General features: G+C 42.3%; 66 protein-coding genes and 1 tRNA gene. 49 read left to right on the plus strand and 18 right to left on the minus strand.

The window, feature by feature from the left end; translation table 11 throughout:
• The first annotated feature begins 94 nt into the window (after window positions 1-94).
• The 9 genes from Q0R52_RS16930 to Q0R52_RS16970 all read left to right on the plus strand — a co-directional run bounded on the left by Q0R52_RS16930 (window position 95) and on the right by Q0R52_RS16970 (window position 10817).
• Window positions 95-1864 (plus strand): histidine kinase dimerization/phosphoacceptor domain -containing protein, encoded by a 1770-nt coding sequence (locus tag Q0R52_RS16930; RefSeq protein ID WP_295796355.1) that lies wholly within the window; start codon window positions 95-97, stop codon window positions 1862-1864.
• 206 nt (window positions 1865-2070) lie between these two features.
• Window positions 2071-2141 (plus strand) — tRNA-Gln (locus Q0R52_RS16935).
• Between the two features lie 152 nt (window positions 2142-2293).
• Window positions 2294-3238: a ribose-phosphate pyrophosphokinase gene (locus Q0R52_RS16940; RefSeq protein ID WP_295796357.1), complete on the plus strand. Its 945-nt coding sequence runs from the start codon at window positions 2294-2296 to the stop codon at window positions 3236-3238.
• 109 nt (window positions 3239-3347) lie between these two features.
• Complete coding sequence (locus Q0R52_RS16945) at window positions 3348-3932, plus strand: 50S ribosomal protein L25/general stress protein Ctc (protein WP_252788442.1); 585 nt, start codon at window positions 3348-3350, stop codon at window positions 3930-3932.
• A gap of 162 nt (window positions 3933-4094) precedes the next feature.
• Entirely contained in the window at window positions 4095-4655 is a 561-nt protein-coding gene (pth, locus tag Q0R52_RS16950) for an aminoacyl-tRNA hydrolase (protein ID WP_295796359.1), read from the plus strand.
• A gap of 235 nt (window positions 4656-4890) precedes the next feature.
• Complete coding sequence (locus Q0R52_RS16955) at window positions 4891-7323, plus strand: outer membrane beta-barrel family protein (RefSeq protein ID WP_295796360.1); 2433 nt, start codon at window positions 4891-4893, stop codon at window positions 7321-7323.
• A gap of 12 nt (window positions 7324-7335) precedes the next feature.
• Window positions 7336-7683 (plus strand): Spx/MgsR family RNA polymerase-binding regulatory protein, encoded by a 348-nt coding sequence (locus tag Q0R52_RS16960; protein WP_295796362.1) that lies wholly within the window; start codon window positions 7336-7338, stop codon window positions 7681-7683.
• A gap of 187 nt (window positions 7684-7870) precedes the next feature.
• The gene (locus tag Q0R52_RS16965) at window positions 7871-9886 is read left to right on the plus strand and encodes a M1 family metallopeptidase (RefSeq protein WP_295796365.1); all 2016 of its coding nucleotides are present in this window, start codon (window positions 7871-7873) and stop codon (window positions 9884-9886) included.
• Between the two features lie 247 nt (window positions 9887-10133).
• On the plus strand, window positions 10134-10817 hold the full coding sequence (locus Q0R52_RS16970) for a hypothetical protein (protein WP_295796367.1): 684 nt from the start codon (window positions 10134-10136) through the stop codon (window positions 10815-10817).
• Between the two features lie 388 nt (window positions 10818-11205).
• Here the strand turns inward: Q0R52_RS16970 and Q0R52_RS16975 are convergent, their stop codons facing one another.
• Together Q0R52_RS16975 and Q0R52_RS16980 are read right to left on the minus strand one after the other, a co-directional pair.
• A complete protein-coding gene (locus Q0R52_RS16975) occupies window positions 11206-12963 on the minus strand; it encodes a DUF885 domain-containing protein (RefSeq protein ID WP_295796369.1) in 1758 nt (585 codons plus the stop codon).
• A 301-nt stretch (window positions 12964-13264) separates the two neighbouring features.
• The gene (locus tag Q0R52_RS16980; RefSeq protein WP_295796370.1) at window positions 13265-13789 is read right to left on the minus strand and encodes a hypothetical protein; all 525 of its coding nucleotides are present in this window, start codon (window positions 13787-13789) and stop codon (window positions 13265-13267) included.
• 220 nt (window positions 13790-14009) lie between these two features.
• Here Q0R52_RS16980 and Q0R52_RS16985 point away from each other — a divergent pair, with 220 nt between their 5' ends.
• Together Q0R52_RS16985 and Q0R52_RS16990 are read left to right on the plus strand one after the other, a co-directional pair.
• Entirely contained in the window at window positions 14010-14165 is a 156-nt protein-coding gene (locus Q0R52_RS16985) for a hypothetical protein (protein ID WP_295796371.1), read from the plus strand.
• A gap of 246 nt (window positions 14166-14411) precedes the next feature.
• Complete coding sequence (locus tag Q0R52_RS16990; RefSeq protein ID WP_295796373.1) at window positions 14412-14900, plus strand: hypothetical protein; 489 nt, start codon at window positions 14412-14414, stop codon at window positions 14898-14900.
• Between the two features lie 764 nt (window positions 14901-15664).
• Here Q0R52_RS16990 and Q0R52_RS16995 read toward each other — a convergent pair.
• Window positions 15665-16096 carry a DUF1801 domain-containing protein gene (locus tag Q0R52_RS16995; RefSeq protein ID WP_295796376.1) on the minus strand — a complete coding sequence of 144 codons (432 nt, stop codon included), beginning with the start codon at window positions 16094-16096 and terminating at the stop codon, window positions 15665-15667.
• A 761-nt stretch (window positions 16097-16857) separates the two neighbouring features.
• Between Q0R52_RS16995 and rpsL the strand changes: the two genes are divergently transcribed.
• From rpsL to rpsJ, 4 genes are all read left to right on the plus strand, one after another.
• Window positions 16858-17280 carry a 30S ribosomal protein S12 gene (gene rpsL, locus Q0R52_RS17000; RefSeq protein WP_096350116.1) on the plus strand — a complete coding sequence of 141 codons (423 nt, stop codon included), beginning with the start codon at window positions 16858-16860 and terminating at the stop codon, window positions 17278-17280.
• A 19-nt stretch (window positions 17281-17299) separates the two neighbouring features.
• The gene (gene rpsG / locus Q0R52_RS17005) at window positions 17300-17767 is read left to right on the plus strand and encodes a 30S ribosomal protein S7 (RefSeq protein ID WP_252788427.1); all 468 of its coding nucleotides are present in this window, start codon (window positions 17300-17302) and stop codon (window positions 17765-17767) included.
• A gap of 151 nt (window positions 17768-17918) precedes the next feature.
• Window positions 17919-20030, plus strand: coding sequence for an elongation factor G (gene fusA / locus Q0R52_RS17010; RefSeq protein ID WP_252788425.1), 2112 nt, complete (start codon window positions 17919-17921; stop codon window positions 20028-20030).
• A 151-nt stretch (window positions 20031-20181) separates the two neighbouring features.
• A complete protein-coding gene (gene rpsJ / locus Q0R52_RS17015) occupies window positions 20182-20487 on the plus strand; it encodes a 30S ribosomal protein S10 (protein ID WP_022830652.1) in 306 nt (101 codons plus the stop codon).
• A 342-nt stretch (window positions 20488-20829) separates the two neighbouring features.
• Here rpsJ and Q0R52_RS17020 read toward each other — a convergent pair whose 3' ends face one another.
• The 5 genes from Q0R52_RS17020 to Q0R52_RS17040 all read right to left on the minus strand — a co-directional run bounded on the left by Q0R52_RS17020 (window position 20830) and on the right by Q0R52_RS17040 (window position 24141).
• On the minus strand, window positions 20830-21123 hold the full coding sequence (locus Q0R52_RS17020) for a hypothetical protein (protein WP_295796380.1): 294 nt from the start codon (window positions 21121-21123) through the stop codon (window positions 20830-20832).
• A gap of 60 nt (window positions 21124-21183) precedes the next feature.
• Entirely contained in the window at window positions 21184-22470 is a 1287-nt protein-coding gene (locus Q0R52_RS17025; protein ID WP_295796382.1) for a retropepsin-like aspartic protease, read from the minus strand.
• Window positions 22471-22615: 145 nt separating this feature from the next.
• Window positions 22616-22987, minus strand: coding sequence for a glyoxalase superfamily protein (locus tag Q0R52_RS17030; protein ID WP_295796384.1), 372 nt, complete (start codon window positions 22985-22987; stop codon window positions 22616-22618).
• 2 nt (window positions 22988-22989) lie between these two features.
• Window positions 22990-23436 carry a hypothetical protein gene (locus tag Q0R52_RS17035; RefSeq protein WP_295796386.1) on the minus strand — a complete coding sequence of 149 codons (447 nt, stop codon included), beginning with the start codon at window positions 23434-23436 and terminating at the stop codon, window positions 22990-22992.
• A 12-nt stretch (window positions 23437-23448) separates the two neighbouring features.
• Window positions 23449-24141, minus strand: coding sequence for a hypothetical protein (locus Q0R52_RS17040; RefSeq protein WP_295796389.1), 693 nt, complete (start codon window positions 24139-24141; stop codon window positions 23449-23451).
• A gap of 130 nt (window positions 24142-24271) precedes the next feature.
• Between Q0R52_RS17040 and Q0R52_RS17045 the strand changes: the two genes are divergently transcribed.
• From Q0R52_RS17045 to Q0R52_RS17055, 3 genes are all read left to right on the plus strand, one after another.
• A complete protein-coding gene (locus Q0R52_RS17045; RefSeq protein WP_295796391.1) occupies window positions 24272-25531 on the plus strand; it encodes a prephenate dehydrogenase in 1260 nt (419 codons plus the stop codon).
• A gap of 98 nt (window positions 25532-25629) precedes the next feature.
• The gene (locus Q0R52_RS17050; protein ID WP_252788419.1) at window positions 25630-25884 is read left to right on the plus strand and encodes a type II toxin-antitoxin system Phd/YefM family antitoxin; all 255 of its coding nucleotides are present in this window, start codon (window positions 25630-25632) and stop codon (window positions 25882-25884) included.
• Between the two features lie 17 nt (window positions 25885-25901).
• Entirely contained in the window at window positions 25902-26180 is a 279-nt protein-coding gene (locus tag Q0R52_RS17055; protein WP_252788418.1) for a Txe/YoeB family addiction module toxin, read from the plus strand.
• Between the two features lie 17 nt (window positions 26181-26197).
• On the opposite strand, the gene Q0R52_RS17060 is transcribed toward Q0R52_RS17055, so the two are convergent.
• The 3 genes from Q0R52_RS17060 to Q0R52_RS17070 form a co-directional block, all read right to left on the minus strand.
• Window positions 26198-27613, minus strand: a complete 1416-nt coding sequence (locus Q0R52_RS17060) for a C45 family autoproteolytic acyltransferase/hydolase (protein ID WP_295796396.1) — start codon at window positions 27611-27613, stop codon at window positions 26198-26200.
• A 380-nt stretch (window positions 27614-27993) separates the two neighbouring features.
• Complete coding sequence (locus tag Q0R52_RS17065) at window positions 27994-28623, minus strand: hypothetical protein (RefSeq protein WP_295796398.1); 630 nt, start codon at window positions 28621-28623, stop codon at window positions 27994-27996.
• Entirely contained in the window at window positions 28610-28960 is a 351-nt protein-coding gene (locus Q0R52_RS17070; protein WP_295796399.1) for a helix-turn-helix transcriptional regulator, read from the minus strand. Before Q0R52_RS17070 ends, Q0R52_RS17065 begins: the two co-directional genes overlap by 14 nt.
• A 422-nt stretch (window positions 28961-29382) precedes the next feature.
• Between Q0R52_RS17070 and rplC the strand changes: the two genes are divergently transcribed.
• From rplC to rplQ, 29 genes are all read left to right on the plus strand, one after another.
• Entirely contained in the window at window positions 29383-30000 is a 618-nt protein-coding gene (rplC, locus tag Q0R52_RS17075) for a 50S ribosomal protein L3 (RefSeq protein ID WP_252788410.1), read from the plus strand.
• 1 nt (window position 30001) lies between these two features.
• A complete protein-coding gene (gene rplD, locus Q0R52_RS17080) occupies window positions 30002-30631 on the plus strand; it encodes a 50S ribosomal protein L4 (RefSeq protein WP_252788409.1) in 630 nt (209 codons plus the stop codon).
• A gap of 2 nt (window positions 30632-30633) precedes the next feature.
• Window positions 30634-30924 carry a 50S ribosomal protein L23 gene (gene rplW, locus Q0R52_RS17085; protein WP_252788407.1) on the plus strand — a complete coding sequence of 97 codons (291 nt, stop codon included), beginning with the start codon at window positions 30634-30636 and terminating at the stop codon, window positions 30922-30924.
• Window positions 30925-30932: 8 nt separating this feature from the next.
• Window positions 30933-31760, plus strand: a complete 828-nt coding sequence (gene rplB / locus Q0R52_RS17090) for a 50S ribosomal protein L2 (protein WP_252788406.1) — start codon at window positions 30933-30935, stop codon at window positions 31758-31760.
• Window positions 31761-31762: 2 nt separating this feature from the next.
• On the plus strand, window positions 31763-32029 hold the full coding sequence (gene rpsS / locus Q0R52_RS17095; protein WP_073405792.1) for a 30S ribosomal protein S19: 267 nt from the start codon (window positions 31763-31765) through the stop codon (window positions 32027-32029).
• A gap of 3 nt (window positions 32030-32032) precedes the next feature.
• Complete coding sequence (gene rplV / locus Q0R52_RS17100; RefSeq protein ID WP_256484195.1) at window positions 32033-32461, plus strand: 50S ribosomal protein L22; 429 nt, start codon at window positions 32033-32035, stop codon at window positions 32459-32461.
• Between the two features lie 6 nt (window positions 32462-32467).
• Window positions 32468-33379, plus strand: coding sequence for a 30S ribosomal protein S3 (gene rpsC, locus Q0R52_RS17105; RefSeq protein ID WP_295796407.1), 912 nt, complete (start codon window positions 32468-32470; stop codon window positions 33377-33379).
• A gap of 48 nt (window positions 33380-33427) precedes the next feature.
• Complete coding sequence (rplP, locus tag Q0R52_RS17110; protein WP_073405789.1) at window positions 33428-33850, plus strand: 50S ribosomal protein L16; 423 nt, start codon at window positions 33428-33430, stop codon at window positions 33848-33850.
• A gap of 92 nt (window positions 33851-33942) precedes the next feature.
• A complete protein-coding gene (gene rpmC, locus Q0R52_RS17115) occupies window positions 33943-34146 on the plus strand; it encodes a 50S ribosomal protein L29 (RefSeq protein WP_252788403.1) in 204 nt (67 codons plus the stop codon).
• A gap of 17 nt (window positions 34147-34163) precedes the next feature.
• Window positions 34164-34418, plus strand: a complete 255-nt coding sequence (gene rpsQ, locus Q0R52_RS17120) for a 30S ribosomal protein S17 (protein ID WP_129876199.1) — start codon at window positions 34164-34166, stop codon at window positions 34416-34418.
• A gap of 1 nt (window position 34419) precedes the next feature.
• Entirely contained in the window at window positions 34420-34788 is a 369-nt protein-coding gene (gene rplN, locus Q0R52_RS17125; protein WP_073405786.1) for a 50S ribosomal protein L14, read from the plus strand.
• A gap of 2 nt (window positions 34789-34790) precedes the next feature.
• Window positions 34791-35135, plus strand: a complete 345-nt coding sequence (gene rplX, locus Q0R52_RS17130) for a 50S ribosomal protein L24 (RefSeq protein WP_252788402.1) — start codon at window positions 34791-34793, stop codon at window positions 35133-35135.
• Window positions 35135-35704 carry a 50S ribosomal protein L5 gene (rplE, locus tag Q0R52_RS17135; RefSeq protein ID WP_252788400.1) on the plus strand — a complete coding sequence of 190 codons (570 nt, stop codon included), beginning with the start codon at window positions 35135-35137 and terminating at the stop codon, window positions 35702-35704. Before rplX ends, rplE begins: the two co-directional genes overlap by 1 nt.
• On the plus strand, window positions 35697-35966 hold the full coding sequence (gene rpsN, locus Q0R52_RS17140; RefSeq protein ID WP_252788399.1) for a 30S ribosomal protein S14: 270 nt from the start codon (window positions 35697-35699) through the stop codon (window positions 35964-35966). The genes rplE and rpsN overlap by 8 nt, the downstream gene beginning before the upstream one ends.
• A 172-nt stretch (window positions 35967-36138) precedes the next feature.
• Window positions 36139-36537 carry a 30S ribosomal protein S8 gene (rpsH, locus tag Q0R52_RS17145; protein ID WP_252788398.1) on the plus strand — a complete coding sequence of 133 codons (399 nt, stop codon included), beginning with the start codon at window positions 36139-36141 and terminating at the stop codon, window positions 36535-36537.
• Between the two features lie 17 nt (window positions 36538-36554).
• Entirely contained in the window at window positions 36555-37112 is a 558-nt protein-coding gene (gene rplF / locus Q0R52_RS17150; protein ID WP_295796414.1) for a 50S ribosomal protein L6, read from the plus strand.
• A gap of 5 nt (window positions 37113-37117) precedes the next feature.
• Window positions 37118-37477: a 50S ribosomal protein L18 gene (rplR, locus tag Q0R52_RS17155; RefSeq protein ID WP_295796416.1), complete on the plus strand. Its 360-nt coding sequence runs from the start codon at window positions 37118-37120 to the stop codon at window positions 37475-37477.
• Window positions 37478-37489: 12 nt separating this feature from the next.
• Window positions 37490-38008: a 30S ribosomal protein S5 gene (gene rpsE / locus Q0R52_RS17160; RefSeq protein WP_094572244.1), complete on the plus strand. Its 519-nt coding sequence runs from the start codon at window positions 37490-37492 to the stop codon at window positions 38006-38008.
• A gap of 6 nt (window positions 38009-38014) precedes the next feature.
• Window positions 38015-38194 (plus strand): 50S ribosomal protein L30, encoded by a 180-nt coding sequence (gene rpmD, locus Q0R52_RS17165; RefSeq protein ID WP_073405778.1) that lies wholly within the window; start codon window positions 38015-38017, stop codon window positions 38192-38194.
• A gap of 4 nt (window positions 38195-38198) precedes the next feature.
• Window positions 38199-38645: a 50S ribosomal protein L15 gene (rplO, locus tag Q0R52_RS17170; protein ID WP_252788393.1), complete on the plus strand. Its 447-nt coding sequence runs from the start codon at window positions 38199-38201 to the stop codon at window positions 38643-38645.
• 7 nt (window positions 38646-38652) lie between these two features.
• Entirely contained in the window at window positions 38653-39996 is a 1344-nt protein-coding gene (gene secY, locus Q0R52_RS17175) for a preprotein translocase subunit SecY (RefSeq protein ID WP_295796422.1), read from the plus strand.
• Between the two features lie 7 nt (window positions 39997-40003).
• Window positions 40004-40795 carry a type I methionyl aminopeptidase gene (map, locus tag Q0R52_RS17180; RefSeq protein ID WP_295796424.1) on the plus strand — a complete coding sequence of 264 codons (792 nt, stop codon included), beginning with the start codon at window positions 40004-40006 and terminating at the stop codon, window positions 40793-40795.
• A 63-nt stretch (window positions 40796-40858) separates the two neighbouring features.
• Window positions 40859-41077 carry a translation initiation factor IF-1 gene (infA, locus tag Q0R52_RS17185; RefSeq protein ID WP_022833270.1) on the plus strand — a complete coding sequence of 73 codons (219 nt, stop codon included), beginning with the start codon at window positions 40859-40861 and terminating at the stop codon, window positions 41075-41077.
• 8 nt (window positions 41078-41085) lie between these two features.
• Window positions 41086-41202 carry a 50S ribosomal protein L36 gene (gene rpmJ, locus Q0R52_RS17190; RefSeq protein WP_082855993.1) on the plus strand — a complete coding sequence of 39 codons (117 nt, stop codon included), beginning with the start codon at window positions 41086-41088 and terminating at the stop codon, window positions 41200-41202.
• A gap of 73 nt (window positions 41203-41275) precedes the next feature.
• Window positions 41276-41653: a 30S ribosomal protein S13 gene (gene rpsM, locus Q0R52_RS17195; protein WP_252788389.1), complete on the plus strand. Its 378-nt coding sequence runs from the start codon at window positions 41276-41278 to the stop codon at window positions 41651-41653.
• Window positions 41654-41784: 131 nt separating this feature from the next.
• A complete protein-coding gene (gene rpsK, locus Q0R52_RS17200) occupies window positions 41785-42174 on the plus strand; it encodes a 30S ribosomal protein S11 (protein WP_252788388.1) in 390 nt (129 codons plus the stop codon).
• A 67-nt stretch (window positions 42175-42241) separates the two neighbouring features.
• Complete coding sequence (gene rpsD, locus Q0R52_RS17205) at window positions 42242-42850, plus strand: 30S ribosomal protein S4 (RefSeq protein WP_295796429.1); 609 nt, start codon at window positions 42242-42244, stop codon at window positions 42848-42850.
• A 94-nt stretch (window positions 42851-42944) separates the two neighbouring features.
• On the plus strand, window positions 42945-43937 hold the full coding sequence (locus Q0R52_RS17210; RefSeq protein WP_252788384.1) for a DNA-directed RNA polymerase subunit alpha: 993 nt from the start codon (window positions 42945-42947) through the stop codon (window positions 43935-43937).
• Between the two features lie 197 nt (window positions 43938-44134).
• Entirely contained in the window at window positions 44135-44749 is a 615-nt protein-coding gene (rplQ, locus tag Q0R52_RS17215; protein ID WP_295796431.1) for a 50S ribosomal protein L17, read from the plus strand.
• A gap of 109 nt (window positions 44750-44858) precedes the next feature.
• Here rplQ and Q0R52_RS17220 read toward each other — a convergent pair whose 3' ends face one another.
• Together Q0R52_RS17220 and Q0R52_RS17225 are read right to left on the minus strand one after the other, a co-directional pair.
• The gene (locus Q0R52_RS17220; protein WP_295796432.1) at window positions 44859-45392 is read right to left on the minus strand and encodes a GNAT family N-acetyltransferase; all 534 of its coding nucleotides are present in this window, start codon (window positions 45390-45392) and stop codon (window positions 44859-44861) included.
• 687 nt (window positions 45393-46079) lie between these two features.
• A complete protein-coding gene (locus Q0R52_RS17225; protein WP_295796434.1) occupies window positions 46080-46625 on the minus strand; it encodes a hypothetical protein in 546 nt (181 codons plus the stop codon).
• A 179-nt stretch (window positions 46626-46804) separates the two neighbouring features.
• On the opposite strand from Q0R52_RS17225, the gene dnaK reads away from it, so the two are divergent.
• Window positions 46805-48751 carry a molecular chaperone DnaK gene (gene dnaK, locus Q0R52_RS17230; RefSeq protein WP_295796793.1) on the plus strand — a complete coding sequence of 649 codons (1947 nt, stop codon included), beginning with the start codon at window positions 46805-46807 and terminating at the stop codon, window positions 48749-48751.
• Between the two features lie 172 nt (window positions 48752-48923).
• On the opposite strand, the gene Q0R52_RS17235 is transcribed toward dnaK, so the two are convergent.
• The 5 genes from Q0R52_RS17235 to Q0R52_RS17255 form a co-directional block, all read right to left on the minus strand.
• Complete coding sequence (locus Q0R52_RS17235; RefSeq protein ID WP_295796436.1) at window positions 48924-49334, minus strand: hypothetical protein; 411 nt, start codon at window positions 49332-49334, stop codon at window positions 48924-48926.
• 80 nt (window positions 49335-49414) lie between these two features.
• Window positions 49415-49639 (minus strand): type II toxin-antitoxin system HicB family antitoxin, encoded by a 225-nt coding sequence (locus tag Q0R52_RS17240; RefSeq protein WP_295796437.1) that lies wholly within the window; start codon window positions 49637-49639, stop codon window positions 49415-49417.
• Between the two features lie 22 nt (window positions 49640-49661).
• Window positions 49662-51944, minus strand: a complete 2283-nt coding sequence (locus tag Q0R52_RS17245) for a glycoside hydrolase family 31 protein (RefSeq protein ID WP_295796439.1) — start codon at window positions 51942-51944, stop codon at window positions 49662-49664.
• A gap of 130 nt (window positions 51945-52074) precedes the next feature.
• The gene (locus Q0R52_RS17250) at window positions 52075-52977 is read right to left on the minus strand and encodes a sugar phosphate nucleotidyltransferase (protein ID WP_295796440.1); all 903 of its coding nucleotides are present in this window, start codon (window positions 52975-52977) and stop codon (window positions 52075-52077) included.
• A 103-nt stretch (window positions 52978-53080) separates the two neighbouring features.
• Window positions 53081-54205: a M42 family metallopeptidase gene (locus Q0R52_RS17255; protein ID WP_295796441.1), complete on the minus strand. Its 1125-nt coding sequence runs from the start codon at window positions 54203-54205 to the stop codon at window positions 53081-53083.
• A gap of 307 nt (window positions 54206-54512) precedes the next feature.
• On the opposite strand from Q0R52_RS17255, the gene Q0R52_RS17260 reads away from it, so the two are divergent.
• A complete protein-coding gene (locus tag Q0R52_RS17260; RefSeq protein WP_295796443.1) occupies window positions 54513-55415 on the plus strand; it encodes a DUF6340 family protein in 903 nt (300 codons plus the stop codon).
• The last annotated feature ends 536 nt before the right edge of the window (window positions 55416-55951 follow it).

A 55951-nucleotide genomic window follows, 5' to 3' on the forward strand; every position in this document is an offset into this window, starting at 1 on the left:
GGCTTCTGCAACCCAAAGTGATCCATCATTAGGTCTAAATCTAACAAAGCAGGCTTTACAATATGCAATACACCAAGGCAACAGAGTTATTATTGTGAAGTGCCTGAACCTGGAGTCGCAATATTACGGGGAGTTAAAAAAATACGACAGCGCTAAGGTTTGTGCCCACGAAGCACTTTCTCAAGCTGAGATTTATCATTTAGACTCCCTTAAAGGCAAGTCATGGTATACATTGGGAATGATAAGCTTTAGCAATAACAACTTGCAACAATCTATAGTCGAATACAACAAGGCGCTAGTGGCTTATAAAGAATCACATCAAACTGCCGGGGTCGGAACTTCATATCTTGGAATCGGAATTAGTGAACAAGGGTTGACAAATTATTCAAGCTCTATTGGTCATTATTTACAAGCTGCAGACATTTTTCAGAATTTGGGCGACGAAATGTATTTGGCGTATACTTTCAATTCAATAGCAGATTGTTTTAATGAATTGAGTAAGTATGGAGAAACTCTTGAATATAACAAAAAAGCGTTATTTATAAGGCGAAAATTAAAAGATGAACAAGGAATTTCTCAATCCTTAAATAACATTGGTTTTTTATATTACAAACTTCAAAAAGCCGATTCTGCTATTTATTATCTTTCCAGAAGCTTGGAAATTATAAAAAATGATAAGGATTCAAGCGGATTTGTGCTTACTCTTCAAGATATCGGCGCTGCGTATAAAATAAAGGGTGAATTTAAAAAGGCTGAAAAATATAGCTTGCGAGCACAAAATATAGCCTCTAATTATGGCATGGAGAAAGAGCTGGCCGGCGGAAACGCTGACCTTGCGGAAATTTACACCGGGCAAAAAGACTACGCAAAGGCTTTGCAACATGTTAATACCGCAATTGACACAGCAAGGAAATTAAATCTTACGGAATTGCTACTTAAGGCTTACACCATTAAGTATACCATTTACAAAAAAACAGGCGATTATAAAAACGCAGTAGTATATGGCGATAAGAGGGCCCAGTTAAATGATTCTCTTTTTACAATATCAGCCAATCGCGCAATCACAGAGATGGCGACCAAATATAAAACTGCCCAAACCGAAAAAGATAGAGATGCTTACAAAGTCCGGAGTCAGCTACAGCAAAAAATTGTTAGCCAACAAACAAAGTACATCGTCGTTTTATCCATAGCCGCGGTTTTGCTCGCCGCCTTATTCGTAATAGCTTACAATAACTTCCGCAAAAAGAACAAAGCCAACAAGCGCATACAAACCTTGATGCAGGATTTGCACCACCGCGTTAAGAACAACTTGCAGATACTTTCGGGCCTTTTTACCATGCAGATTGATAACCTTAGCGACGAAAATACCAAAAACGCGCTGCGCGAAAACGAGGCCAGGTTAACCTCGATGAACCTAATCCATAACAAACTGTATTTGGATAACACTACCACCAAAATTGAGATGAACGACTATTTAACCAAGCTGTTAAATCACATCAAAGACTCTTTTGGCGGTTACAAGCAAAACGAAATTAATTTAAGGATTGAAGTAAGCAACATTATGCTGGAGGCCGATAAAGCAGTTGCAATAGGCCTGATTGCCAATGAGCTTACAACCAACGCCTTTAAATATGCCTTCAACGGCCAGGTTCATGGCGAAATACACCTTGCCCTGCAATTGGTAGAAAAATCAAAAATATTGCTAACCCTTGGCGACAATGGCGTGGGACTAAAAGCCGAAAACAAAGACAAGGCCCCATCTTTTGGATTAAAACTGGTAAATTTAATGGCCAGGCAGCTAAATTCAACCCTGGTGGTAAATAACAATAACGGAGTATTTTACCAAATGGAGATCAGCATTTAGGAAGAGAGCCAGGAAGTTAAGAGTCAAGAATCAAGATTTGTTGGTGTAATTTCTAACTATTGTTATCTATCCTTTTTCAATCTTGATTCTTGACTCTTGACATCTTGATTCTTTCTTCTTCTTTTTTTTCAAAAACCTTTTTGAGAACAAAAAAAACCTCCTATATTTGCATTCCTTTTTGGAATGGATAACAAACCTAAGGAGATTGCCTGATAGTATAAAGGTAGTACGACGGTTTTTGGTACCGTTTGTCTAGGTTCGAATCCTGGTCGGGCAACAAAGTATTTCGGATTTCAGATGTTCAATTTCGGATTTAGGTCTGGTGAATATCGAAATCCGAAATTTTTTATAGCTGACTGGACACTAAAAGGGACGAAGATATTGGGTAATTAAACCCGAAATCGTAAATCCGGCTTCCGAAATAAACACATGCCTTTACAATTTAACCCTGTTAAATTATTTGCCGGTTCTGCCACGCAAGCGCTGGCGGCTCACATTGCAGCATCATATGGCCGCGATTTGGGCGAGGTTGACATATCGCGTTTCAGCGATGGCGAGTTTCAGCCGCATTTTAATGAGTCGGTACGAGGCAGTGATGTTTTTTTAATACAAAGCACCAACCCACCAACTGATAATCTGATGGAACTGCTGATGATGATTGATGCCGCACGCCGTGCATCAGCACATTATGTTACAGCTGTGATCCCTTATTTCGGTTTGGCCAGGCAGGACAGGAAAGACAAGCCCCGTGTAGCCATCGGCGCAAAGCTGGTTGCCAATTTATTGGTTGCCGCAGGTATCAACCGCATCATGACCATGGATTTGCACGCTGCGCAGATACAGGGCTTTTTTGATATCCCGGTTGACCACCTTGATGCTTCGATAATTTTTGTGCCTTATATCAAAAGCCTTAAGCTGCAAAATTTAACTATAGCATCGCCTGATATGGGCGGCTCGTACAGGGCGCGTACATTTGCCAAGTTTTTTAATGCAGAGGTGGTAATTTGCGATAAACGCCGTAAACGTGCCAATGAAATTGAATCGATGACGTTGATAGGCGACGTTACCGACCAGGATATAGTGCTGATTGATGATATATGCGATACTGCCGGCACGCTCGCAAAAGCAGCCGGATTAATTATGGAACGCGGTGCACGTAGTGTTCGTGCAGTTTGTACGCACCCGGTATTATCCGGCAAGGCTTACGAAACGATAGAGAACTCTGTGTTGACAGAATTGATAGTTACCGATACTATACCGCTTAAATACCAAAGCAATAAAATTAAGGTATTAACCACTGCAAATTTATTTGCAAGTGCAATAATGAATGTAAACGAGCACGGCTCGATAAGCCAGCTGTTTAAAGTGGACTGAGAAGTCCATAGACGATGGTCGATAGTCCATGGTGAAAATTGAAAAGCGAATAAAAATAAACCCATGGCCTCCGGGTCTTGGACTTAACAATAAAACAAATAAATAAAAAATGAAATCAATTGCTATTAGCGGTTCTCCAAGAGAGAACGTAGGGAAAAGAGACGCTAAAGAACTGCGTTACCAGAGCCTGGTGCCGGCAGTACTTTACGGTGGGCCAACCCAAACCCACTTTTCAGTGTCCGCAAGTGATTTGAAAGCCGTAGTTTATACGCCGGTTGTTCATTTCATCAACTTAGACATTGCCGGTACAAAATCACAGGCTATTATTAAAGACCTGCAGTTTCACCCGTTGACAGAACAAATTATCCACGTGGATTTTTTACTGTTAGACGAGAAGAAACCAATTACTATCGAAATCCCTGTTAAATTAACCGGAACTTCGCCAGGTGTTAAAACAGGTGGTAAACTTGTACAAAAATTAAGAAAACTGCGCATCAAAGCATTGCCAAAAGATCATTTGGACGCAATTGAAGTAAGCATTGAAACTTTGGAAGTTGGTAAATCTGTAAAGGTTAGTGACATCACAGTTAACAAGCTTACAATTATGAACGCTAAAGAAGATACCATTGTTTCGGTAACTACTTCACGTGCATTGCGCCAGGCTGAGCAGGAAGCTGCTGCCGGTAAAAAATAGCCCCCCGACCCCCTGAAGGGGGAGCAAAAAGGGAAAAATTAACAGCGATAAGTTTATACTTGTCGCTGTTTTTGTTAAAAGTAATATCTTCGCGTTTTAGTAATTATACATTTTGCAGCGCAGCTGCAAATAAAAAATTCCCCCTTTAGGGGGCCAGGGGGCATGAACTATTTAATTGTAGGTTTAGGAAACATAGGGCCCGAATATGCCGACACCCGGCATAACATCGGTTTTATGATATTGGATGAATTTGCGAAGCAGGAAGGCGCGAAGTTCTATAACATGCGCCTGGCTTACTATACCGAGGTTAGCCACAAGGCTCGTAAATTGTTTCTGATAAAGCCCACAACGTTCATGAACCTTAGCGGCAAAGCTCTTAACCATTGGATGAAGGAATTGAAAATTCCGATCGAAAATGTATTGGTGCTGGTTGATGATATAGCCCTGCCGTTTGGCACCTTGCGCCTAAAACCCAAGGGTAGCGCTGCAGGCCACAACGGCCTGAAACATATTGAAGCTACTCTTGGTCATAACAACTATGCCCGCCTTCGTTTTGGTGTTAGCGACAACTTTCCGAAAGGTCGACAGGTTGATTATGTACTTGACGCCTTTGATAAAGATGAGGTGCCTGCCTTACCTGAACTTATCGACCGCTCTATCGAAATGATCAAAAGCTTCGCCACCATTGGTGCAGAGCTTACCATGACGCGGTTTAACAAATAGCCTTTTGTTAAAAAGCGTGAAGCCCTTTTGACTCCCTCATTAACCTGTAATATTTATAAAGACGATACCAACGGCGATGGTTGATAAACCGCGCTCCCGGCCATTTGAGCGCAATATTTACTGCAACAAAGTAACAACTGCGTTACGTAACTAAAATAATAGTTAAATTGGGCTAAAACGTTTTTTTTATGCAGCCCGAGGTAATATCTTCGCGCCAAATATCAAAATACCCTTAATGAAACATTTTTTACTGATGGCTGTGTGCTGTTGTTTTTCGGCCATAGTTTTCGCCCAGCCAGCGCCAAAGCCATTAACCGTTAAAGGAACAGTTATAGATTCTGCAACAAAAGTCCCTGTCGGTTATGCCACCGTTTCGCTGATCGATGCCGCAACCAAACAGTCGGTGCGTGGCGGACTAACTAAGGATGACGGTACTTTTGAGTTAAGAACTGTGACCGGTAAAACATACCAGCTAACAGTAGCGTCAGTAGGGTACGGCAACAAAATAATAAAGATAACCGGCGGCGACGAAGAGGTAAACGTGGGGCGCATTTTTTTATCTACTGCAAAAAATCAACTAAAAGAAGTTTCGGTGACCGCATTAAGGCCAGTAGTAAAACAGGAAATTGACCGCCTGACCTACGACGTACAGGCCGATCCTGAAACCAAAACACAAAACGTGTTGGATATGCTGCGCAAAGTGCCGTTGCTAACGGTTGACGCCAGTGATAACATCCAGCTAAAAGGCGAGAGCAACTATAAAATTCTGATAAACGGCAAACCATCATCGCTGGTGGCGCATAACCCGTCGGATGTGTTTAAGTCGATGCCTGCAAGCAGCATCCAAAAAATTGAAGTTATTACCACGCCGCCTGCAAAGTATGACGCAGAAGGTTTGGCAGGTATAATCAACATTATCACCAATAAAAAGATAGACCAAGGTTATAATGGCAACGTTAACCTTCGTTATAATACGTTGTACGGCCCCGGTGGAGGCGTAAACCTCAACATAAAACAGGGCAAATTGGGTATTACCAATTATACCGGCTACGGTTACCAGAAAAAAAGGTATTCATCATCGACGTCCGACCTGACTTCCTATAAGCCGGATACCACTTTGTTAAGGCAAGCTTCTTCCAATATAAATTCAGGTCGTTTTATTTATACCAGTACCGAGATAAGCTATGAAATTGACAGCCTTAATTTAATAACCGGCTCTATCGATTTTAATAACGGGCAAAGCAATAACGAAAACAACCAGTTTTCGAACGAGTTTAATGATTTGGGCGCGCTTATCCAAAGCTACCGGATAAGGAATACCGGCCACAACAAAAATAACGGGTTTGATTTTGGGGTTAACTACCAGTTGGGTTTTAAAAGCAACAAACAGCGGTTGCTGACATTTAGTTATAAGTACTCCAACTCGCCAGGAGATAACACCACCAGCAACAGCATATTCGATAGGTTTAATTACGGGCAGCCAAGCTATACGCAGTTTAACAACTCGGGAGCACGTGAGCAGAATATACAGGCAGATTATGTTCACCCCCTAAAAAACCTCACTATTGAAGGTGGACTTAAAGCCATATTGCGGCACAACATCAGCGATTTTGAGAACAGCATTTTTAATGATACCACACAGACATACGCGGTAGATCCTAGAAGCGCTAATAACTTTATTTACAATCAAAACGTTTACGGCTTTTACAATACCTATCAATACAATAAAGATAACTGGGGTGTAAAAGCCGGTGTAAGGATAGAAGGCACTTACCTCAACGCAAACTTTTTATCACAGGGCGGCTTTCTCGACAGAAATTATTACAACTTTATCCCATCGGTATCGTTGCAGCGTAAACTTAAAAACAATGCGAGCCTTAACTTTGGCTTCACCAACCGGATACAACGGCCGTATATTGGTGACCTTAATCCTTTTGTAGATAAAACCAATCCGAGGTTCATTAGTTCGGGTAACCCCAACCTGGAACCTGCCCTTAACCATAGCCTGGAACTTAACTACAGCAAGTTTAGCAAAGGCGGTTTCAACATCGGCATGTCGTACTTCTTCTCTAATAATACAATTCAGCGCGTTACAAAACTGGTAGATACGGTTACTTACAGCACGCCTCAAAACCTCGGCACCAACAAAAACCTGGGTATTAACGGCAGTTTTAATTATCCAATCAGTAAAAAAATCAGCTTTAACCTTAACGCCCGCGTATCAAACGTTTGGATAAAAGGTTATTTCAACAACCAGCTTTACAGCAATAAAGGGCTAACAGGCAATGCCTTCACCTATATGGGCTATAAGATAACCGACACCTGGCGCGCCGGGATAAATGCAGGTTACTCCAGCGCCTATATAACGCTGCAGGGTAAATCAAGCTCCAATACGTTCACGGGTATCAGTACTTCAAAAGATATACTGAACAAAAAAGGTTCGATATTCTTTAACGTAAATAACCCTCAAAGCAAAAACCGCACTTATTCCAGCTACACCCGCGACCCTGCATTCTACCAAAGCAGTACTACGGAATACCCGTTGCGCTCGTTCAATTTTGGCTTTAACTACCGCTTTGGTAAACTAAAGGCCGAGATTAAAAAGAACCAGCGAGGAATTGATAATGATGATACTAAAGGAGCAGAGAAACCGACAACCGGAAAATAATATATTTGCGGTATGAAAGTTTACGGAATAACCAACTGCAATACGGTAAAAAAAGCGCTCGACTGGCTAAAGGCCAACCATGTTGATTACGAGTTTCATGATTTTAAAAAGCTTGGCGTAAGCCCCGAAAAGCTTGGCGAGTGGGATGCAAAAGCCGGGTACGAAAAGTTTATGAACAAGCAGGGCCTAACCTGGAAACAGCTTGACCCTGCCATAAAAGAAAGCATAAAAACCAAAGCCGATGCCCTGCAACTGCTGCAACAGAAAACCAGCATGATAAAACGTCCCGTTATTGAAGATGGCGACTTTTTGTTCTTTGGTTTTGATGAAGGGGAGTATGGGCGTAGGTTTATGAAGTGAGTAGTTGATTGGGTTGATTAGGTTATTGGCTGGTTGTCGTAATCACCACTTAATCAACTCAAAAACACCCTCCCCCTAAAGGGGTGATTTTCAAATTTCCAATAGTAACAATTATTTTACTTTAGGCAGCATTCCTCAATTAATAGTATACTTGCTGTATATTTTTATAAACTGACCTTTTTAAAAAATGAAACTAAAACTGATAGCTGGTTTTACACTGGCATTATTGGCTGTAACCGGTATCAGCCGTGCCCAGCAAACCACCCCTGCGCCAAACGCGCCTGCTGCACCGCCGGCTACAAATTATGATAATCACGAAACTTTTGGGTACTCGTTTTACACCAAAAATGGTACCGAATACCGTGCTGCTGATGGCGAGCCGGGGCCAAAGTACTGGCAAAACCGTGCTGATTACCAATTGGCTGCTACGCTGAACGACCAGACAAATGAAATTACCGGCTCTGAGGTATTAACTTATACCAATAACAGCCCGCAAAAACTTGGTTTTTTGTGGATGAACATGGAGCAAAACATGTTTAAAGAGGACTCGCGCGGCCAGGCCATTGTGCCTTTGCGCGGCAACGTTAAAAGCAGCCGCGACTGGGGCAACGGACAGGTTTTTGACGCTGGTTTTAAAATTAAATCGATAAAAGTGCTGAATGCAAAAGGCGTAGCCACCGATGTTAAGTTTGAGGTGAGCGATACCCGTATGCAGGTATTTTTACCCAGCGGCGTTGGCGCAGCAGGTGGCCAGGTAAAGCTTAAAATTGAATACAGCTTTATCCCGCCAAATTATGGTTCAGACCGTACAGGTATACTGGATACCAAAAACGGGAAAATATTTACCATTGCGCAATGGTACCCACGTATGTGCGTGTATGACGATGTAATGGGCTGGAACACCCTGCCATACCTTGGCGCCGGTGAATTTTACCTGGAATACGGCGATTTCGATTTCACCATTACAGCACCGGCTAACCACATCGTAGTGGGTTCGGGTGAATTGGTTAACCCACTGGAGGTTTATACACCGGCACAGGTAAAACGCTGGGCCCAGGCTGCTGCGAGCGAAAAAACCGTAGTTATCCGTTCTGCTACCGAAGTTACCGATCCTGCATCTCGTCCGGCCGGCAAAAAGATGCTGACCTGGCACTTTAAAATAAAGAATGCACGCGACGCGTCATGGGCATCTTCTGCATCGTTTATTATAGATGCTGCTAAAATGGATTTGCCAAGCGGAAAGAAAACAATAGCAATATCAGCCTATCCGGTTGAGAGCGATGGCGATAACGCCTGGGGCCGCTCAACTGAATACGTGAAAAAATCGCTGGAATATAATTCAAAAAAATGGTTCGAGTATCCTTACCCGGCTGCTACTGCCGTTGCTGGTGTAGTTGGCGGTATGGAATATCCCGGTATTGTTTTTTGTGGCTACAAGGCTACAAAGGGTAGCCTTTGGGGTGTTAACGACCACGAGTTTGGCCATACCTGGTTCCCGATGATAGTAGGCTCGAACGAAAGGCTGCACGGCTGGATGGACGAAGGGTTCAATACCTTTATTAATACACTTTCTACAGACGACTTTAATAAAGGGGAATATGCCCAGAAGAATCCGACTGATCTGCATAAGATTGCTGACGCCCTGACACGCGTTGGTGTTGAACCAATTTTAAGCCAGGCCGATGGGTTCAAAGAAAACGTTAAAGGCCTGAATGAATATTTTAAACCAAGCACAGGATTAGTACTGCTGCGCGAACAGGTAATGGGGCCTGAGCGTTTCGACCGTGCTTTCAGAACTTACGTTGAGCGTTGGGCGTTTAAGCACCCAACACCTGACGACTTTTTCCGCACTATGGAAAATGTATCGGGCGAAAGTTTGCAATGGTTTTGGAAAGGCTGGTTCCAGAATAACTGGAGACTTGACGTTGGTGTACGCAGCGTTGATTATGTAGATAACGACCCAACAAAAGGCGCCATTATTACCATTGATAATCTTGAAAAACAGGTAATGCCGGTTATACTTGAAATTAAAACCGTTAGCGGTAAAACCGACCGTGTAAAACTACCGGTTGAAGTATGGCAGCGCAATAAATTCTGGAGGTTACGGTACAATTCAACCGAAGCTATCGAGTCTGTTACTTATGACCCGGACCATGTTTTCCCTGATGTAAACGAGGCTAATAACGTTTGGAAGAAACAGTAAGCTAGTGAGTAGTGAGGGGTGAATGGTGAGTAGTTGGATATCCCTAATCATATTAAGTCGGCTGGCAATTTTACTGTCAGCCGATTTTTTTATGTATTGTCGATTGCATAAGAGGGTATGGCACCCATTCACTACTCTCCACTCCCTATTCTCCACCTCCGTGTAAAATATTTATCTAAATGTTAAAATCAAAACCTTTATTAACTAAATAAGGTTATTTTAACAGTGTAATTCATCTGCCATGAAAATGAGGTATATTTTGATTTTGCTGTTGGTTATAATAGCAACGTCAGCAAATGCACAGGGACTGTTAAAAGGAACCGTTTACGAAAGCGCGACTGGTAATAAACTAGCTGATGTTTTTATCAGGAACAGCAACAGTAAACAACTCGGGATTACCGATAAAAACGGCAACTTTAGTATAAAGGCCGAAGTTGGCAACCTGCTGATATTTGATTCGCCGGGCTATGTGTCTGATACCTTGTATCTGGTCGATTTGGTGCCTAAAAAAATACAAATGTTTACCAAAACCATCGCCCTGCGCGAGGTTACGGTTAACTCAACCCGGGAGGCATTCGATCCCCATAAAGAATACCCTGAAATATACACCAAGAGCAAGCTTTACGTACTATCGCCAACCACCTGGTTTGGCAAGGAAGCCACTGATGCACGCAGGCTAAAACGCTATTTTAAACGGGAACAGGAAGAGCGCCGCATTGATGCCGTATTTACCCGCACTTATGTAGGCAGTATAGTTCCGTTAAAAGGAATTGAACTGGAGGATTTTATGCTGATGTATCGCCCCACCTATGCATTTATTAAAGGCAACAACAATGTTTCGCTGGCGGTGTATATAAACGACAGCTACAAAAAATACCAGGCATTGCCGCCAGAGAAACGCAAACCACAGAGTTTGACGGGAGGGAATTGAAGTCTGAAGTCTGAAGTCTGAAGTCTGAAGTCTGAAGTCTGAAGAACATTATGTTAACCGAATGGCGAAATCGGTGAAATCATAAAATAAAAACAATTAAATATTTATGGTGGTTATACTTAAAAACACTACCATGAAAAAGAAAATAATAACCATGATGTTGCTTACCGCTGTGTATGCAATGTTGAGCACAAGTTGTGCCCCTCCAAAACATTTAAGTGCACCGCCCGCACCACCAGGAGCACCAGCCCATTAATTATTGGGGATTACACCGATTTTTAAGATGATTACACCGATTATTGTCTGAACCTTGATTAAAGGATTTTTGGATTTCATGATTATCTTCTGCTGCAAAAATCATATAATCTTAAAATCCTTTAATCATAGTTTACATTACATTACCCCACGTACTCTTATCCTTCAGCATAACTTCGCGGAGCAAACGCAGTTGCGGCATGCCGTGGTTTAGCACTTCATCATGGAATTTTTTGAGCGAGAAGCTGGTGCCTTCCTGTTTTTCGTAGTCTGCGCGCAGTTTCAGTATTTCCAGCTTGCCAATGGTATAAAATAAATAGCCGGGATCGAAAGTGCCACGCAGGGCTTCCTGGTACGATGGTTTTTCGCCCTGGTACCAGTTGGCCATAAAGAACTTTGTAGCATCGTTAAGCTTCATGCCCTGGCAATGGGTTTTTATGGAAACGCACAGCCTGCACAAACGCAACAGCGCATCACCCGATTGGGTAAGCCTGTATTTTGCTGCTTTAACCGTATCGCCGTTGTGCCCATAGCCTTCATCGGCCATCATTTTTTCGCAATAGTGCGCCCAGCCTTCCACAAAAGCATAGCTGCCAAATATCTTTTCAATTTTAGTAGCGGGCGAAGCATTCAGGTGTAAAAACTGGGCGTAATGGCCGGGGTATGCTTCGTGTATAGTAATATTATCGGTAGTATAGTAGTCAAACTGACGCAGCCAGTCTTCCTTTTGTTTGGCCGTCCATTTGGCATCAACGGGGGTAACGTAGTAAAATGCTTCGGTAGCCTTGGTTTCAAATGGTCCCGGGTCATCGTTTGATGCTGTGCTGGTTGCACGGGCGTATTGCGGGGTTTCAGTAACCTTCAGGTTTACCGAATCAGGCATCGACACAATGTTTTTATCGGTCAAAAACTTGCGGATAGCTTCTACGTTTTTCCTTACCTCGGGTATCAGGTTTTCGGCAGTCGGATGCTCTTTTTGCAGGTCCTGGTATACCTCGATGGGTTTTTTATTGGGGTTGATGGTTTTTGCAGCGGCATTAAATACGGCTTGTTCTTTTTTTAATTCGCTTAAGCCGATCGCTAATATTTTTTCGGGCTCAAGCGTCAGGCCTTCGCTGTAGAGCAGCATCTTCTTGTAGCTTATTTTGCCAATGGCGTACTTGTTATTTGCTTTCGGCAGCTTTTGTTTTTGCAGCCAGGTGGCGTAGTTATTTATGGAGGCTATAGCAGTTTTATTAACCGCATTGAAAACCTTCATCAGCGAATCGTTTTTAACATCCTTAAGGGCAATTTTTAAATCTCCGCCTAAAAAATCAGCTGTGCCGTGTGCAATTTCAATAGCAGTTTCAACGTATGGTTTGGCCAGTGTATCTTTAAGATTGGCTTTTGCTGCTATAAAGACATTTGCTGCATTTTTTTCGATAGCTATTATCGATTTCAGCCTTTCTTCGAGCGGGGCGAAGTTACGTTTAATGTAAATGCTCACATCAACAGCTCCGGCGTATGTCATGGGGTTACGGTCGAACTCGCCCATATCCTCGAAATTGAAAATCTCGTTCTTAATAGCCGAGCGTAATATCCTTAAATCAAAAAAATCTTTAGTGCTTAGCGATGCGGTATCTGTAGCAGCTAATTGCTGGTCAAAATCCTTTAACCGCCCCAACTCTTTGCCGATAGATTCCTTGCCCATGTCTGTTACCTTACCATCGTATTGATGATAGCCCAATGCAACGCCATTTGCCGGGCGCCAGGCCAGGAATCCTGTTAAATAGTTTTCCGATAATTTTTCAAACGCAGCATCACCCGAAACAGGCACCGCCGCTTGTTTGGTTTTTTGTTCGCAACTAAATAAAACTGCCAGGGGGATAATTAACAGGATGGATTTTTTCATGAGGTGCATTGATTGGTAAAGTCGAATTTAGGATTAAATTATTGGATTGTCATTAGTAAATTAGTCGTTTGGCATCGCAAGTCTTCGCCGGATCTTCCTAAACAATATACTAATCATGTCGTCATTGCGAGGAACGAAGCAATCTCTGAACTACGCAAGTCATGAACCTTTAATTATCGCGAAGAGGAAGCGGCTGAATGCTTCACACATGAATTATCCTCCCTGATTGTCCTATGTAGAGGTTGCTTCGTTCCTCGCAATGACGGGTTTGTTATTAAACCTCAGTTTTGATTATCATTAACTATTTCAAATACTCTGCCGGTATTGGGTTGTCCTTGCGCTCACCATCATAAAACCAGCCCAGTATCCAAAAGCGGGTGCCGTCGTTAAATAGTTCGATACTGTTGATGCCGCGGTCGATTATTGGTCCGCCGGCTACGTTGCGCGATTCGTAGGTGCTCCAAACATGATAAATGGCGCCGAACCTTTCGGTTTTGCGGGCTATTTCGCGCTCATCGAAGCCGTCTTTTTCTACATAGGGGTCTGATAGTTCATGAAATCTTTTCAGGCTAACAAAGCCGATTACCGGTTTGCCGTCCTTATTCATACTTACACCGCCAACCCTTACATCTTTCCAGTGCAGCAGGCTATCGCGTTCAAAATAAACCTTGCCGCCTTTTTGTACGCTAACCACATCGTAAAAAGCTTTAATAATGCCATCGAGTGTGCTTACGTTATCGCCGTATTTAGTTGTTACCTGTGCCGATGCGCGGAAGCCGGTGGATAATAAAAATAGTGCGATGATAATTAAGGCTGCTTTTTTCATAATTAACACGATTTACAGGATTTCTTTGATTATCAAATATAAGGTTTGGGTTTTACCTATTATAGGTGGATTTCACCTAACACGACTTAACTGTTGATTCTTTTTGATTACCTGCAGGGTTGATAGTATTTTCTCTTTGTGATTAATCCTTTTCAATTTAAAAGCATCCAACATACAAACGCCGCAACATTTGAGGCATTAAAATTAAAAGCTAATCACCATGAAAAAGAAATTTGTTGCATTCGCGCTAGTAATATGCGCTATAGTATCAGTAACCTCGGGTTGTATCGTTCGTGAAGGCTACGGCGGTGGGCACAGGGATCATGACCATGAGGGCCATTGGCATCACGGCCGTGATTATAATCGCGGTTATTAATTAAGATAAGGTTCATAGTTTTTGGATAAGTGAGGTGTGTTTTGAAGGCCCTGGTGCAAACCGGGGCTTTCTGTTTTTTTTGAGGGATTGCACCGATTGGAGTATGATTTTTTCCTTTTGCTTGTTTTTAAAGGCGCTCAAGAGGGTTTCGCCGTTGCACCGATTTTTAGCGCGGATGTTTACGGATGATTTTGGTGAAGCTGATGTTAATATTTATACTTTTGCTTTTAACAATCAAGCCTTGTTATGATCTATTTCAAAAGTGTGCAATTACCCTGTAACGAAAAACAACTGCTTGAAAAGGCAATGCGAAAAGTAGCGATTAAACGCACACGTTCACTTGATTTTGCGTCAGTAGCCTATAATACAGGTGCCGAAAAGCTTTTTTTGGGTCTTGATAATAAGCGCGACGTTAAATTTACGCGTTTGCATACTTCGCTTGAAAAGCTTTTGCCAACAATTATTATCAGTTTTCCAAAGGATGAGGCTGATAGCAGATACCGGCTGCGGCTTGGCTTTTTTCCGACACTCTTTTTTGCCCTATTTGTATTGCTTTTTTTGATACCGGGCGTTTTATGGCTTATAAATCACGACAGTTACGATGGTGACAATTACGATGTTATAGTTGTGCCGGTATTTTTCCTTGGTGTATTTATCTTGTTAACGTGGTTAGAATTAAAGATTGTTGATAGACAAATGAAGAAGGCGGTAGAACGGTATGAAAAGGAAAATTAGTGAGAATTTTCAACTTTGTTTTATTTCGTTACGAGAAAATATTTTTCTTTATTAAGCTGCGCTGACAAACGTTCGCATTGTTAACCGTTACTTTGGCGGCAGATAATCTACCTGTAACCGTCATCCCGGCCAGTAAAACCCGGGGTGACGGTTCATTCAAAAAATTTCCTGCTTATTATTCCACTGTTACGCCTGGAACGTTTGGAAAGGGGGATAACACGCGTTCCAGGCGTTACAAATACTTTAATGGTGCGAACGGCGAAGCCCTCTTGAACGCCTTAAAAATAAACACCTGTGAAAAATCATGGTTCAGACAAATTGCTCATGCAAACCACTGTAACGCCTGGAACATTTGTAAAGGGGAATAACAGGCGTAACAAGCGTTCCAGCTATTTCGTATTGAAAAAAGTTTACGCTGTCGACGATTAATCCTGTTGTGGGTTTACATTTTTATCTCCTGTATCGCTTGTATTGCTGTATTGGTCAGTACGATGATACAGAACAGCAGGTAAAGGTCTATAACTAAATTGCTATATTAAGAGGTATAAAAAGGCAATATATCAGTTAGAATTATTTTGATATACCAGTTAATTTTACTAAATTTGTTAGTATAAGATCCTTTTAGGCAATTCAATCAGTTTTCCCGGTATTTAGTTGCAAAGCAGTCCTTTACTTATAGTAGTAAGCGGGTAAGGAGGGAGTGTATTTAAATATCAAGGAGATATTTTGAACCTTGATAATCGCAGTTGAAATAAATGGAGCAATTACTTGTCCCTTGTAATCTCAACGCCATCCTTTATTGCTGCTTCAAGTACATCAATATTTATATCTTTTAATTTTTTAAACTTAATGCAATACCCGGTAACGCTTGCCTTGCCGAGGTCTTTACCATACGTTTGGGCCAGGTATGTTTTATCTGTAAGACCGAGAATATAGACCGATATCCCGGTTGTGTTAGCACTCAAACCAATCTGAAAAAAATCCCTGGTCTTTCCATCGGCATATTTTATGGTGTAAAACCCATAGCCAATATTAGGGTTGCTAACGGTTTTATTGTCGGCGTTTTTACCGTCCTCGAACCATAGTTTACAGCCGGGTAATGCCTGGAGTATGCGTGTATGCAATGCTTGCATTTCACTGCGTTTTGGTTCAGGCTGGCTGGTAATATAGTTTTCTATTTGTTCTGGTATGCTCATATTGATATTGAATTATGGGTTTGCTTAACTACCTTCTCAAATGGCAAATCAAATTGTAGCTCATACATTTTTGGCTAAAGCCGTCAACACGCTTTTTAAATCCCGTCCCTTAAAAGGGACGGCAATGAAATAGTTCGTTCTTTACTTCATTGCCGTCGGTTTTAACCGACGGTTAGGGAATAACGAAATGAGGCTTTAGCCAAATTCCACCATCCTGAAGAATTCAATATTAAGCATTTGAGCGATAATTTGATTTGTACCGCTGTATCGCCATGGCGACTAATACAGCGATACAAGCGATACAAATCTGCACAATTTAATAAGTAAAAGCTAAAATATATCTGTAACGCCTGGAACGTTTGGATTGGGGATTAACAGTCGTTCCAAGCGTTACAGTGTCATTTGTATGTGCCGGGTAACTCTTTTTCGTCATTGCGAGGAACGAAGCAACCTCTACGCACGCAAATCAATGAAGCATAAACTTTGTGGTAACCTGTCAGCCGCATTTAGGTCACCATTGACATAAAGGTTAGTGACTGTCCTTCGTAGAGTTTGCTTCGTTCCTCGCAATGACGCGGGGGGTAACCAATCCGCCAACCCCGCCTTTTCCCAACCCTTTCAGCCCCTGCAACTTAAACCGCAAACTTTTTTCATCAACCTATTGAAAATCACAAATTAAGTCCGTACTTTTGCAGTCCCGAAAAACTGCCCGCTGTGTTGGTGGGTTACGGGATAAAAACAAATAAACAAAAAAAGGAAGAATGCCTACTATTCAACAATTAGTTAGAAAAGGTAGAGTAGCTCTGGTTGACAAGAGTAAGTCGCCAGCGTTGGACAGCTGTCCACAGCGAAGAGGCGTATGCACACGCGTGTATACCACTACCCCTAAAAAACCAAACTCAGCAATGCGTAAAGTGGCCCGTGTGCGCCTTACCAACGGAAAAGAAGTTAACGCTTATATCCCAGGTGAAGGTCACAACTTACAGGAACACTCTATTGTTTTGATCCGTGGCGGACGTGTTAAGGATTTGCCAGGTGTACGTTACCACATCATCCGTGGTGCATTAGATACATCAGGTGTAGCAGGCCGTAACCAACGCAGAAGTAAATATGGAACTAAACGCCCTAAACCAGGTCAGGCAGCAGCTGCGACTAAGGGTGCACCAGCTAAGAAAAAGAAATAATTAAAGGAGGATAGTAACAATGAGAAAGTCGAAACCAAAAAAAAGAATCCTTCTTCCTGATCCAAGATTCAATGATGTTCTGGTAACCAGGTTTGTAAACAACATGATGTATGACGGTAAAAAATCTACCGCATATTCTATTTTCTACAATGCTGTTGATATAGTTGAGAAAAAAACTAACGAAAACGGCCTTGATACATGGAAAAAAGCTTTAAACAATGTAATGCCTGCTGTTGAAGTTAAAAGCCGCCGTGTAGGTGGTGCAAACTTCCAGGTGCCTACTGAAGTTCGTCCTGAGCGTAAAGTAGCTTTAGGTATGAAATGGCTGATCAGCTATGCCCGTCGTCGTGGCGAAAAAACCATGATGGAGAAATTAGCAGGCGAAATTATTTCGGCAGCTAAAGGTGAAGGTGCAGCAGTGAAGAAGAAAGAAGATACGCACAAAATGGCTGAAGCCAACAAAGCGTTCTCGCACTTCCGTTTCTAATAAAAATTAGTGATTGAGTGAATTAGTGAATTAGTGATTTAGTAACATTATGCTAATCGTTAATTCGTTACTTCGCTCTTTCATTCAGATAATTAGTGTTTGGTGCACATAAAATTCACTAACTCACTAATTCACTAATTAAATAATTAACATGTCAAGAGATCTTAGATATACAAGAAATATAGGTATTGCCGCTCACATTGATGCCGGCAAAACTACTACTACAGAGCGTATACTGTACTACTCGGGCTTTAGCCACAAAATTGGCGAGGTTCACGAAGGTGCAGCTACGATGGACTGGATGGCACAGGAGCAGGAGCGTGGTATTACCATCACTTCGGCTGCTACTACTATCGACTGGAAATACCGTGGCAAACAATACCACATCAACATTATTGATACCCCGGGACACGTGGATTTTACCGTTGAGGTAAACCGCTCGTTGCGCGTATTGGACGGTTTGGTGTTTTTGTTTAGCGCGGTTGACGGTGTTGAGCCACAATCTGAAACTAACTGGAGGCTTGCCAACAACTACAACGTTGCCCGTATAGGTTTCGTTAACAAAATGGACCGCAGCGGCGCCGACTTTTTAAATGTTGTAAAACAGGTGAAAAGCATGTTAGGCAGCAACGCTGTTCCGCTTCAGTTGCCAATTGGCGCCGAAGAGAACTTTAAAGGTGTTGTTGACTTAATTAACTGGAAAGGTATTGTTTGGAATGAGCATGATAAAGGTATGACCTTTACCGAAGTGCCTATCCCTGCTGATATGATTGAAGAAGCAACCGAGTGGAGAGAAAAACTGCTTGAATCGGTAGCTGATTATGATGAGAGCCTGATGGAGAAATTCTTTGACGCTCCTGAAACAATTACTGAGCGCGAAGTGCTTGACGCTTTACGCAAGGCTGTTTTGGATGCCAAGATTGTTCCTATGGTTTGCGGTTCATCGTTCAAAAACAAGGGTGTTCAAACCATGCTTGACTACGTGATGGAATTACTTCCTTCGCCGATGGACGTTGATGGTATTGTGGGTACTAACCCTGATACAGGCGAAGAAATTGTTCGTCAGCCATCAGAAAAAGAACCATTTGCAGCGTTGGCGTTTAAAATTGCAACCGACCCGTTTGTGGGCCGCTTGTGCTTTATCCGCGTATACTCAGGTAACCTTGAAGCTGGTTCGTATGTGCACAACATGCGTTCGGGCAACAAAGAGCGTATCAGCCGTATATTCCAGATGCACGCTAACAAGCAAAACCCTATACCTAACGTAGGTGCAGGTGATATTGCTGCGGTAGTAGGCTTTAAGGATATTAAAACAGGTGATACCCTTTGCGACGAGAAACACCCGATTGTATTGGAATCGATGAATTTCCCTGAGCCGGTTATCGGTTTAGCTATTGAGCCTAAAACACAGGCCGACGTAGATAAATTAGGTATGGCTTTAGGCAAGTTATCTGAAGAGGATCCAACCTTCCGTGTAAAATCAGACGAAGAAACCGGCCAGACTATAATTTCAGGTATGGGCGAGCTTCACCTTGATATCATCATGGACCGCTTAAAACGTGAGTTTAAAGTTGAGGTTAACCAGGGTGCTCCGCAAGTAGCTTACAAAGAATCAATTACCGGTACTGTACAGCACCGCGAAACTTATAAGAAACAAACCGGTGGTCGCGGTAAATTTGCCGATATCCAGGTTATTATTTCGCCAAATGACGAAGGTAAAGAAGGTTTACAGTTTGTGAATGAAATTTCAGGTGGTTCAATACCGCGTGAGTTTATTCCATCTGTCGAAAAAGGCTTTGCTGCTTCAATGGCGAATGGTGTATTGGCAGGTTACCCGTTAACCAGCTTAAAAGTACGTTTAATTGATGGTTCGTTCCACGCAGTCGATTCGGATGCGTTATCTTTCGAGATAGCCGCTAAATCTGCTTACCGCGAGGCGTTGCCAAAATGTAAACCGATGTTGCTTGAGCCGATCATGAAAATTGAGATATTAACCCCTGAAGAAAACATGGGTGATGTTATCGGTGACATGAACCGTCGTCGTGGCCAGCTGTTAGGTATGGATTCACGTGCAGGTGCACAGGTAATTAAAGCTACTGTACCACTTTCTGAAATGTTTGGTTATGTAACCCAGTTACGTACCATTACTTCGGGCCGTGCTACTTCAACCATGGAGTTTGATCACTATGCTGAAGCGCCACGTAACGTACAGGAAGAAGTAGTTGCCAAAGCAAGAGGCAAAAAAGCTGCAGCTAACGCTTAATTAGAGATTAGTTGATTGGTGATTAGAGATTAGTTGCCAATCAACTTTTTAAATACAATAACGTCAATCCTAACAAATAGCTCTTAGGGGAGACAATCAAACAAATCGGTGAAATCGCCTAAATCGGTGAAATCATCACAAAAAAAACAACATGAGCCAAAGAATCAGGATCAAACTAAAATCGTACGATTATAACCTGGTTGACAAGTCAGCCGAGAAAATCGTAAAAACAGTAAAGCCTACGGGCGCTGTAGTTAGCGGACCACTTCCGTTACCAACTGAAAAGAAAATCTTTACAGTATTGCGTTCACCGCACGTAAACAAAAAAGCACGTGAGCAATTTCAATTATGCTCATACAAACGCTTATTAGACATTTACAGCTCGAACTCGAAAACTGTTGATGCCCTGATGAAACTTGAATTGCCAAGCGGCGTTGAGGTTGAAATTAAGGTGTGATAGTACCGGAAGAGTAGGTATTTAGAATCAAGAGCCAAGAATCAAGATTCAAGATAGATAAAAAAGCCATTTCGAAAGAGGTGGCTTTTTTGTTGGCAAAATAATCTGCTATCGTCATTGCGAGGAACGAAGCAATCTCTGAGCTATGCAGATCATGAACCTTTAACTATGTGGAGAGAAAGCGGCCGTATGCTTCACACAAGCGTTATCCTCCCTGATTGTCCTTCGCAGAGGTTGCTTCGTTCCTCGCAATGACGAGTTTGTTATGAGGTGGAGAAATGTACCTGTCCGCACCGTCCACCACCTATGGCCTCTCAAAACCGGACGGACAAACACCCCTAATTAATACACCCCATCCGGCGCACTATAATCCAATATAAAATCAGCAACCTGCTTTTGTTCGTCGCTGTTTAGCTTGTCGCCGTTATATTCCCAGGTCGCGTCGTCTTTGTCTATAATAAGCTCACCTAAAAAGTTAGCCTTTTTTATATCATGCGGTTCAGATTCAGGCTTTGCGCCCTCGTGTACAAAGTGTGCCGAAAATAAATGGTAGCTGCCGTTTGCCCAGTCGCCTTTTTCGTTTACTATTTCCAGTTCGCGTTCGTTGTTTTCTTTACCGATTTTTATAATAACCATGTTTTGTGAGTATACAAGATACTACAAGGATTGGTGGAACTTGTTTGGTTAAACAAATTCTTATTTCCCCTCAAAATACATATCCCTAAAATTATACACCACTTCGTTAAACTTATTTAAAAAATCCTGGCCTATGTTGCCATAGAATTTCTCGCCGGGAGAGATGACTTTGGTAAGCACGCTCACGCTATCAATAGTTACGGTTCTGCCGCCTAAGGTTAAATTAAGCTTTGGCAACACATACACTTCTTTTTTTTCAGAGCCACCTGCGCCGGCAAAGCCCTGCGTCTTTTTAACGGCAGTTTTCAGCACTGTTGCATTATACCTGTTAAAGTACGCCAGGTACAACATCGACGTGCTGGCACCCGAATCAAAGTGAAAAGATAAGGTATCATTACCTGATTTTAAGGCAAGCACAGGGTCGAGGCCATCCAGCGCAAAATTGTGCAAATCACTTTTGGCTGGTGTTGCAGGGATGGTCATTTTGCCGTCTTTAAAAATATGAACCTCCTGCATTTGCGCTATAACCGGGAACCCGATAATAATATTAAGCTGGACCTTAATCGGTGCAATATAAAGTATGCTATCGGGCATCACCTGGAAGAACACGTTCTTTACCAGTATATCGCCTATATAAAGACTGTCGGCAATGCCCATGCCGGTTTTAAATGTGATACCAGTGGCCCCACTGCCCTCGTTATAGGTTACATCCAAAATATGCAGCCCCAGTTTTTTGGCGTAGGTTTTTGATATGGTGGAGATATTGGCGCGGGTATCAAATATGGCATCGAAGTTTTGCGCATTAGCTTTAATGGGGAACTCAATCAGCCCCAACATATCCCTGTGCCAGGGGATGGTGGTGTTGGCTTTTATTAGCGTTTGCTGCGCCGGGATATTTTTAAGACCGTTGCGGATTACTAGGTCGTTGTTGATATCATCGATTACATCCTTATGCAGGGCGTGTTTGTATTTTGATAATATCATGCTGTCGCACTGCGCAGCCCTTAAATACTGGAAAGTTTTGAAATAGCTGTCGCCCTGCAGGCGCTTTAACGTAGATTTTACTGAATCCGGCGCAGTAAAGTTAGCCAGGTTAAAAAGGGAATCAACATCCTTCACGCATTCTTCGTTGCGGTTAAATGCGTTATCGATAAATGCTTTGAAATATAAACGGTTACTTTCATCAAGCTCAATACCCGATTGCTTGTACCGTGCATCCAGTTTAAAATATTCGTTTTTTGCTAAAAGGTCTTTAAGCTGCTTTTCAACAACGGGGTTGTTTTGCTGACGGCATCCTGCCATCAAAACTGCAAAAGCAGCAATAAAAGGGAGGTATCTAAGGTTCATAGCTATTAGATAGGCTGGGCAATTGGATGTTACATCGGTTACCAGGCAAATTGTAAAATGGGTATTTTCGCATACTGGCTAAATAACATCCACAGACCAGGCTCCACCGGAGCTGACCATGCCGATAATATTCAAGATTAAATAACTACGCCACTACTTCGCCAAACGTTATTCGGTTGCCGAATGGATCGTGCACGGTCATGTTGATGACTTTTTCATTCCACTCCGGTACTTCCAGGCCCGGGCGGCCATATTTGTATCTTTTAGCATTAATGTCGCGGTTATAAGCTCTGAGGTTTTCAAAATCATCGATGTTAATGTGCGAACCGGGGCTGCCGTCGCCGTGATGTTCTGATAAATGAATGATAACATCTCGGAGGGATACCTGCAGATACTTTGGTGTTGTTCCCGGTTCAAACTCGTGCTCCCAGTCAATAGTGAAACCGAGCCATCTTATGTAAAACTCAATAGCTTTATCATAGTCAAAAATGCGGAAGATGGGTTTTATTACACTCATAATTAGATATCAAAAAGGTGTTGTTCATCCAAGAAACTAAGCCAAACGCCTTCTAACTCATCAACCAGTTGTGGCTTTATGGAAATCCCCGATGCTTGCGGCGTCCAATTTTGTGCTGCTAAATTCCCGGTTTTTAAAATATCCATACCAAGTATGTTTTGTTTGGTGGGGTTTAGCAAAACATCGAGCGCAATAGTTATCCGGTAATAATGCCTGCCGTTGCGAAAAGCAGGGTATGGCTCAGAAGCTATAGTACCCGAACCAAAAATACCTCTCGGCTCAACGCCAAGCCTTATCATGTAAGCCCTGTCGCCCGGTCGTATGCTTTTGTGGCTGATTACGCTCCAGTTATCTTCCAGCTTACCGGTTGTTTTTAGTTTTTCGATATCCTGGTCAAGATCGGGCCATTCCCATTTAACGGGATTCCAGCCAAAGAGGTAGGCTTTCATGCAATAACCGGACTAGCTTCTGCCCATTAATTCATCCACCTTATTACGCTCAGTTTGCAGTTCGCGGGCAAGCTTCTTTTCCTTTTCGTTGGCTTTGGCTTTGTAGGTTTTAAACTCTTCTTCCAGTTCGTTATAAAGGCCAATGCGATAACGTGCCTCCCGGCTATAACTGCCCGAGCGGTAGATGACTATTGCTGCCGTAAGCCCCAGCACAATTACCAGGCCCCACATTATCAGGTTATAAACGCCTTTATCGATATAAATACCCAACAGGTTTATGGCGTTAACCCGTGAGTTTGATTGAGCCAGCGATTTTTCCTTTTCAGATACATTGCTTTGTAGATCGGTAGTGGTTTTGGTTGCAGCGGCAAGTTTTGCTTCAGCGTCCTGTAGTTTTTTGCGGTCCACGTTCATCGTGTCACGCATGTTTTTGTAAAACGACGTAACAAAGGGTTCCTGCATATGGTATACTTTGGTTAAAAGGTATTTATACTGCCCGCTTATTGATTTATCGCGCATAAGCAACGTGTCTTCGTGGGTGGCTTTACGAAACCTGAACGTGGGGGCTTGTCTGTAAGCTGGTTTGGCTTGTACAGGTTTTGCTGCCGGCGGCGGTGTTTGCAAATTAACGGAAAGTGCACGTCCGTAACCGGTTATTATTATTAGGATAATGATAAATGGTCTTACTATAAAAAGCTTGTTCATAGGGTGAGTTTAGTTCAACAATATTAACAAAACAGGGCTTTTACGGTTTTTATTGCCTTAAAATACCCTTTTATAAATGCGAATGTAAGGTTTCGTACGGAATTTTGCTACTCATAGCTATATTAGCAGCATGAATATAGGCATTATTGGCTTGGGCGATATGGGGCGTTTATACGCCAAAGCTTTTGCAGAAGCAGGCTACAAAGTGTGTGGCTGCGACTTGCCCGCAAACCGCGACCGGTTGGAAGAGGAGCTTACACCGTATGATATTAAAGTGATGGATAGCGGGAAAGATGTATCGCGCATCAGCGATTTAATCATCTATTCGGTTGAAGCCGACCGCATGGCGCATGTTGTTGGCGAGTTTGGTTCATCAACCAAATATGGTGCCATAGTAGCCGGCCAAACGTCTGTTAAAACCCCGGAGATAACCACATTCGAAAAATACCTGCCTGCCGATGCGCAAATCATCACCTTTCACGGTATGCACGGCCCGGGCTTTAAGCCGAAAGGGCAGAAGCTGATATTGATACGCCATCGCGCTGATGACGCAGCGTACCAGCGCATGCTGGATTTGTTTACGGCCATCGGCTCGGATATTGTTGAACTCGGCGATTACCACGAGCACGACAAGATGGTTGCCGATACGCAGGCTGTAACACACGTAGGTTTCGAAAGCATGGGCACAGCATGGAAAGAAGCCGGGTTTTTCCCATGGGAGAATGCGTCATACGTCGGGGGTATAGATAATGTAAAGATATTGACCACCCTCCGTATATTCAGCTACAAAGCGCACGTATACGCGGGCCTGGCGATACTGAACCCCTATGCAAGGCAACAGGTGAAACGGTATGCCACATCCGAGTCGGAGTTATTTAAACTGATGATAAAGGAGGAGGAGGAAGCGTTCCGCGCCAGGCTTTACCGTGCCCGCGATTTTGTTTTCCACGAAAGTCGCAAGCCAATTATGCTGAATGACTCGGTGATGAAGGAGTTTTCATTGTCAGACAATGCGCATCTTCGCAAGCCCAACTCGCACCTTAGTATATTAAGTATGGTTGATGCCTGGTACCACCTGGGCGTAAACCCTTATGATAACCTTATTTGCCAAACCCCGCCATTCCGTTTACGCCTGGGTATTGCCGAATATTTGTTTAAAAATGAAGAACTGCTGGAAGAATCGATAGAAACAGCGCTATATGATAAAACCATTCGTGGTGATGATCTGGAATTTCACTCGGCCGTACGCGAATGGTCGTCGATAATTGGTTACGGCGATATGCAGGGCTACAAAAAGCATTTTAACGATGTACAAGCCTTTTTTGACGGCAGGCTGGAAGAAGGGAATAAGCAGAGCGCGGAGTTGATTAGGAGGTTGATGAGCGAGTAAACCGCTGATTTGATTGATTACGTTGATTTGCGATAAAAGATTATTATAAAATATTTATTTATATTTGTACGTTATAAAGTACATCTGAAAGTACAAATATGAAAGCAATTACAATATCGTCGTTAAGAACAAAGATGAAAGCTTACTTTGACGGGGTAAGCGGTTCGCAGGATGTTATTGTCGTTCCCAGGAATAATAATGACGACGATGCCATAGTAATTATTTCGATTAAGGAATATAATTCGTTAAATGAAACAGCCCATTTACTATCCACTGGTGCAAACAGGAAGAGGCTGGAAGAGTCTATCGAACAGCTTAATGCCGGAGAAGTGATTCCTTACGCCTTTGATTAAACTCAATACGCGTTAGCATGAACACGGAGTTTACAAAAAATGGCTGGGAAGATTTTGAATATTGGCTTGAGAATGACCCCGAAACCGTTAATAAAATACGGGATCTTATAAAGTCCATCAAACAAACACCATTTGCAGGCTTAGGAAAACCAGAACCCCTGAAGCATGGCCTCAAAGGGTTCTGGTCGAGAAGAATTACGGGTGAGCATAGGTTAGTTTACCAAATATCCGGTACAAAAGGCTCGGATCAGAAATGCTCAATTTTGCAGTGCCGGTTTCATTATGGCGATAAATAACACTGCCCAATCAAAAATTAGTTAGCAGCCGCGCTAAACAACGTCCACGGATAAGCTTTCATATTCCTCAAATATTTACCCTGGGTTTTAACATATTCCGGGTGTTTTTTAAGAAACGGCCCGGCCAGGAAGTCGGCGCCACCGGGATGGCCCATGTGTGCCCACATCTGCATTTTACCGGCCAGGTTGCTGGTTGTTACCTTCCCTTGTACGGCACCCATCGGGAAAAATGCAGGTTCATTAAATTCCTTACATCCCATTGGGTCTTCTTCTACGTGGCCATCAATAACGCAGCGGTTATAGGCGTCTTTGTTATTTAATGCGTCGTACGTATCGCCTTCGATGGTTTTGCCGGTGGTGTCGCTAAGCTTGCCTTTATAATCTACATAAACCAGTTTTTCCATGCGCTTCCTGCGTGCATTTGGCGATGTAGTTTTGTCGTTTACGTCAAAAGTGGTTTCCTCTTTAATAAGTTTAGGGTCTATGGCGAAATTGGAACCAATAATGGCCGTGTCTTTCGAGCGCCATACTTTGAAGTTTTTAAGCCCGAGTTCAAGCTTGGCAACCTCGTTGGTTTTGGTATCGCCAATCAGCCAGTCGTTGGCATAGCCGCCGTTGTTGTCGGTTGTCATTATTTTTACAAAATCGTCGATGTTGTTGGCGTACTGGGCGGCTTTGCGGGCACGTACAAATTCGGCTGTTTTGGTGGTATCGTAGCCCTTAAACTGGGTTATGGTAGTTTCGGTTATCAATACACCGCTCTTGCTTACCACAAAATCGTCGCCGCTATGAATAAAGCCGGGGCCGGTATCCATTAAAAATTCGTTGCCCTTTTCGGGTTTTATATCGGCAATTACGTTCCAGCGTTCGCCAACAATATAGTCGGTCCAATTATTATGGGCAATCACAATTTTATGGTCCTTTGTAAAGCTGCCGGTGGCAATAAATGCGCTGCAATTGCCGGGAGCCCGGTTATTGCCGCTGCCGGGTTTAAGTTTGTTCATTAATAAAGGCACATAATATCCAGGCAGTTCGTAATAAGCATTCAACGCAGTTATGTCGAGCGAATCGTACTTAAAACCTTTAGCCCGCAGTCCCTCGGCAATACCTTTCATTTCATCCTGGTATTCCTTGTCGACCTTCTTCCATAAAAACCTGGCGGAAGCTGCGCGATAAAATTCCCATGTTTTGCCGCTGCTGCTTGGCAGGTAATATTGCATTACCTTAATCATGGTATCAATTTCTTTAGCTGCCAGGAAACCGTGCTGGTAACCAATGTCGGCCGGTGCGCCTGCCAGGTGCAGGTATATCCAGCCATTTTTGTCTTCGCGACTGGCATTGGCCAGGCGGTTGTTTGTTTTGGGTGCTTCTTTACAACTGAAAAGTACAGTTACTAGTAATAAAGTAATGAGAATTTTTAAAGGGGATTTCATTTTGAGTCAGTTAGTTAGCGATGGCTGAATATAGGAAAAACATATGAAGTTTTCAAAACGGCATAAGTTTTTGACAATGACGATTTCTTATATTTGGATACAGGGGAACGCCAACTCTTTAGGTCTGCACGGCTACGCGCCAAAGGAAAAAATAGGTTACCAGCTCCGCAAAGCGTTCCATTTTTACATTTTGGAACACCTCGGGTAAAGTGGAACTCGCTGATTATCAATGATTCCAATTTTATTAAATGGTCAGATTTAAGTAAGTGGCTAGCAACCAACACTACGTAAGCGCATTTTTTTGGCAATACCGCTGTAAGTGCTTAATAATCAAGTATCCCGTCTTTTTTACCAGCCCGATTTTTGTCTCGCTGAGGTAATTAATTGTTAATTTTTGCTGTGTTTATTAATTCTCCCCGGTATAAATGATAAAAGAACATGGGCAGAAATACGAGGTTGAGCAGCAAAACGCCTGCTACTATTTGTGCGCCTGCTGTTGGATAATGAAGTGATTTAAAAATAGCGCCAACAGAGATTAGTAATGCAGCCAAGAACCCTGCTATTACCCGTACATTATATCCAGCTGTATGAGATTTCCAATGTTTTATGGAACTTGAGAACAGGATAATGGCGGTGGCGATTACTAAAAGGAAAGCGATTAGGAACAAGACGGAAGCGCCCGGCCAATGCATGGTTTTGAACATAATAACTGTGGAGATACAGAATACGGTTAAAAAACCGGCGAAATAAATGGTGCGTTTCATGATCGTTTGTTGTTTATGGTTTAAAATAAAATAAAGTTCCTCCTGTATTTCGTGCATACCGTTGGGTGTAATGGCCTGGAATGCAGTTTTATAAGCCGATTCAAAATCAGCGCCGGTTAATAGTATTTCTTCAATAAAGCAGCAATAATGGTCGAGCAAGTCATTTTGAAGAGCCTTATCGGTAACCCCATCAGCTATGATGTGCCCAAGAATTATCATTTCCTCATCGTCACTAAGTTGTCCCATATGGTTTTGATGGCGGTGCGTTAATTAATTGATGTATGGTTTGTAAGAATGCCAACAATTCATCTACGGATGCTTTAGCCGATATTTTTCCGGATGGTGTAAGGCTATAATACTTACGGATCCTTTTACCGATAAATACTTCCTCGGCAACTAACAATTTATCTGCTTCCAGTTTATGAAGCGCGGGGTAAAGCGAGCCTTCTTTAACCAGTATTTTTTCATCCGACATTTCTTTAACCAATTGCACTATCTCGTAACCATACATCCGGCCTTTTTCTTCCAGTAATTTAAGAATAATGGTGCTTAGTGTGCCCTTCAGTAATTCCGTTTGTATCATGGTTGTTTATTGCATCAGTTAACAATGCATCACAAAGCTATGTATTTAAATTTAACATGCAAATTTTTTATTTTAGGATGCACAACACAAACTATCATTCAAACTAATGACGCATGCCGTATAAAAAAAAATGCCGCAACCAAAGATTTTTAGGCAAAGTGCACCGGTCCATCCTCAAAATAAATCACGCAAAACAATAATTCATCCCGCGGTAAGTATAATCTAACCTGATTCCGCCAATCAACCACTCACTTTATCAAGCAATTCCCTCACAAATCGCCATCAAAATAAATTATAAAAAAATAACTCACTAACTATTTGATAATTACTGTAAAGTTTCTATCTTTGCCGTCCCTTTCGGGGGGAATAATATGTCTTGAACGAAGCCCTACTGCTTCGATGGACACAAACTAAAAAAGAAAATGTCAGGAATTATTGGTAAAAAGGTAGGAATGACCAGCATTTTCGATGAAGCAGGAAAAAACATTCCCTGCACAGTAATCGAAGCTGGCCCTTGTGTGGTAACACAGATTAGGTCTGTTGAAACCGACGGATATGCAGCTGTACAGCTTGCATATGGCGAGAAAAAAGAAAAACACACTTCAGGTCCTTTAAAAGGTCACTTCCAAAAAGCCGGCACTACACCAAAACGTAAGCTGGTTGAATTTAAAACTTTCACGGACGAAAAAGCATTAGGAGACACTATTTCGGTAGATATCTTCGAGATAGGCGACTTTGTTGATGTGGTTGGTACCTCAAAAGGTAAAGGTTTTCAAGGTGTTGTAAAACGTCATGGTTTTGCGGGTGTGGGTATGCAAACTCACGGTCAGCACAATCGTTTACGTGCACCAGGTTCAATGGGAGCGTCTTCATGGCCTTCACGTGTATTTAAAGGTATGCGTATGGCCGGACAGATGGGAAATGAGCGTGTGAAGATTCAGAACCTACAAGTTGTGAAAATTTTCGCCGAGCAAAATCTGCTGGTTGTTAAAGGTTCCATCCCCGGAGCTAAGGGTTCATTCGTAATAGTGGATAAATAAGATGGAAGTTAAAGTAGTAAATGTATCAGGTAAAGAAACAGGTGCCAAGGTGCAACTTCCTGAGTCCGTATTCGGTATCGAACCAAACGATCACGCAATTTATCTTGATGTTAAGCAGTATTTAGCTAACCAGCGTCAGGGTACACACAAATCAAAACAGCGTAACGAAATTGCAGGTTCAACCCGCAAGTTATATAAGCAAAAAGGTACCGGTGGTGCCCGTGCAGGTAGCGTAAAATCTCCATTGTTTAATGGTGGTGGCCGTGTATTCGGTCCGCAGCCGCGCGATTACAGCTTCAAGTTAAACAAGAAGCTTAAATCACTGGCCCGCAACTCTGCTTTATCATACAAAGCAAAAGACAGCAACATAGTAGTTGTAGAAGACTTTACTTTTGACGCAATCAAAACTAAAAGCTACATACAGCTTCAGTCAGATCTTAATGTTAGTGATGTAAAAACACTTTTAGTATTAGGCGCTGCAAATGACAATGTTTATTTATCAAGCAGGAACCTGAAAAAAACTAAGGTTATTGTGGCAAACCAGTTAAACACATATGATGTGTTAAACGCAGGCAAGCTAATTTTAACTACAGGCGCCCTTAAAACTTTGGAGGAAGCATTAGCTAAGTAATTATGGAAATTTTAAAGAAACCCTTACTTACTGAAAAAGTAACTCAATTAACCGAGAAGCTTAACCGTTATGCTTTCAAAGTTGATCCAAGAGCTAACAAGATTCAGATTAAAGGAGCCATTGAGGCTATGTATGGTGTTAATGTGAAAGCTGTAAACACCATGAAATACGTTGGTAAACTTAAAACCCGCAATACAAAAGCAGGCGCCGTTAGCGGCCGCGCTGCAGCGTATAAAAAAGCGGTTATTACGTTGAAAGACGGAGAAGTAATTGATTTTTATAGCGGTATATAAATAAAGAGATGGCAGTTAAAAGATTTAAACCGGTTACACCCGGTACCCGCTTCCGCATAGATACCAGTACATCGGATATCACAACAAACGTTCCTGAAAAGTCGTTGGTTGTGTCTGCGAACACTCGGTCAGGCGGACGTAACAACAGCGGTAAAATGACCATGCGCTACATGGGCGGTGGCCATAAACAAGCCTACAGGTTAATTGATTTCAAACGCAATAAATTTGATATCCCTGCAAAAGTTGCAACTATCGAGTACGATCCTAACCGTTCGGCACGTATAGCTCTGTTACACTTTGTTGACGGAGAGAAAAGATATATGATAGCGCCGGAAGGTTTAACAGTTGGATTAACTGTTATATCGGGCGAAACAGCGCCACCTGAAATTGGTAACACCTTACCATTAAAAAATATACCGTTAGGCTCAATTATTCACAATATTGAATTGAACCCAGGCCAGGGCGGTACCATAGCACGTAGTGCAGGTACTTACGCACAGCTTTCGGCACGTGACGGTAAATATGCTATCATCAAATTGCCTTCAGGCGAAACACGTATGATATTGTCAACTTGCTTGGCAACTATCGGTACCGTTTCAAATGGCGACAAAGCAAACGCTGTGTTAGGTAAAGCCGGCCGCAAACGCTGGTTAGGCCGTCGCCCAAGAGTTCGTGGTGTAGCCATGAACCCGGTAGATCACCCTATGGGTGGTGGCGAGGGCAGGGCCTCAGGTGGTCACCCACGTTCGCGCAAAGGTTTATTAGCTAAAGGCTACAAAACCCGCGACAAAAAGAAAACATCGGATCGTTATATCATTGAAAGAAGGAAGAAATAACAATGGCACGTTCAATTAGAAAAGGACCTTACATCGATCATAACCTTGACAAAAAAGTTATGGTTCTGAATGATTCAAATAAGAAATCGGTTGTAAAAACATGGTCAAGACGCTCCATGATCTCTCCGGATTTCGTTGGTCATACATTCGCAGTACACAACGGTAATAAATTTATCCCTGTGTACGTAACAGAAAACATGGTTGGACACAAGCTGGGAGAGTTTGCACCAACACGTACATTCCGTGGTCACGCAGAAAAGAAAAAATAAGGCATGGAAGCAACAACAAAAATTAAAAGGTCTGTATTAATCAGACAGCAAAAGGAAGCTGCAAAATTGCAGGTTGGTGGTGCATCTGTTGCCAAATTACAGAACTGCCCTACCTCACCGCGTAAAATGCGTTTGGTGGTTGACCTTATCCGTGGTATGAACGTTGAGAAAGCGATATATACCCTAAAATTTTTAAATAAAGAAGCCGCAATACGCGTTGAAAAGCTTTTGTTATCAGCCATCAAAAACTGGGAAGCAAAAAACGAAGGCAAGCGTGTTGAAGACAGCAACTTATATGTAAAAGAGGTTTCAGTAGGCGGTGGTCGTCAGCTAAAAAGGTTACGCCCTGCTCCGCAAGGAAGGGGATACCGTATCCGCAAACGCTCAAACCATGTACACCTGATCGTAGACAGTAAAAACGACAACAATTAATTTGAAATGGGACAGAAAGCACATCCAATAGGTAACAGATTAGGAATCATCAGAGGTTGGGATTCTAATTGGTTCGGTGGCAATCACTATGCCGACAAATTAGTTGAAGACGAAAAGATCCGCAAATATCTATCAGCACGTATCTCAAAAGGTGGTGTATCAAAGGTAGTTATCGAGCGTACTTTAAAACGTATTACTGTAACTATACACACTGCCCGTCCGGGTATTGTTATAGGTAAAGGCGGTCAGGAAGTTGACAAGATAAAAGAAGAGTTAAAGAAATTAACTAAAAAGGAAGTTCAGATCAATATATTTGAGATCAAACGCCCTGAGCTTGATGCACAATTAGTTGCTGAAGGCATAGCAAAACAGCTTGAAGCTCGTATTTCATTCCGTCGTGCAATGAAAACCACTATTGCTTCAACCATGAGAATGGGTGCTGAAGGAATAAAGGTGATGACATCAGGCCGTTTAGGTGGCGCTGAGATGGCACGTACCGAGCAATATAAAGAAGGAAGAATTCCACTACATACTTTCCGTGCAGACATTGATTATGCATTAGCTGAAGCATTAACTACTTATGGTAAAATAGGTGTTAAGGTTTGGATTTGCAAAGGCGAGGTTTACGGCAAACGCGATTTATCGCCAAACATTGGTGGCGCAAGCAGCGCCAGCGGTAAAGGCGGACGCCCTGAAGGCGGCGCGGCAGGCTTCGGCGGCCGTGGCGGCAACGAAAGAGGCGGCGAGCGCGGTGGCGAACGCAGAGGCGACAGGAAACCAGGCGGTGATCGCCGTGGCGGTCCAGGTGGCCCAGGCGGAAATCGTGGCCTAGGCGGTCCGGGCGGTAATCGTCCCGGTGGACAAGGCGGAGGAAGCCGTCCAGGCGGAAATCGCCCGGGTGGTCCAGGAAAGAGATAATAATATTTAGTAGAAAAATATATCGTTACGATATAAAAGCTTAAGAAAATGCTACAGCCAAAAAGAACGAAGTTCAGAAAGATGCAAAAAGGCAAAATGAAAGGTAACGCCAGTCGTGGCGCTGAGCTTTCATTCGGATCTTTCGGTATAAAATCACTCGAGCCTGCCTGGATAACCAGCCGCCAGATCGAAGCTGCACGTATAGCTGTAACACGTTTTATGAAACGTGAAGGCCAGGTGTGGATCAGGATATTTCCTGACAAGCCTGTAACCAAAAAACCAGCAGAGGTACGTATGGGTAAAGGTAAAGGTGCTCCTGAGTACTGGGTAGCGGTAGTACGCCCCGGAAGGATCATTTTTGAAGCAGAAGGTGTGCCTTTGGATGTTGCCAAAGAAGCATTACGCCTGGCAGCACAGAAATTGCCAGTGCAAACAAGATTTATAGTACGTAGAGATTACGTAGAAGCATAAATAAAAATGAACGTTATAAATGTGTTGTAATACGTTTAGTACAACAGGTAACTTTTATAACCTCTTCAACATAACACAAACAGTTAAATAAAATGAAGAACTCAGAAATTTTGGAGTTGTCAACTGAAGAATTGGTTGCCAGGGTCAGTGAGGAACGAGCTACGCTTACCAAACTGAAATTTGCACATGCGGTTTCTGCTATTGAAAACCCTACCCGTATCACAAAGGTACGTAAGGACATCGCCCGCTTAACTACGGAGTTAACAAAGCGCAAATCGGCGGCAGCTTCTGAATAAATTAAGCATCGGGAAAAATGGAAAGAAATTTAAGAAAAACTCGTACCGGCCTGGTAGTAAGCAACAAGATGGAAAAATCTATTGTGGTTGCCGTTGAGCGTAAAGTGAAACACCCTATCTACGGTAAATTCGTTAAGAAGACTACCAAATTTATGGCTCATGATGAAGCCAATACTTGTGGTGTAGGTGATACCGTATTGATTATGGAAACACGCCCGCTTAGCAAGAACAAAAACTGGAGATTAGTTCAAATTTTAGAAAGGGCTAAATAAGATGGTACAACAGGAATCAAGATTAAACGTAGCTGACAACAGCGGTGCTAAAGAAGTTTTAGTAATCCGCGTGTTAGGTGGTACCGGTAAAAGGTATGCATCAATCGGCGATAAGATAGTAGTTACCGTAAAAAGCGCCCTGCCATCAGGCAACGTTAAAAAAGGTACTGTTTCAAAAGCTGTAGTTGTAAGAACTAAGAAAGAGATCCGCCGCAAGGATGGTTCATATATCCGTTTTGACGACAATGCCGCGGTGTTATTAAACAACCAGGATGAGCCAAGAGGAACACGTATTTTTGGCCCGGTAGCAAGGGAATTGCGTGAAAAACAATTTATGAAAATTGTATCATTAGCACCGGAGGTATTGTAATAATGGAAAAGAAACAACACACACAGCCAACCAAACTAAAGATCAAAAAAGGTGATCTGGTTAAGGTTATAGCCGGCGATTCAAAAGGATCGCAAGGTAAAATATTAGAAGTAATATTAGAAAAGGGCAGAGCTATTGTTGAAGGTGCTAATTTAGTATCAAAACACACTAAGCCGAATGCAGCAAAACCAAACGGTGGAATTGTTAAGCAGGAAGCTGCCATAGCAATCTCAAACCTGATGCTGGTTGATCCTAAAACAGGAAAAGCAACCCGCGTTGGCCGTAAAAAGAATGATGCAGGTAAATTAGTAAGGTTTGCAAAAATATCAGGAGAGGAAATTAAGTAATGGAATACGTACCAAGATTAAAAACGAAGTATAAGGACGAAATTCGTACTGCACTGAAAGACAAATTTCAGTACAAAAGCGTAATGCAGGTTCCTAAGCTTGAAAAAATCGCCATTAACCAGGGTGTTGGTGGTGCTACGACTGATAAAAAGCTTATTGAAAATACAATTACCGAATTGACCACTATTACCGGTCAGCAGGCTGTATCTTCAAAATCTAAAAAAGATATCTCGAACTTTAAATTGCGTAAAAACATGCCTATCGGCGTACGTGTTACGTTGCGCGATAATACAATGTACGAGTTTCTTGACCGTTTAATTGCTGTTGCATTGCCACGTATACGTGACTTTAAAGGCATTAACGATAAAGGTTTTGACGGACGCGGAAACTATACTTTAGGTGTAACTGAGCAAATCATTTTTCCTGAAATCAATATCGATAAGATAAACAAGATACAGGGTATGGATATTACCTTTGTAACCTCGGCAACAAATGATGTTGAAGCATTAGAGTTACTGAAACAATTTGGTTTACCATTTAAAAATCAAACTCCAACTAACAATGGCTAAAGAAGGTGTAAAGGCACGTGAAGTTAAACGTGCTAAATTAGTAGCTAAATACGCTGAAAAAAGAGCGGCCCTTAAAGCTGAAGGTAACTTTGCAGCATTAGATGCATTGCCAAAAGGCTCATCACCGGTTAAATTACATAACCGTTGCAAATTAACAGGCCGTCCGCGCGGATACATGCGCCAGTTTGGTATATCACGTGTTACATTCCGTGATATGGCCCTGGCCGGAAAGATCCCCGGAATAAAGAAAGCAAGCTGGTAAATTGATGTCGGATTTCGGAATTACGATTTCGGAATTTGAATATCAGCAGGAATAGGACAGCGCGAACGGTAAATCCGAAATCGAACATCCGAATTCCGAAATACAAAGAATTAACCGATAGAAGGTCGCCCGGGACGTTACCGGAAGGAAACCACTATCATAACACAATAAAATGAATACAGATCCAATCGCAGATTATCTTACACGAGTAAGGAATGCTATTAAAGCCAACCACCGGGTTGTTGAAATTCCTGCATCAAATCTGAAGAAGGAAATCACTAAGGTGCTTTTCGACAAAGGTTACATTGCTAATTTTAAGTTTGAAGACAACGGTCCTCAAGGTACCATCAAGGTAGCTTTGAAATACCACCCGATAACTAAAATTTCTGCTATCCGCAGCATCGCACGCATCAGTAAACCAGGTTTGAGGAAATACGCAGGCATGGATAATATGCCAAGAGTATTAAATGGTTTAGGTATCGCCATCCTGTCGACTTCTAAAGGTGTAATGACCGATAAAGAAGCTCGCGCACAGAATGTTGGTGGTGAGGTTTTATGCTACGTATATTAATAGGAGGAAATTAAGCAATGTCAAGAGTAGGAAAATCACCTATAGCACTACCTCAAGGGGTTACAATTTCGGTATCGGCAGGTAATGTTGTTACTGTAAAAGGCCCAAAAGGGGAGTTGCAACAGGCTGTTGACAGTGATATCACTGTTGAACAGGAAGAAGGAAACCTGGTTGTAAAACGCCCTTCTGATCAAAAACGCCATAAAGCATTACATGGTTTATACCGTGCGCTTATAAACAACATGGTTGTTGGTGTAACCACAGGTTACAAAATTGAGCAGGAATTAGTGGGTGTGGGTTACCGCGCAACCAATACAGGTAACACATTAGATTTAGTGTTGGGATATTCTCACCACTACGTTTTTGAATTACCAAAAGAGATTAAAGTTTCAACAACTGCTGATAAGGGTAAAAACCCAACTATCATTTTAGAGTCAATTGATAAACAACTTATAGGCCAGGTAGCAGCGAAAATACGCTCGTTACGTGCACCGGAACCATACAAAGGTAAAGGTATCAAGTTTGTTGGCGAAGTATTGAGAAGAAAAGCAGGTAAATCAGCATCTAAAAAATAATCGTCATGGCAGCTAGAGCAAAATTATCAAGAAGAGACAGAATTAAGATGGGGATCAGGAAGCGCCTTTCAGGTTCTTCAGCACGCCCTCGTTTGTCAGTATACAGGAGCAATAAAGGTATTTATGCACAGATCATTGATGATGTAAGCGGTAAGACATTAGTGTCGGCCTCATCGTTATCAAAAGATTTTACTGCAGCAGAAGGTACTAAAATTGATCAGTCGGTTGCCGTTGGCAAGTTGGTTGCTTCAAAAGCTATTGCAGCTGGTATAGTAGATGTGGTTTTCGACAGGAACGGTTATTTGTACCATGGTCGTGTTAAATCATTGGCTGAAGGTGCACGTGAGGGTGGTTTAAACTTTTAATCGAAAAGAGAAATGTCAACAATCAACATAAAAAGAGTAAAAACAAGCGAGATCGAATTAAAAGACCGCTTGGTGAGCATACAGCGTGTAGCCAAAGTAACTAAAGGCGGCCGTACTTTCAGCTTCAGTGCCATTGTGGTAGTGGGCGATGAGAATGGTGTTGTAGGTTATGGTTTAGGTAAAGCTAAAGAGGTTACTGAAGCTATTGCAAAAGGTATTGATGATGCTAAAAAGAACCTGGTAAAAGTTCCAATTATCAACAGCACTATACCTCACGAGCAAATTGGTAAATTTAGCGGTGGTTTTGTTTTCATAAAACCAGCAGCAAACGGTACCGGTGTAATTGCAGGTGGTGCAATGCGTGCAGTATTGGAAAGTGCCGGTATACACAACGTATTGGCAAAATCAAAAGGTTCATCAAATCCGCACAACGTGGTTAAAGCAACTGTATCGGCATTATCACAATTACGTGATGCTTATACTGTAGCCCAGCAACGCGGCGTTAGTTTAGGTAAAGTATTTAACGGATAATCTGTCATGGCAAAAATCAAAATAACCCAGATTAAAAGCGTGATCGATAGAAGTGAGCGCCAAAAACGTACGGTTGAGGCCCTGGGCTTAAGAAAGATCAACCACAGTGTAGAAGTTGAAGCTACTGCGGCTATCATCGGTATGGTTAAAAAAGTTAATCACCTGGTAGCGGTAGAAAATATTTAATATCATGAATTTAAGTAATCTGAAACCTGCAGAAGGTTCTACTAAAAATAGAAAAAGAATTGGCCGTGGTACAGGCTCTGGCCGTGGCGGAACATCAACCCGTGGCCATAAAGGCGCCGGTTCACGTTCAGGTACCAGCACTAAAGTTGGTTTTGAAGGTGGCCAGATGCCATTGCAGCGCCGTGTGCCTAAAGTTGGATTTAAAAATCCTAACCGTACTGAGTACACAGGTGTAAACCTTGACGTGTTACAGGCATTAACTGAGAAATATTCTTTATCATCAGTTGATTTTGATACACTGAAAGAACACGGACTGGCATCACGTAACGACCTTGTTAAAATATTAGGCCGTGGCGAATTAAAAGCCAAATTAGAAGTTAAAGCCCATGCATTTACTGCTACAGCACAAAAAGCTATTGAAGCAGCAGGTGGTACCATAGTTAAGCTATAATTTTTCGATGAAGAAATTTTTCACCACATTATCCAATATTTGGAAAATCGATGATTTAAGAGTGCGTATTACTAACACACTCTTATTTCTTTTGATATACCGCGTAGGGTCATACGTGGTCCTGCCAGGCGTTAGTGCTGCTTCGCTGAACCATGATCAAAACAAAGAAGGCATAGCCGGGCTGCTCAACATGTTTGCCGGGGGCTCGTTTTCACGTGCGTCAATTTTTGCGTTAGGTGTAATGCCTTATATTTCGGCTTCCATTGTGGTGCAGTTATTGGGTATAGCGGTGCCTTATTTTGCAAAACTTCAAAAGGAAGGTGAAAGTGGTCGTAATAAAATTAATCAGTGGACACGCTATCTTACTATCGGTATTACTGCTTTGCAGGCTATCGGTTACTTAAGGTCGCAGATATCTCCTGAGCAGATGGAGCTGGCAAACCCATATTTCACTATTTTGAATATGTTCGTGTTAACTTCCGGTACTATGTTTGTGATGTGGCTTGGTGAGAAAATTACCGATAAAGGTATTGGCAATGGTATATCACTCATCATCATGGTTGGTATCATCTCAGCTTTGCCAGGTGCATTTTTAACAGAGTTCCAGTCTCGCACTTCAAGTGTAGCAGGTGGTTTGGTAACTTTCATAGTTGAAATTGTAGCACTTATTGCTGTAGTAATGTTTACTGTACTAATTGTGCAGGGTACCCGCAAAATTGCTGTTCAGTATGCAAAACGTATCGTAGGTAACAAACAGTATGGTGGTGTTCGCCAGTACATACCGTTAAAAGTAAATGCTGCGGGTGTAATGCCTATTATATTTGCCCAGGCGTTAATGTTTATCCCAGCGACCGTTCAGCAATTTTTCCCGAATGCGGCACAAAATAAAGTGTTAATGGCATTGTCTGACTATACGTCATGGGGGCATAATGCGCTGTTTGCAATATTGATTATCCTGTTTACGTATTTCTATACTGCTATTACTGTTAATCCGAACCAAATGGCTGAGGATATGAAAAAGAATGGCGGTTTTATTCCCGGTGTTAAACCAGGCAGAGATACAGGTAGCTTTATTGATGGTGTAATATCAAGAATTACGTTACCCGGCTCAATAGCCCTGGCTATCATAGCTATCCTTCCTCCCCTGGCCAGCATGGTAGGTATAACCAGTTCGTTTTCGCGTTTCTTCGGCGGTACTTCACTAATCATATTAGTAGGTGTTGTATTGGATACGTTACAGCAAATTGAAAGCCACCTGTTAATGCGTCACTATGATGGCTTAATGAAAACAGGAAGAATTAAAGGGCGCACCGCTATCCCATCAGGCGATACCGGCCAGCCTGTTATCTAAATTAACAATGTCAAAGATCCATTATAAGTCTGTCGAGGAGATAGAGCTCATAAGAGAAAGTTCTTTACTTGTTTCCAAAACACTTGGGGAGATTGCGAAAGTTATACGCCCCGGTATCAAAACTATCGAATTAAATAAGCTTGCAGAAACATTCATCCGTGACAACGGGGGTGTTCCTGCATTCTTAAATTATCACGGTTTTCCGTATTCATTATGCATTTCGCCTAATGACCAGGTGGTACACGGTTTCCCAAGCCAGAAAGAACTGGTTGAGGGAGACATGGTATCGGTTGATTGCGGCGTGGTATTGAATAAATACATCGGCGATTCGGCGTTTACATTTGCCATTGGCGAAGTTAGCGATGCTGTAAAAAGACTAATGCGCGTTACCCGGGAGTGTCTTGACCTTGGGGTTGAGAAAGCTGTTGCAGGTTTACGCATTGGCGATATAGGTTACGCCGTTCAGGAGCATGCCGAAAAGCATGGTTATGGCGTAGTAAAGGAACTGGTAGGACACGGGGTAGGAATAGAGCTGCACGAAAAGCCCGAAGTACCTAACTACGGTAAACGTGGTTCTGGTGTAAAACTGGAAGAAGGAATGGTGATTGCTATTGAACCGATGATTAATGCCGGCAAAGCCCGTGTTAAGTTTTGGGACGATGGATGGACCGTATCAACCATTGATGGCAAGCCGTCGGCTCATTACGAGCATACAGTGGCTATCAGGAAGGGACAACCGGATATTCTTTCAACGTTTTCGTACGTAGATAATGTTTTAAAAGAAATTAATAATAATTAAAATATTTTTATTAATTTTGCATCCCGGTTTTAAGGCGGATAATTAAGTAATAATCAGTAAAATATGGCTAAACAATCATCGATTGAACAGGACGGAACAATTCGGGAAGCATTATCAAATGCTATGTTCAGGGTTGAACTGGAAAATGGTCATGAGATTATTGCGCATATTTCCGGAAAAATGCGGATGCACTACATCAAAATTTTACCTGGCGACAGGGTTAAACTGGAGATGAGTCCGTATGATTTAACAAAGGGTAGAATAACCTATAGATATAAATAATAACAGAGATGAAAGTTAGAGCATCCATTAAAAAACGCAGTGTTGATTGCAAAATCATCCGCCGCAACGGGAAACTTTACGTTATAAACAAAAAGAACCCAAAATTTAAGCAGCGTCAGGGATAATTAAAGAGATTGTGATAATTCGTACAACGGTGGCCCGCCGTTCGGTTATTACCTAAAAACACAAACAAAAAATATGGCAAGGATTTCAGGTATTGATTTACCAAAGAATAAAAGAGGCGAGATTGGCCTGACCTACATTTACGGCATTGGCCGCTCAACAGCTCAAAGAATTTTGACTGAAGCCGGTATTGATTTTGATACCAAAGTACAAGAATGGAATGATGAGCAATTAGCTACTATACGTGGTATAATTAATGACCAGATAAAAGTTGAAGGCTCGCTGCGTTCAGAAGTTCAGCTTAACATTAAGCGTTTAATGGATATAGGTTGCTACCGTGGTACCCGTCACCGTAAAGGTTTGCCTTTGCGTGGTCAGCGTACTAAAAACAACTCACGTACCCGTAAAGGTAAACGTAAGACAGTTGCTAACAAGAAAAAGGCTACTAAATAGTGATTAATGATTGAAGGGCAGAAATTAGTTTCCGCTCTTTCGTCGTTAGGATTACCTGATTAAATAACTTATCAATGGGTCCGGATTATTCGTTAATCCAGTAATTCATTGGTTCAAACATTAAAGAAAAAATGGCTAAAGCTAAAAAAGTAACCAAAAAGCGTATTGTAATTGTTGAGTCGGTTGGCGAAGCACACATCAACGCTACTTTTAACAACATCATCATCACCCTTACCAACAAATCAGGCCAGGCTATTTCATGGTCGTCTGCAGGTAAAATGGGTTTCAAAGGTTCAAAAAAGAACACCCCGTATGCTGCCGGTCAGGCTGCATCTGATTGCGGTAAAGTAGCTTATGATTTAGGCTTACGCAAGGTTGAAGTATTTGTAAAAGGCCCTGGCGCCGGTCGCGAATCAGCTATCCGTACTTTGCAAACTGCAGGCATCGAGGTAACTACAATAAAAGATATTACACCGCTTCCGCACAACGGATGCCGCCCTTCAAAAAGGAGAAGAGTTTAATTAACAATTTTTTTAAAGCTAAGATTCGGCAGCTGCGGGCTGCTTGATACTTTAAAAACCACAAAAAATGGCTAGATATACAGGACCAAAATCCAAAATTGCGCGCCGTTTCCGTGAACCAATCTTTGGTCCGGATAAAGCGCTTGACAGAAAAAATTACCCACCGGGCATGCATGGTGCTTCCAAAAGAAGAGGAAAGCAATCAGAGTATTCAACCCAGTTGATGGAGAAACAAAAAGTTAAATACACTTATGGTGTGTTAGAACGTCAGTTCGAAAACCTGTTTCACCGTGCTTCAGCTAAAGAAGGTATCACAGGCGAAAACCTGCTGAAATTTTTAGAAGCCCGTTTAGATAACGCCGTATACCGTTTAGGTATATCTCCAACCCGTTCAGGTGCACGCCAGTTAGTTGGCCACAAGCACATCACTGTTAACGGTGAGGTTGTAAACATTGCATCATATGCATTAAGAGCAGGTGACGTTATCGCGGTTCGCGAAAAATCAAAATCACTTGAGTCAATTACAAACTCGGTAGCCGGCCGCAGAATTAACAAATACAGCTGGCTTGAGTGGGATGCTGCCAATTTAACAGGCAAATTCCTTAACTATCCGAACCGCGATGAGATTCCTGAAAACATTAAGGAAAACCTTATCGTCGAGTTGTACTCAAAATAATAACGATACTTATCCGCGTTATGATTGGCACATTCTGTCAATCATTTCGTGGTTTAAATCATTTCAATTAGTAAACAATAAATAAAGGATATAAATGGCAATTTTAGCATTTCAAAAACCAGACAAGGTTATCATGCAGAAATCAACTGATTTTGATGGCACGTTTGAGTTTCGTCCGTTAGAACCAGGCTTCGGTATAACCATTGGTAATGCTCTGCGTCGTATCTTACTTTCTTCGCTTGAAGGTTTTGCGATTACTTCAGTACGTTTTTCGGGAGTAATGCATGAGTTTTCAACCATTAAAGGCGTTGTAGAAGACGTTACCGAAATTATACTTAACCTCAAACAGGTTAGGTTTAAGAAAACCGGTGAATCTGGCGACAGCGAAAAGATATTTGTTATCATTAATGGCCAGGATGCTTTTAATGCAGGTGATATCACCAAGTTTTCAAACAACTTTGCGGTTTTAAATCCTGAGCTTGTTATTTGTAACATGGACTCGTCAGTAACGCTTGAAATTGAGCTTACTGTTAACAAGGGCCGCGGTTATGTTCCAAGTGAAGAAAATAAAAATCCTGACGCTAACGTAGGTGTAATAGCAATCGACTCGATTTACACACCTATCAAAAACGTTAAATATACCATCGAAAACTATCGTGTGGAACAAAAAACAGACTATGAAAAATTAGTTCTGGATATTACCACCGATGGCTCAATCCATCCTGAAGATGCACTTAAAGAGGCGGCTAAGATCCTTATTCAGCACTTTATGCTGTTCAGTGATGAGAACATGATGCTTGAAGCACAGGCTAAAGAAGAAACCAAAGAAGTTGACGAGGAAATTTTACACATGCGTAAAATCCTTAAAACCGAACTGGTTGATCTTGACCTTTCAGTACGCGCATTAAATTGCCTTAAAGCTGCCGACATCCGTAGCCTGGCCGATTTAGTATCATACGACGTTGCTGACATGCTTAAGTTTAGAAACTTTGGTAAAAAGTCATTAACTGAAATTCAGGACCTGGTTAAATCAAAAGGCTTATCTTTTGGTATGAACCTGTCGAAATTTAAGTTAGACGAAGAATAATCAGTGAATGGTGATTAGAGAATAGAAATTAGTTTCAGTTCTTTAATCGCCATTTTACATTTAATAACAACAGAGCAACGTACTGAGGCGATCTCACTACCCATCACTCAAATTTACAACTGAGTATTTGCATAATTCCAAGGACTTGACGGAAACGCCGTCCGACGGTATGCACGTGCCACAACAACAAAAAAACAATGAGACACGGTAAAAAATTAAACCACTTAGGCCGCACAAACAGTCACCGCAAGGCGATGATGAGCAACATGGCCACTTCGCTTATCTTACACAAGCGCATCACTACAACATTAGCAAAAGCAAAAGCTTTACGCGGTTATGTTGAGCCAATTCTTACAAAAGCAAAAAACGATACTACGCATTCACGCCGTACAGTATTTAGCTATCTGCAGGATAAAGATGCTGTGAGCATCCTGTTCCGCGAGATTGCTGAGAAAATAGCTACCCGTCCGGGCGGTTACACACGTATCATCAAAATGGAAAACCGTTTGGGTGACAACGCTGAAATGGCAATGATTGAGTTAGTTGATTACAACACTGTTTACGGTACCGACGTTGCTAAAACTGAAAAGAAATCAACCCGTCGTCGTGGTGGTTCTGCTAAAGCTAAAACTGCTGAGCCTGCTGTTAAAGCTGCTCCTGTAGCCGAAGCTGTTGAAGTTGCCCCGGTTGCTGAAACACCAGTTGCTGAAGCCCCTGTGGCAGAGGCACCGGTAGCTGAAGCTCCTGCTGCTAAACCAGAAGCTCCTGAGGCTCCTGCTGCAAATGAAGAAAATGCAGAAAAAGGCGAATAATTTTAAATCCAAATAAATCTAATTATTAAGGAAATGCCCCGCTTTTGGCGGGGCATTCTTTTTTATAAGGAAATATACATTTATAGTTCCAGCAATGGCTACAGTTTAATTAGGTTGAACTTCTAATCAACCGGAACGTCATAAGCCCATCTGCATCCACCCCAACTTCTTCAAATCCGGATTTAATCAGTATTCTTCTTGATGGCAGGTTATCCTGGTAGGTATGCACAATAACAGATCCAACCCTTGCATCAGTAAAAGCCCAGTTGCTTAATAATTGCAGCGCCTCGGTCGCGTAGCCTTTGTTTTGGTGCTGCTCATCAATCATGTAACCTGTTTCTGCCTCGCCGTTCTCGTTCGGTTCACCATTAAAGCCCATGCCACCAACGGACGTGTTGATACTTTTGAGCACTATTTCCCAATCTGTGTACCATTTAAATGCATTAGGGTTTGCAAGAGTTTTTGGCAGCCAAAAGTTTATCATCGCATCGTCTATCTCTTTTTGATAAAATTCGCTTACCTGGTAATTTGATGTCTTTAGGCCGAGCGCCTGCTCCATTACGGCCCTGCTGTTGTGTAATAACTGTAATAATTCGTGTGTTAACGGTATCATTAGCAACCGTTCCGATTCGATAAAAAACATTTGATTTTTGAAATTAATAACAATAAAAAACTTTGTCCAATTTATTAATTGAAGTTTTAGCCGGGTGTATTTGGCTAATTGTTATACAATTCCAGGCAGTGTAGTCTGCCTTTTGAGTGTGTTGAGTTGCAGAGGCGTTTTATTTATACCCAAATATAAATATTTATTGATAGCAGAACGATGTTTTGCTGCGTATAAGAAGAAACTCCGGCACCTGGCTTATGAAATTAAATTGCACAGAAAATTTTGTTTTGTAGGATAAGTTTATGTAGTTTTATCTTAACCTAAACGCAACACAATGCCTCAACCGCTTTTTTGCTTTGGGCCATTTTCATTGAATTTTTTATTGATTGATCAGTTAAATCAGCTATAGATCAGCCTCAAAAAGGTAGTGAGCCTTGTACCTTTTAAAAACCAGGGCCAGAAAACAAATATCAAATTATGAATTCCAACTTAGGAAAACCCCTTTCTAAAAAAGAGATGAGAGCAGTTCAGGGCGGCAAATTACCAGGCTGCGCTATGCACGGACAAAACGGCGTATCGTACAGCCAAGGCTGCTGCACTGGATTATTCCAATGCGCTGCAACCAAAACCTGTTTAAATCCAGGTGAATGCCCTTGTCCAACTTGCTAAGTTAGCAACTATGACAGGCAATTGTTGTTGGGGACGCCCGGCAGCTATTGCCGCTTATTCATTTTCGACAATGGCTCTGCCAAGTAATTGCCAATTGCCGTTTTTAAACTCGCACAGTAATAAATCTATCCTCCCGCATACCATCCCGCAAATAAATGACTCGCCTATTAAAACCCGCGAATTGTTTTTATTTAAAAAAAGCGGCTCTGAAAAAGTGTATACCATAAATGGAGCGTTTTGTACTTCTTTATGCTCGACATAATCGTCGGTAACAAATTTAACCTTCAACTTTGAGTGCTTTTTTTTCCAATCGGTTTGCATCAGCATACGTGGTACGGTTTTAAAGGCCTCAACTTCACATGGAGAGAGCATATCCTTTATACATAAGTTGGGGATGTTTTTAAGGGATTCGTCGACTAAACTTTGCTTTTTTAGATAACTGGTATCGTAAAACACGCCTGCGTTACTTTTTCTTTCAAGATGGGTAATATGATCTTTCTGAATAAGCCAGGTTAAGAGGGAGTTGGTTTTCGCGAGTTCGTTTTGACCGCGGGCGACAGACGATAGCAGTATAAATGCAAATAATAGAAATGCTTTCATAACTGCAATATACTACCTGCGATTGTCGAATCCTACTGGCCATTTCCTGCCAACCTGTCACCGTTTTTATACAATTAACTGACGGTTTTTAACCTTTCTCCTTCATCATTTCGTCATTCCCCGCCATTTTTCCTGCCAAAGTAATGATTGGCACATGCCTTGTTAAATAGCTGTAGTAAATTAATAACAATCAATCAGGAAAATATAATCATATGTCTAAAATAATTGGAATCGACTTAGGAACAACTAACTCCTGCGTTGCAGTAATGGAGGGTAACGAGCCCGTAGTTATTGCCAACAGCGAGGGTAAACGTACTACGCCGTCTGTAGTAGCTTTTATCGACAACGGCGAACGTAAAGTAGGGGACCCTGCGAAACGCCAGGCTATTACAAATCCTACAAAAACTATTTCATCAATAAAACGCTTTATGGGTAACCAGTTTAACGAGGTTACCAAAGAGGCTGCGCGCATGCCATACAAAGTGGTTAAAGGCGATAACAATACCCCGCGTGTTGAAATTGGTGACCGCATGTACACCCCACAGGAAATCTCGGCCATGATACTTCAGAAAATGAAGAAAACAGCCGAAGACTTTTTGGGCCATGAAGTTACCGAAGCGGTTATTACCGTACCGGCTTATTTTAACGATGCACAGCGCCAGGCCACTAAAGAAGCAGGTGAAATTGCAGGCTTAAAAGTTCGCCGTATTATAAACGAACCTACTGCTGCTGCCTTGGCTTACGGCCTTGACAAAGCACACAAGGATATGAAGATTGCCGTATTTGACTGCGGTGGTGGTACACATGACGTTTCGATCCTTGAATTAGGTGATGGCGTGTTTGAAGTAAAATCAACCGATGGTGATACACACCTTGGTGGCGACGACTTTGACCAGGTGATCATTGACTGGATGGCTGACGAATTTAAGAGCGACGAAGGTGTTGACCTGCGTAAGGACCCAATGGCTTTACAACGCTTAAAAGAGTCTGCAGAAAAAGCTAAAATTGAGTTGTCGAGCTCGGCTCAAACCGAAATCAACTTACCATATGTAACTGCAACTGACGGCGTGCCTAAGCACCTTGTTAAAACTTTAACCCGTGCCAAATTTGAGCAACTGGCTGACAGTTTGATCAAACGTACTATCGAGCCTTGCAAAACTGCTTTGAAAAATGCAGGTTACAGCACATCTGATATCGACGAAGTGATTTTGGTAGGCGGTTCAACTCGTATACCTGCTATACAGGAAGCTGTTGAGAAGTTCTTTGGTAAAGCGCCTTCAAAAGGTGTTAACCCCGATGAGGTTGTTGCTATTGGTGCAGCTATACAAGGTGGTGTATTAACCGGCGAAGTAAAAGACGTGTTATTGCTTGACGTTACCCCGCTTTCATTAGGTATTGAAACTATGGGTGGTGTAATGACCAAACTGATAGAATCAAACACTACTATCCCGACCAAAAAATCGGAAGTGTTCTCTACAGCGTCTGACAACCAGCCATCAGTTGAAATTCACATCCTGCAGGGTGAGCGCCCGATTGCTTCGGCTAACCGTACAATAGGCCGTTTCCACCTGGATGGTATTCCACCAGCACCTCGTGGCGTGCCACAGGTTGAGGTAACTTTTGATATCGATGCTAATGGTATACTACACGTATCCGCAAAAGATAAAGCAACAGGTAAAGAACAAAAAATCCGTATCGAAGCATCTTCAGGCTTAACTGATGCCGAGATCAAAAAGATGAAGGACGAAGCCGAAGCAAATGCTGATGCTGACCAAAAGGCAAAAGAAGAAGTTGAAAAACTGAACGGTGCCGATGCCCTGATCTTCTCGACTGAAAAGCAGCTGAAAGAATACGGCGATAAAATTTCTGCAGATAAAAAAGCTCCGATTGAAGAAGGTTTGAAAAAACTGAAAGAAGCTTATGCAGCTAAAAACTTCAGCGATATTGATGCAGCCCAGGCTGAATTAAGCAACGCATGGAATGCAGCGTCTGAAGAGATGTACAAAGCGACAGGTGATGCAGGCCAGCAAGGCGGCGCACCAGGTGCTGACGGTGGCGCAGGCGCGCCTCATGCTGAAGGCAACGCTGACACAGTTACAGATGTTGACTTTGAAGAAGTAAAATAATCCCAATCTCCTAAGAGATTTATAAACTATAAAACCCTGGCTATTTATTTAGCCGGGGTTTTTTGTTGTATCGAAAATGTAATCGTTTGTTTCAGCATTGGAAGCCGTTTGATAAAACAAACGAATGTGCGGCGTAAAATAGCAATCGTTTGACGTCGTTGGCACTTTTCAATCAATCCTTAATTTCGTTCACTGCGAAATCGAAAATGTTGAAAATTTTGTCAATATCAAAATCGCCATCTTTTGGTAAATTTATTGTCGCGATGCCCCCAAAATCTACCTGCCAAAATCCGCCATTCTTTACTATTTCATCGCCCAACAGTCGGTAGTCCGATGACCTAAATTGTGAGGTAAGAAAAAAACGCCGGGTTATAAACCCGGACTCTTTGGTAATCTTAATAATTTCATGGCAGCCTTCTTCATTGGTACGGGTTTTAAACTCAGTTCCAAGAGTTAAACGGCAATTGAATATGTCATTATCAATACATTTAAATTGATTTTCGGCAAGTTGCTCCACATAAATTGTTGAGGTGGATTTTTCTCTTTTGTCGTAGATTTTTATTTGAACCGGCTCATTTTGCATATCGGTTGTTTAAATTTATCGGAAAACGCTGGTAGTTAGTATACAAAGTAACCATACTATCAACTTTATGCGTTCGTTGCTCATGTAAAAAGTTGCAGATTATATTCGAGCACGTCTTCGTCAGAGGGGATTTCTTCGCCATGCGCCTTTAAACTTTCAATATACAACTCAATGGCTTCTCTGGCATTTAGTTTGGCTTCCTCCAAGTCAACCCCATAAGTAACACAGCCCGGAAGCGCTGGCACGTTTACTGTATAGCCGCCTTCAGGCTCGGGTTTAAGCAGAATTTTGTAGGACAATGACATATTTAAAGCTACCAAATATTAGCTAAAAATCAATTTTAAATAAGCTATTGATATTTTTATGCTGATAACGTTTTTCGACTTTTCTCTTTGTACCAGGCAAATCCTCAAATCCATGCAGCAACAACTGGATGTGGCTGAACTTTGATTTAAATGATCCCTCGGCTTCTGAAAATGTAACCGTTCTTTTAGCCGGGTTAAAAGTTATTTCCCGTTTATTATAATCTCCGTTTTCGTAATCGTAAGATGTTCCGTCATCCTCATAATAAACAAAACTACAAACCTCGCTACCGTACCAAACATTAAGTTCCAATATGCCATCGCCTTTTTCATTGGTGCTTTGCACTATGTTTTGCATGGGGATAATTGCTCCGGCTTTTATAAACACAGGAAGGTCGGTTAAGGGTGTATCAACATTGTAGACTTGTCCGCCGGCATATTTTTCCCCGCTGCTGAGCCGGTACCAATTACCTGAAGGCAGGTAAACTTCAGCAGTAAGTTGGGTGCTTTCTACCGGGGCTACTAAAACGCTGTCGCCGAATAAAAATTGGTTGTGGTATTTTACATCGTACACGTTTTCATCATGCGTATGATCAATAGCAAGCGTACGGCTAAGTGGTATGCCGGTTTTGTGCGATTGGTAAAAACCGGAATAGATATAAGGCAGTAAACGGTAGCGCAGTTCGATATCCTTTTTGATAATGGCCATGTTCTTTTTGCCCCATTGCCACGGTTCGCGCATAATGGTGCCCTGCATGGCATGGTTACGGAACATGGGGGTAAAGACACCCAGTGAATTCCAGCGTGCCATGAGTTCGGGAGTTGGATCGCCGGTAAAACCGCCGATATCAACGCCAACGAAAGACATGCCTGTAATACCCAAACTGCTCACCATGCGCTGGCCCATCAGCATGTGCTCATCGTAAGCAGAGTTATCACCCGTCCACACCGCCGAATAGCGCTGTGTGCCGGCATAAGCTGCTCGTGTAAGTATAAATGGCCGTTTGTCGCCTAAAATCTTCCTTGTGCCTTCGTATGTGGCGCGCGCCATTTGCATGCCGTACGCGTTCCTTACCTCGGGCATAAATTTATCGCCAAACTTTACCAGCCAGGGCATGTTCTGACCCCAGGCCGCGGGTTCGTTCATATCGTTCCAGAACCCTTCGACGCCGGGTTCGGTTAATGCAGTAAAAGCTGCACCCCACCATTCGCGCACATCGTCCCGAAAGAAGTCGGGGAAATGACAGCGGCCGGGCCAAACATCGGCAGTATAGTTTTCGCCGTTGGGATATTTGGCAAAGTAATCTTTATCGACCCCTTCATCATATTGCTTGTAACCATCTTCAATCTTGATCCCGGGATCTACAATAATAACTAGGCGAAAATTCATAGCTTTTAGCTTAGCAATAAATGCTTTCGGGTTGGGGAAAGTCTCCTTATTCCACGTGAATATTTTAAATCCGTGCATGTAATCTATGTCGCAATACATCACATCGGCCGGGATTTTTTCTTTGCAGAAACGTTGTGCAATATCCAATACCTCGGCAGCGCTCATATAACTCCAGCGGCATTGCTGGTAACCCAGGCTCCACAACGGCGGCATTTCCATTCTGCCGGTTAGCCAGGTGTAATCTTCAATTATTTTTGCCACGCTTTGGGAACCGAAAAAGTAATAGTTCATATCGCCACCATCGGCGTCAAACCAGCTCATTTGTTCGTCGGTAGTAGCGCCAAAATCGAAATAGCTTTTATGCGTGTTATCAAAAAATAGCCCATAGGTAAGACCGCTATGGATGCCGATAAAAAAGGGGAAGGTTTTGTATAACGGGTCGCTTTTGGTATCGTGCAAGGCTGCATCAGTGTTCCAGTTGGTAAAGCTGCTGCCGCGCTTGTCGAGGTTGCCGGTCTTTTCACCCAGGCCGATAAACTTTTCATCGGCGTACAGCTTTCGGTAGTTGATTACCCGCTCGCCCTGCCAGTTGATGCCGAAGCGCTCATCATCTTTGCTTAGTTCTTTGTCATCGGCAGTATAAAAATTGAGACGGAGTGGAGATTTGTTGATACGGAGTTTTAATAGCGACGTAGTTATAACGATTTCATCTGTGGTTTCCGAATAATCAAGTTGGCCTGCCGGGCTTTGTATAACTGCGAAAGAAGGATCTGTTTCATCAAATGCCTTGCTGACGTTGACCCGGATGACGGAATCGCTGTAAACCCAGATGCGGGCGGTTGCCTCTGGAGTTTTTATGAGGAGGTGGTTAGTGCTATTTTTTACGCTTTCAATATTTCCGATGATTTCAAGTTGCATAATTTATCCTAATTACTTTACCGTATAATAGGTAACCACTAAATTGAGATAACGTTTTCCGGATTGGGATATATTTAAAAACAAAAAATCCCGCCATAAAGCAGGATTTTAATATCAAAAGAAAGGACTTTTATGCCCACAAATTAGCTGGATAAGTACCGTTCTCCACCAAATCCGAAATGCATTTTTGTACAATTGGTTTATCCTCTTTATAAGTAACGCCAAACCATTTTGATGCGGTTGGGATAACTTTAAAAGATGCCTCGCCGCTTTTAATCAAATTGTCGGCTACTATCGGGATAAAAAATTCTGATTTTGGGTTGTTTTCATTTGCTGCCACAAAATCCCTGAACATTTGTTCGCTTTGTTTGAACACAGCAGGAGTAAAGCCCCAGAAGTTCATTGACACGCGGGTATCGCTGCTTAGGTCGTGCTCGCCGGTTGCATCCCTGTAAGCTACGCTGCCGTCAGGCTTAAAGTAAACTTCGGTACGCTCGTTAATTTCAATCATATTGCCGGCATCATCAACTTTACATACACCGCGCGATACGGTTCCGTAATCAGATAAAGTCCTGTCGATCTGGTAGCCGATTAGTGAATAAGTATCGTCGGTTACTTCGGTGGTTAAAAACTTCGCCATTTTTTCGAACGAATCGTAACCGTAAAAGTCATCAGCATTAATAACGCAAAAAGGCTCGTGCACCTGGTTGCGGGCAGCTAATACAGCATGGGCGGTTCCCCAAGGCTTGGCGCGTTCAATTTCTTTATCGATACCAAAAGGCTTCAGATCGAAATTTTGGAAAACATAATCAGTTTCTATAAGTCCTTTTAATTTCGGCTCAAAAATCGCTTTGAAATTATCCTGGAATTCTTCTTTAATAATAAAGCTAACTTTCCCGAAGCCGGCTTTAATTGCATCATAAATTGAATAATCAATTATAGTTTCGCCATTGGGGCCAAAGCCGTCAACTTGTTTCATGCTGCCGTAGCGGCTGGCCATACCGGCGGCCAATATTAATAATGTAGGTTTCATAGTTTATTACTGGGCACAATAAATAAATGTAAATATGACGGTTTTATTTTAAATATCCTGTTAAATAATGGTTATCAACAATAATTGTTTTGCCGAAGCCGATTTATTTGATGTACCTGAAATCTTGTCCTGCTTTAATATTCAACAGCGTTTCGTAGATCAAACGGATAACGTTATCGACGTCCTCTTTGTGTATCATCTCGACCGTAGTATGCATATAACGCAATGGCAGCGAGATCAATGCTGATGGCACGCCATCGTTTGAGTAGGCAAAGGCATCCGTATCAGTACCTGTTGAACGTGATGACGCCTGGCGCTGGAAAGGGATACCCGCTTTATTGGCCGACTCAATCAATAACTTGTTTAAATTATTCTGCACCGCAGGCGCATAGGATACTACCGGACCACGACCACAAGCCAAATCGCCCTGGGTGATCTTATTGATCATTGGCGTCTGGGTGTCATGCGTAACATCGGTAACAATGGCAACGTTTGGTTTAATATGGTGCGCAATCATTTCTGCGCCACGAAGGCCAATTTCTTCCTGTACGGCATTTACAATGTATAAGCCAAACGGAAGGGTTACTTTATTTTCTTTCAGCAAACGGGCAACCTCGGCAATCATAAAGCCACCGGCGCGGTTATCAAGCGCACGGCCAACATAATAGCGGTTGTTGAGTATCATAAACTCGTCTTCGTAAGTTATTACGCAACCTACGTGGATACCCAGTTTTTCAACTTCTTCTTTGCTGGTGCAGCCGCAATCTAAAAAGATGTTTTTAAGGGTAGGGGCCTCTTCCTTTTCGCCCGCGCTGCGGGTGTGGATAGCCGGCCAGCCGAATACAGCCTTCACTATGCCGTTATCCGTATGGATGTCAACCCTTTTTGAGGGCGCTATCTGGTGGTCGGAGCCGCCGTTGCGGATAACATATATCAAACCATCGCTGGTAATGTAATTTACAAACCACGATATTTCGTCGGCATGAGCCTCAATAACTACTTTGTAAGGCGCATCTTTATTGATGATACCTACGGCGGTGCCATAGTTATCTACATAATGGTCATCAATATAAGGCTTTAAATATTCGAGCCATAATTCCTGGCCTTTCCATTCAAAACCGGTAGGCGAGGGGTTATTAATATATTTTTCGAAAAATGCAAGGGAAGCATCGGTTACAACAGCAATGTGCTTTGGGGCTTCGGGTGTTTCGGATTGTTTTTTAGCCATATTTTTAATAACTGCTCCTGGTAGAAGAGGCAGGCAAATATAGTAAATGGTTGATTAAGTTGATTAAGTGAGTAGTTGTAATTTAGCTAATTGATTCATTTATAGAACCGATGCTGGTTAATATTAATTGTGCTAATATTTATCCCTTCCTTAACACCGACTTTACATAACAACTGTTCCTTTGCGGCGAGTAAATTTTTTAATAATAAGGTCAGTTTAGTTAGTTAAGTAAGCCTGGTGCAAGACCGGGCTTACTTTTTTCACAACAGTTTCATGTTAAAAGTATACTTTAGACGTTTATAGAGCAATGAAACTATTGAAGCCCATTTTTGCCGCTATTTTTTTGTTTGTAACTACCTGTGCTGCTGCGCAAAGCGTTGATGTATCGGTGAACTATGCAGCAAAATATTTCCTGAAGCCCGATACCAATACGGTTGTGGTAATAAACCAGTTTAACCCCACGCAATTAAGCGGAAATAAAAAGACAGTAGCCGTACTTAAAGAAGCGGCTTACGCAGCAATTAGTCACGCTGCCTTTCAACTTGGCGCGCTGCCGCATACTAAGATTATAAATATTGTTGATTCAGTTGCGTTGGCCCCTAACACCGACTCGATAAAACAAATAGCGGCAAAATACCATGCTAATTACGTTTTGGCATTGAAAAACTTTTCGGCAAAAATTACCCTGTTTGAGATAGGTAGTAATGAAACAACATACAACACCAATTCGACCGCTGATTTTATGCTGTACGAGGACAACGGGATTTTTTACCGCAAGTTAAGCGGAAAAGCCGAAGACCCGTTGGAGCAGACCGTAAACGCAGGTATAATAGCTTCCCTGATTTTCCAGCCGACTATAAAAGGGCATAAGAGCGAAGTGAAGGCCGCAGCACAGCACGCAGCGGAGAACGCCCTGCAGGATTTCTTCCCTTTTTACATCACCCACACCCGGCCATTGTTCGACGATAAATTTTTGAGGCCGATAAACCAGGAAATAATTGCCGGCAATTTTGACAAGGCCGACAGCCTTCTGCAACCCTATTTGGTGGACCCTGATGTGAAAATAGCATCAAAAGCGGCCTATACCCTTGCCATCATATACGAATCGGAGAATAACCTGGAAGATGCTACCGATATGGCAGAAGAATCGAATAGTAAAAATAAGAATAGCTATGCCACGGCTATGCTGGCCGATTTGAAAGAGGAGTAAGCATGGTATTGCGGGCTAAGCGTTCCATTTTTGCACGCGGAACACCCCGAACGCTATGAAACATGCTGATTATCAAATACTTCAATTTTTACCTGTTTATAATCGATTGACAGTCAAATAATTAAACATTTTTCGGGGAGTTCTCTCCACATTTTTAGCGTTCCATTTTTGTACGCGGAACACCCCGAACGCTGTGAAGTATGCTGATTATCAATTATGTCAATAATTAGGCCTGCGTAAATATTTAATAATCAGGCGTTACGTATTTAGTTAGGAGGATTTTTTTGATGATTTTTCAGTTTTAACTCCGGCTAAGCGTTCCATTTTTGCACGCGGAACACCCCGAACGCTGTGGAATATGTTGATTATCAATTAAGTCGCTATTTTGGCCCGTGTGAATATTTGATAAAAGGCGTTTCATATTTCAATCGGTGCGATTTTTTAGATGGGCGAAGGGGCGTTAAGTGCCGCCGCAGCTTAGCAGGCAGCCGGCATAGTTTGTTACCTGTCAGCTGCGCACGGGTCACCTTTGCCCT

It is taken from the genome of Mucilaginibacter sp. (genome assembly GCF_025359345.1).
Taxonomy (GTDB): domain Bacteria; phylum Bacteroidota; class Bacteroidia; order Sphingobacteriales; family Sphingobacteriaceae; genus Mucilaginibacter.

Coding starts and splice junctions, on each gene's coding strand:
- Q0R52_RS16980 (WP_295796370.1), bottom strand. CDS start 13,789: ATGAAAAAAGCAGCCTTAATTATCATCGCACTATTTTTATTATCCACC.
- rpsS (WP_073405792.1), top strand. CDS start 31,763: ATGGCACGTTCAATTAGAAAAGGACCTTACATCGATCATAACCTTGAC.
- Q0R52_RS17050 (WP_252788419.1), top strand. CDS start 25,630: ATGAAAGCAATTACAATATCGTCGTTAAGAACAAAGATGAAAGCTTAC.
- Q0R52_RS17035 (WP_295796386.1), bottom strand. CDS start 23,436: ATGAAAGCCTACCTCTTTGGCTGGAATCCCGTTAAATGGGAATGGCCC.
- Q0R52_RS17210 (WP_252788384.1), top strand. CDS start 42,945: ATGGCAATTTTAGCATTTCAAAAACCAGACAAGGTTATCATGCAGAAA.
- rpsC (WP_295796407.1), top strand. CDS start 32,468: ATGGGACAGAAAGCACATCCAATAGGTAACAGATTAGGAATCATCAGA.
- Q0R52_RS17060 (WP_295796396.1), bottom strand. CDS start 27,613: ATGAAATCCCCTTTAAAAATTCTCATTACTTTATTACTAGTAACTGTA.
- rpsL (WP_096350116.1), top strand. CDS start 16,858: ATGCCTACTATTCAACAATTAGTTAGAAAAGGTAGAGTAGCTCTGGTT.
- Q0R52_RS17020 (WP_295796380.1), bottom strand. CDS start 21,123: ATGGTTATTATAAAAATCGGTAAAGAAAACAACGAACGCGAACTGGAA.
- Q0R52_RS16975 (WP_295796369.1), bottom strand. CDS start 12,963: ATGAAAAAATCCATCCTGTTAATTATCCCCCTGGCAGTTTTATTTAGT.
- rplN (WP_073405786.1), top strand. CDS start 34,420: ATGGTACAACAGGAATCAAGATTAAACGTAGCTGACAACAGCGGTGCT.
- rplW (WP_252788407.1), top strand. CDS start 30,634: ATGGAAATTTTAAAGAAACCCTTACTTACTGAAAAAGTAACTCAATTA.
- Q0R52_RS17030 (WP_295796384.1), bottom strand. CDS start 22,987: ATGAGTGTAATAAAACCCATCTTCCGCATTTTTGACTATGATAAAGCT.
- Q0R52_RS17070 (WP_295796399.1), bottom strand. CDS start 28,960: ATGATACAAACGGAATTACTGAAGGGCACACTAAGCACCATTATTCTT.
- Q0R52_RS17240 (WP_295796437.1), bottom strand. CDS start 49,639: ATGTCATTGTCCTACAAAATTCTGCTTAAACCCGAGCCTGAAGGCGGC.
- Q0R52_RS17055 (WP_252788418.1), top strand. CDS start 25,902: ATGAACACGGAGTTTACAAAAAATGGCTGGGAAGATTTTGAATATTGG.
- Q0R52_RS17255 (WP_295796441.1), bottom strand. CDS start 54,205: ATGGCTAAAAAACAATCCGAAACACCCGAAGCCCCAAAGCACATTGCT.
- rpsK (WP_252788388.1), top strand. CDS start 41,785: ATGGCTAAAGCTAAAAAAGTAACCAAAAAGCGTATTGTAATTGTTGAG.
- rplO (WP_252788393.1), top strand. CDS start 38,199: ATGAATTTAAGTAATCTGAAACCTGCAGAAGGTTCTACTAAAAATAGA.
- rplD (WP_252788409.1), top strand. CDS start 30,002: ATGGAAGTTAAAGTAGTAAATGTATCAGGTAAAGAAACAGGTGCCAAG.
- rpmJ (WP_082855993.1), top strand. CDS start 41,086: ATGAAAGTTAGAGCATCCATTAAAAAACGCAGTGTTGATTGCAAAATC.
- Q0R52_RS17235 (WP_295796436.1), bottom strand. CDS start 49,334: ATGCAAAATGAGCCGGTTCAAATAAAAATCTACGACAAAAGAGAAAAA.
- rplC (WP_252788410.1), top strand. CDS start 29,383: ATGTCAGGAATTATTGGTAAAAAGGTAGGAATGACCAGCATTTTCGAT.
- fusA (WP_252788425.1), top strand. CDS start 17,919: ATGTCAAGAGATCTTAGATATACAAGAAATATAGGTATTGCCGCTCAC.
- Q0R52_RS16940 (WP_295796357.1), top strand. CDS start 2,294: ATGCCTTTACAATTTAACCCTGTTAAATTATTTGCCGGTTCTGCCACG.
- Q0R52_RS16960 (WP_295796362.1), top strand. CDS start 7,336: ATGAAAGTTTACGGAATAACCAACTGCAATACGGTAAAAAAAGCGCTC.
- rplF (WP_295796414.1), top strand. CDS start 36,555: ATGTCAAGAGTAGGAAAATCACCTATAGCACTACCTCAAGGGGTTACA.
- rpsN (WP_252788399.1), top strand. CDS start 35,697: ATGGCTAAAGAAGGTGTAAAGGCACGTGAAGTTAAACGTGCTAAATTA.
- Q0R52_RS17225 (WP_295796434.1), bottom strand. CDS start 46,625: ATGAAAGCATTTCTATTATTTGCATTTATACTGCTATCGTCTGTCGCC.
- Q0R52_RS16995 (WP_295796376.1), bottom strand. CDS start 16,096: ATGAGCATACCAGAACAAATAGAAAACTATATTACCAGCCAGCCTGAA.
- Q0R52_RS16965 (WP_295796365.1), top strand. CDS start 7,871: ATGAAACTAAAACTGATAGCTGGTTTTACACTGGCATTATTGGCTGTA.
- Q0R52_RS17065 (WP_295796398.1), bottom strand. CDS start 28,623: ATGGGACAACTTAGTGACGATGAGGAAATGATAATTCTTGGGCACATC.
- Q0R52_RS16945 (WP_252788442.1), top strand. CDS start 3,348: ATGAAATCAATTGCTATTAGCGGTTCTCCAAGAGAGAACGTAGGGAAA.
- Q0R52_RS17045 (WP_295796391.1), top strand. CDS start 24,272: ATGAATATAGGCATTATTGGCTTGGGCGATATGGGGCGTTTATACGCC.
- rpsJ (WP_022830652.1), top strand. CDS start 20,182: ATGAGCCAAAGAATCAGGATCAAACTAAAATCGTACGATTATAACCTG.
- secY (WP_295796422.1), top strand. CDS start 38,653: ATGAAGAAATTTTTCACCACATTATCCAATATTTGGAAAATCGATGAT.
- rplE (WP_252788400.1), top strand. CDS start 35,135: ATGGAATACGTACCAAGATTAAAAACGAAGTATAAGGACGAAATTCGT.
- rplX (WP_252788402.1), top strand. CDS start 34,791: ATGGAAAAGAAACAACACACACAGCCAACCAAACTAAAGATCAAAAAA.
- Q0R52_RS16970 (WP_295796367.1), top strand. CDS start 10,134: ATGAGGTATATTTTGATTTTGCTGTTGGTTATAATAGCAACGTCAGCA.
- rpsM (WP_252788389.1), top strand. CDS start 41,276: ATGGCAAGGATTTCAGGTATTGATTTACCAAAGAATAAAAGAGGCGAG.
- rpsG (WP_252788427.1), top strand. CDS start 17,300: ATGAGAAAGTCGAAACCAAAAAAAAGAATCCTTCTTCCTGATCCAAGA.
- Q0R52_RS16955 (WP_295796360.1), top strand. CDS start 4,891: ATGAAACATTTTTTACTGATGGCTGTGTGCTGTTGTTTTTCGGCCATA.
- pth (WP_295796359.1), top strand. CDS start 4,095: ATGAACTATTTAATTGTAGGTTTAGGAAACATAGGGCCCGAATATGCC.
- rpsE (WP_094572244.1), top strand. CDS start 37,490: ATGTCAACAATCAACATAAAAAGAGTAAAAACAAGCGAGATCGAATTA.
- Q0R52_RS17260 (WP_295796443.1), top strand. CDS start 54,513: ATGAAACTATTGAAGCCCATTTTTGCCGCTATTTTTTTGTTTGTAACT.
- rplP (WP_073405789.1), top strand. CDS start 33,428: ATGCTACAGCCAAAAAGAACGAAGTTCAGAAAGATGCAAAAAGGCAAA.
- Q0R52_RS17025 (WP_295796382.1), bottom strand. CDS start 22,470: ATGAACCTTAGATACCTCCCTTTTATTGCTGCTTTTGCAGTTTTGATG.
- Q0R52_RS17245 (WP_295796439.1), bottom strand. CDS start 51,944: ATGCAACTTGAAATCATCGGAAATATTGAAAGCGTAAAAAATAGCACT.
- rplV (WP_256484195.1), top strand. CDS start 32,033: ATGGAAGCAACAACAAAAATTAAAAGGTCTGTATTAATCAGACAGCAA.
- Q0R52_RS16990 (WP_295796373.1), top strand. CDS start 14,412: ATGATCTATTTCAAAAGTGTGCAATTACCCTGTAACGAAAAACAACTG.
- rplR (WP_295796416.1), top strand. CDS start 37,118: ATGGCAGCTAGAGCAAAATTATCAAGAAGAGACAGAATTAAGATGGGG.
- rplQ (WP_295796431.1), top strand. CDS start 44,135: ATGAGACACGGTAAAAAATTAAACCACTTAGGCCGCACAAACAGTCAC.
- rpmD (WP_073405778.1), top strand. CDS start 38,015: ATGGCAAAAATCAAAATAACCCAGATTAAAAGCGTGATCGATAGAAGT.
- Q0R52_RS16985 (WP_295796371.1), top strand. CDS start 14,010: ATGAAAAAGAAATTTGTTGCATTCGCGCTAGTAATATGCGCTATAGTA.
- rpsH (WP_252788398.1), top strand. CDS start 36,139: ATGAATACAGATCCAATCGCAGATTATCTTACACGAGTAAGGAATGCT.
- rpmC (WP_252788403.1), top strand. CDS start 33,943: ATGAAGAACTCAGAAATTTTGGAGTTGTCAACTGAAGAATTGGTTGCC.
- Q0R52_RS17250 (WP_295796440.1), bottom strand. CDS start 52,977: ATGAAACCTACATTATTAATATTGGCCGCCGGTATGGCCAGCCGCTAC.
- rpsD (WP_295796429.1), top strand. CDS start 42,242: ATGGCTAGATATACAGGACCAAAATCCAAAATTGCGCGCCGTTTCCGT.
- rpsQ (WP_129876199.1), top strand. CDS start 34,164: ATGGAAAGAAATTTAAGAAAAACTCGTACCGGCCTGGTAGTAAGCAAC.
- Q0R52_RS17220 (WP_295796432.1), bottom strand. CDS start 45,392: ATGTTTTTTATCGAATCGGAACGGTTGCTAATGATACCGTTAACACAC.
- map (WP_295796424.1), top strand. CDS start 40,004: ATGTCAAAGATCCATTATAAGTCTGTCGAGGAGATAGAGCTCATAAGA.
- rplB (WP_252788406.1), top strand. CDS start 30,933: ATGGCAGTTAAAAGATTTAAACCGGTTACACCCGGTACCCGCTTCCGC.
- Q0R52_RS17040 (WP_295796389.1), bottom strand. CDS start 24,141: ATGAACAAGCTTTTTATAGTAAGACCATTTATCATTATCCTAATAATA.
- infA (WP_022833270.1), top strand. CDS start 40,859: ATGGCTAAACAATCATCGATTGAACAGGACGGAACAATTCGGGAAGCA.